The sequence below is a fragment of the Pseudomonas kitaguniensis genome (assembly GCF_009296165.1).
GTDB lineage: Bacteria > Pseudomonadota > Gammaproteobacteria > Pseudomonadales > Pseudomonadaceae > Aquipseudomonas > Aquipseudomonas kitaguniensis.
Window position 1 is genome coordinate 1 of sequence record NZ_VUAZ01000044.1, and the last position, 57,671, is coordinate 57,671.

The 57,671-nt window shown below is 59.8% G+C and carries 45 protein-coding genes, 1 tRNA gene and 6 pseudogenes (1 of these 52 running past the window's edge); 32 read left to right on the forward strand and 20 right to left on the reverse strand.

The window, feature by feature from the left end; genetic code table 11:
- The first annotated feature begins 207 nt into the window (after positions 1-207).
- The gene (locus F0169_RS08615) at positions 208-1,182 is read left to right on the forward strand and encodes an alpha/beta hydrolase family protein (protein WP_152746252.1); all 975 of its coding nucleotides are present in this window, start codon (positions 208-210) and stop codon (positions 1,180-1,182) included.
- A gap of 86 nt (positions 1,183-1,268) precedes the next feature.
- Here the strand turns inward: F0169_RS08615 and F0169_RS08620 are convergent, their stop codons facing one another.
- From F0169_RS08620 to F0169_RS08630, 3 genes are read right to left on the reverse strand one after another with little or no spacing between them, the layout of a single operon-like run.
- Positions 1,269-2,036 carry a TerB family tellurite resistance protein gene (locus F0169_RS08620; protein WP_152746253.1) on the reverse strand — a complete coding sequence of 256 codons (768 nt, stop codon included), beginning with the start codon at positions 2,034-2,036 and terminating at the stop codon, positions 1,269-1,271.
- Between the two features lies 1 nt (position 2,037).
- A complete protein-coding gene (gene murU / locus F0169_RS08625; RefSeq protein ID WP_058415270.1) occupies positions 2,038-2,712 on the reverse strand; it encodes an N-acetylmuramate alpha-1-phosphate uridylyltransferase MurU in 675 nt (224 codons plus the stop codon).
- Entirely contained in the window at positions 2,709-3,734 is a 1,026-nt protein-coding gene (locus F0169_RS08630) for an aminoglycoside phosphotransferase family protein (protein ID WP_152746254.1), read from the reverse strand. The genes murU and F0169_RS08630 overlap by 4 nt, the downstream gene beginning before the upstream one ends.
- A 130-nt stretch (positions 3,735-3,864) precedes the next feature.
- Between F0169_RS08630 and F0169_RS08635 the strand changes: the two genes are divergently transcribed.
- The 11 genes and pseudogenes from F0169_RS08635 (at position 3,865) to F0169_RS08685 (ending at position 17,994) form a co-directional block, all read left to right on the forward strand.
- On the forward strand, positions 3,865-6,684 hold the full coding sequence (locus tag F0169_RS08635) for an LPS-assembly protein LptD (protein WP_152746255.1): 2,820 nt from the start codon (positions 3,865-3,867) through the stop codon (positions 6,682-6,684).
- Positions 6,665-7,999: a peptidylprolyl isomerase gene (locus F0169_RS08640; protein ID WP_058415295.1), complete on the forward strand. Its 1,335-nt coding sequence runs from the start codon at positions 6,665-6,667 to the stop codon at positions 7,997-7,999. Before F0169_RS08635 ends, F0169_RS08640 begins: the two co-directional genes overlap by 20 nt.
- Positions 7,996-8,985 (forward strand): 4-hydroxythreonine-4-phosphate dehydrogenase PdxA, encoded by a 990-nt coding sequence (pdxA, locus tag F0169_RS08645; RefSeq protein ID WP_122251730.1) that lies wholly within the window; start codon positions 7,996-7,998, stop codon positions 8,983-8,985. Before F0169_RS08640 ends, pdxA begins: the two co-directional genes overlap by 4 nt.
- The gene (gene rsmA, locus F0169_RS08650; RefSeq protein ID WP_152746256.1) at positions 8,982-9,794 is read left to right on the forward strand and encodes a 16S rRNA (adenine(1518)-N(6)/adenine(1519)-N(6))-dimethyltransferase RsmA; all 813 of its coding nucleotides are present in this window, start codon (positions 8,982-8,984) and stop codon (positions 9,792-9,794) included. Before pdxA ends, rsmA begins: the two co-directional genes overlap by 4 nt.
- Before the next feature lie 153 nt (positions 9,795-9,947).
- Positions 9,948-10,328, forward strand: coding sequence for a Co2+/Mg2+ efflux protein ApaG (gene apaG, locus F0169_RS08655; protein ID WP_058415265.1), 381 nt, complete (start codon positions 9,948-9,950; stop codon positions 10,326-10,328).
- Positions 10,328-11,176: a symmetrical bis(5'-nucleosyl)-tetraphosphatase gene (locus tag F0169_RS08660; protein WP_122251731.1), complete on the forward strand. Its 849-nt coding sequence runs from the start codon at positions 10,328-10,330 to the stop codon at positions 11,174-11,176. Before apaG ends, F0169_RS08660 begins: the two co-directional genes overlap by 1 nt.
- 33 nt (positions 11,177-11,209) lie before the next feature.
- A pseudogene (gene glpE / locus F0169_RS08665) lies at positions 11,210-11,538 on the forward strand (thiosulfate sulfurtransferase GlpE).
- Positions 11,539-11,822: 284 nt separating this feature from the next.
- Positions 11,823-13,745, forward strand: coding sequence for a PrkA family serine protein kinase (locus tag F0169_RS08670; RefSeq protein WP_058415262.1), 1,923 nt, complete (start codon positions 11,823-11,825; stop codon positions 13,743-13,745).
- Between the two features lie 119 nt (positions 13,746-13,864).
- On the forward strand, positions 13,865-15,136 hold the full coding sequence (locus tag F0169_RS08675; protein WP_099234706.1) for a YeaH/YhbH family protein: 1,272 nt from the start codon (positions 13,865-13,867) through the stop codon (positions 15,134-15,136).
- Positions 15,133-16,698, forward strand: a complete 1,566-nt coding sequence (locus F0169_RS08680; RefSeq protein WP_152746257.1) for a SpoVR family protein — start codon at positions 15,133-15,135, stop codon at positions 16,696-16,698. Before F0169_RS08675 ends, F0169_RS08680 begins: the two co-directional genes overlap by 4 nt.
- Positions 16,699-16,761: 63 nt before the next feature.
- Complete coding sequence (locus F0169_RS08685; protein ID WP_152746258.1) at positions 16,762-17,994, forward strand: multifunctional CCA addition/repair protein; 1,233 nt, start codon at positions 16,762-16,764, stop codon at positions 17,992-17,994.
- A gap of 139 nt (positions 17,995-18,133) precedes the next feature.
- On the opposite strand, the gene folK is transcribed toward F0169_RS08685, so the two are convergent.
- Together folK and folB are read right to left on the reverse strand one after the other, a co-directional pair.
- Positions 18,134-18,652 carry a 2-amino-4-hydroxy-6-hydroxymethyldihydropteridine diphosphokinase gene (gene folK / locus F0169_RS08690; protein ID WP_152746259.1) on the reverse strand — a complete coding sequence of 173 codons (519 nt, stop codon included), beginning with the start codon at positions 18,650-18,652 and terminating at the stop codon, positions 18,134-18,136.
- Complete coding sequence (gene folB / locus F0169_RS08695) at positions 18,643-18,996, reverse strand: dihydroneopterin aldolase (RefSeq protein WP_058415257.1); 354 nt, start codon at positions 18,994-18,996, stop codon at positions 18,643-18,645. Before folB ends, folK begins: the two co-directional genes overlap by 10 nt.
- Before the next feature lie 72 nt (positions 18,997-19,068).
- Between folB and plsY the strand changes: the two genes are divergently transcribed.
- Positions 19,069-19,638, forward strand: a complete 570-nt coding sequence (gene plsY, locus F0169_RS08700; protein ID WP_152746260.1) for a glycerol-3-phosphate 1-O-acyltransferase PlsY — start codon at positions 19,069-19,071, stop codon at positions 19,636-19,638.
- 33 nt (positions 19,639-19,671) lie between these two features.
- Here the strand turns inward: plsY and tsaD are convergent, their stop codons facing one another.
- Positions 19,672-20,697, reverse strand: coding sequence for a tRNA (adenosine(37)-N6)-threonylcarbamoyltransferase complex transferase subunit TsaD (gene tsaD / locus F0169_RS08705; RefSeq protein ID WP_152746261.1), 1,026 nt, complete (start codon positions 20,695-20,697; stop codon positions 19,672-19,674).
- 202 nt (positions 20,698-20,899) lie between these two features.
- Here tsaD and rpsU point away from each other — a divergent pair, with 202 nt between their 5' ends.
- The 15 genes and pseudogenes from rpsU (at position 20,900) to pqqE (ending at position 38,716) form a co-directional block, all read left to right on the forward strand.
- Positions 20,900-21,115 carry a 30S ribosomal protein S21 gene (gene rpsU, locus F0169_RS08710; RefSeq protein ID WP_002551877.1) on the forward strand — a complete coding sequence of 72 codons (216 nt, stop codon included), beginning with the start codon at positions 20,900-20,902 and terminating at the stop codon, positions 21,113-21,115.
- 445 nt (positions 21,116-21,560) lie between these two features.
- Positions 21,561-23,530, forward strand: a pseudogene (dnaG, locus tag F0169_RS08715) (DNA primase).
- A 67-nt stretch (positions 23,531-23,597) separates the two neighbouring features.
- Entirely contained in the window at positions 23,598-25,445 is a 1,848-nt protein-coding gene (rpoD, locus tag F0169_RS08720) for an RNA polymerase sigma factor RpoD (protein ID WP_152746262.1), read from the forward strand.
- Between the two features lie 134 nt (positions 25,446-25,579).
- Complete coding sequence (locus F0169_RS08725; RefSeq protein ID WP_152746263.1) at positions 25,580-28,951, forward strand: bifunctional diguanylate cyclase/phosphodiesterase; 3,372 nt, start codon at positions 25,580-25,582, stop codon at positions 28,949-28,951.
- A gap of 15 nt (positions 28,952-28,966) precedes the next feature.
- A tRNA-Ile gene (locus F0169_RS08730) sits at positions 28,967-29,043 on the forward strand.
- Between the two features lie 165 nt (positions 29,044-29,208).
- On the forward strand, positions 29,209-29,730 hold the full coding sequence (locus F0169_RS08735; protein ID WP_152746264.1) for a cupin domain-containing protein: 522 nt from the start codon (positions 29,209-29,211) through the stop codon (positions 29,728-29,730).
- A 60-nt stretch (positions 29,731-29,790) separates the two neighbouring features.
- Entirely contained in the window at positions 29,791-30,237 is a 447-nt protein-coding gene (locus tag F0169_RS08740; RefSeq protein WP_058415250.1) for an Lrp/AsnC family transcriptional regulator, read from the forward strand.
- Positions 30,238-30,404: 167 nt separating this feature from the next.
- Positions 30,405-32,102 carry a flavin monoamine oxidase family protein gene (locus tag F0169_RS08745; protein ID WP_058415294.1) on the forward strand — a complete coding sequence of 566 codons (1,698 nt, stop codon included), beginning with the start codon at positions 30,405-30,407 and terminating at the stop codon, positions 32,100-32,102.
- A gap of 10 nt (positions 32,103-32,112) precedes the next feature.
- Positions 32,113-32,907, forward strand: coding sequence for a carbon-nitrogen hydrolase family protein (locus F0169_RS08750; RefSeq protein WP_152746266.1), 795 nt, complete (start codon positions 32,113-32,115; stop codon positions 32,905-32,907).
- A 59-nt stretch (positions 32,908-32,966) separates the two neighbouring features.
- Positions 32,967-35,342, forward strand: a complete 2,376-nt coding sequence (gene pqqF / locus F0169_RS08755) for a pyrroloquinoline quinone biosynthesis protein PqqF (protein WP_152746267.1) — start codon at positions 32,967-32,969, stop codon at positions 35,340-35,342.
- Positions 35,343-35,500: 158 nt separating this feature from the next.
- Complete coding sequence (gene pqqA, locus F0169_RS08760) at positions 35,501-35,575, forward strand: pyrroloquinoline quinone precursor peptide PqqA (protein WP_003194766.1); 75 nt, start codon at positions 35,501-35,503, stop codon at positions 35,573-35,575.
- A gap of 71 nt (positions 35,576-35,646) precedes the next feature.
- Positions 35,647-36,558 carry a pyrroloquinoline quinone biosynthesis protein PqqB gene (gene pqqB / locus F0169_RS08765; RefSeq protein ID WP_152746268.1) on the forward strand — a complete coding sequence of 304 codons (912 nt, stop codon included), beginning with the start codon at positions 35,647-35,649 and terminating at the stop codon, positions 36,556-36,558.
- An 11-nt stretch (positions 36,559-36,569) separates the two neighbouring features.
- Positions 36,570-37,321 (forward strand): annotated as a pseudogene (gene pqqC, locus F0169_RS08770) (pyrroloquinoline-quinone synthase PqqC).
- Positions 37,318-37,593 carry a pyrroloquinoline quinone biosynthesis peptide chaperone PqqD gene (gene pqqD / locus F0169_RS08775; RefSeq protein ID WP_122251737.1) on the forward strand — a complete coding sequence of 92 codons (276 nt, stop codon included), beginning with the start codon at positions 37,318-37,320 and terminating at the stop codon, positions 37,591-37,593. The pseudogene pqqC and the gene pqqD overlap by 4 nt, the downstream one beginning before the upstream one ends.
- Positions 37,586-38,716: a pyrroloquinoline quinone biosynthesis protein PqqE gene (pqqE, locus tag F0169_RS08780; protein WP_058415244.1), complete on the forward strand. Its 1,131-nt coding sequence runs from the start codon at positions 37,586-37,588 to the stop codon at positions 38,714-38,716. Before pqqD ends, pqqE begins: the two co-directional genes overlap by 8 nt.
- Before the next feature lie 5 nt (positions 38,717-38,721).
- Here pqqE and F0169_RS08785 read toward each other — a convergent pair whose 3' ends face one another.
- The 4 genes and pseudogenes from F0169_RS08785 to F0169_RS08800 all read right to left on the reverse strand — a co-directional run bounded on the left by F0169_RS08785 (position 38,722) and on the right by F0169_RS08800 (position 41,142).
- Positions 38,722-38,880: a YqaE/Pmp3 family membrane protein gene (locus F0169_RS08785; RefSeq protein ID WP_082649098.1), complete on the reverse strand. Its 159-nt coding sequence runs from the start codon at positions 38,878-38,880 to the stop codon at positions 38,722-38,724.
- Positions 38,881-38,975: 95 nt separating this feature from the next.
- Complete coding sequence (locus F0169_RS08790; RefSeq protein ID WP_058415243.1) at positions 38,976-39,296, reverse strand: helix-turn-helix domain-containing protein; 321 nt, start codon at positions 39,294-39,296, stop codon at positions 38,976-38,978.
- Positions 39,280-39,643 (reverse strand): annotated as a pseudogene (locus F0169_RS08795) (type II toxin-antitoxin system RelE/ParE family toxin). The gene F0169_RS08790 and the pseudogene F0169_RS08795 overlap by 17 nt, the downstream one beginning before the upstream one ends.
- A 236-nt stretch (positions 39,644-39,879) precedes the next feature.
- A complete protein-coding gene (locus F0169_RS08800; RefSeq protein ID WP_172979376.1) occupies positions 39,880-41,142 on the reverse strand; it encodes an aminotransferase class III-fold pyridoxal phosphate-dependent enzyme in 1,263 nt (420 codons plus the stop codon).
- 209 nt (positions 41,143-41,351) lie between these two features.
- Here F0169_RS08800 and F0169_RS08805 point away from each other — a divergent pair, with 209 nt between their 5' ends.
- Positions 41,352-42,251: a LysR family transcriptional regulator gene (locus tag F0169_RS08805; RefSeq protein WP_152746270.1), complete on the forward strand. Its 900-nt coding sequence runs from the start codon at positions 41,352-41,354 to the stop codon at positions 42,249-42,251.
- 226 nt (positions 42,252-42,477) lie between these two features.
- On the opposite strand, the gene F0169_RS08810 is transcribed toward F0169_RS08805, so the two are convergent.
- The 3 genes from F0169_RS08810 to F0169_RS08820 form a co-directional block, all read right to left on the reverse strand.
- The gene (locus F0169_RS08810) at positions 42,478-44,256 is read right to left on the reverse strand and encodes an acyl-CoA dehydrogenase C-terminal domain-containing protein (RefSeq protein ID WP_152746271.1); all 1,779 of its coding nucleotides are present in this window, start codon (positions 44,254-44,256) and stop codon (positions 42,478-42,480) included.
- A gap of 161 nt (positions 44,257-44,417) precedes the next feature.
- On the reverse strand, positions 44,418-46,190 hold the full coding sequence (locus F0169_RS08815) for an acyl-CoA dehydrogenase C-terminal domain-containing protein (protein ID WP_152746272.1): 1,773 nt from the start codon (positions 46,188-46,190) through the stop codon (positions 44,418-44,420).
- A 90-nt stretch (positions 46,191-46,280) separates the two neighbouring features.
- On the reverse strand, positions 46,281-47,570 hold the full coding sequence (locus F0169_RS08820; protein ID WP_152746273.1) for a GGDEF domain-containing protein: 1,290 nt from the start codon (positions 47,568-47,570) through the stop codon (positions 46,281-46,283).
- A gap of 299 nt (positions 47,571-47,869) precedes the next feature.
- Here F0169_RS08820 and F0169_RS08825 point away from each other — a divergent pair, with 299 nt between their 5' ends.
- Positions 47,870-49,471 carry a hypothetical protein gene (locus F0169_RS08825; protein ID WP_152746274.1) on the forward strand — a complete coding sequence of 534 codons (1,602 nt, stop codon included), beginning with the start codon at positions 47,870-47,872 and terminating at the stop codon, positions 49,469-49,471.
- A gap of 73 nt (positions 49,472-49,544) precedes the next feature.
- On the opposite strand, the gene F0169_RS08830 is transcribed toward F0169_RS08825, so the two are convergent.
- The 7 genes and pseudogenes from F0169_RS08830 to bioB form a co-directional block, all read right to left on the reverse strand.
- Complete coding sequence (locus F0169_RS08830; protein WP_058415237.1) at positions 49,545-51,350, reverse strand: phenylacyl-CoA dehydrogenase; 1,806 nt, start codon at positions 51,348-51,350, stop codon at positions 49,545-49,547.
- Between the two features lie 374 nt (positions 51,351-51,724).
- Positions 51,725-52,006, reverse strand: coding sequence for a hypothetical protein (locus tag F0169_RS08835; RefSeq protein ID WP_058415236.1), 282 nt, complete (start codon positions 52,004-52,006; stop codon positions 51,725-51,727).
- 106 nt (positions 52,007-52,112) lie between these two features.
- Complete coding sequence (gene bioD, locus F0169_RS08840; RefSeq protein ID WP_099234722.1) at positions 52,113-52,793, reverse strand: dethiobiotin synthase; 681 nt, start codon at positions 52,791-52,793, stop codon at positions 52,113-52,115.
- Positions 52,790-53,601: pseudogene (gene bioC / locus F0169_RS08845) on the reverse strand (malonyl-ACP O-methyltransferase BioC). Before bioC ends, bioD begins: the two are co-directional and overlap by 4 nt.
- Complete coding sequence (locus F0169_RS08850; protein ID WP_058415233.1) at positions 53,594-54,325, reverse strand: alpha/beta fold hydrolase; 732 nt, start codon at positions 54,323-54,325, stop codon at positions 53,594-53,596. Before F0169_RS08850 ends, bioC begins: the two are co-directional and overlap by 8 nt.
- Positions 54,318-55,499 carry an 8-amino-7-oxononanoate synthase gene (gene bioF / locus F0169_RS08855; RefSeq protein ID WP_152746275.1) on the reverse strand — a complete coding sequence of 394 codons (1,182 nt, stop codon included), beginning with the start codon at positions 55,497-55,499 and terminating at the stop codon, positions 54,318-54,320. Before bioF ends, F0169_RS08850 begins: the two co-directional genes overlap by 8 nt.
- A 156-nt stretch (positions 55,500-55,655) precedes the next feature.
- The gene (gene bioB, locus F0169_RS08860; protein ID WP_058415231.1) at positions 55,656-56,711 is read right to left on the reverse strand and encodes a biotin synthase BioB; all 1,056 of its coding nucleotides are present in this window, start codon (positions 56,709-56,711) and stop codon (positions 55,656-55,658) included.
- A 92-nt stretch (positions 56,712-56,803) separates the two neighbouring features.
- Between bioB and F0169_RS08865 the strand changes: the two genes are divergently transcribed.
- Together F0169_RS08865 and F0169_RS08870 are read left to right on the forward strand one after the other, a co-directional pair.
- Positions 56,804-57,541, forward strand: a complete 738-nt coding sequence (locus tag F0169_RS08865; protein ID WP_152746276.1) for a ComF family protein — start codon at positions 56,804-56,806, stop codon at positions 57,539-57,541.
- A 57-nt stretch (positions 57,542-57,598) separates the two neighbouring features.
- Positions 57,599-57,671, forward strand: a pseudogene (locus tag F0169_RS08870) (TOBE domain-containing protein); it runs 690 nt beyond the window's last position.

The window sequence follows — 57,671 nt, forward strand, 5'->3', positions numbered from 1 at the left end:
GATGAATAAGTCGGCTGGCACTCTGCAATCGGGAGCAAGCCCCCTCCCACATGTTGACGTCTGCCGGGCTTTAGACCTGGGCCAGGGCAAAACACACACAGCCTATAATCAGCAGGAAGCGAAAACCCATGATCCACGTCTCACATCACTGACAAATACTGACCAACCTATTAGGCTGCTGTAATCACTTCTGGCCGGAATTTAACAATGCCCTATCGAAACCGCTCGGCACTGCCAGCATTGTGCCTGTCGCTGCTATTTACCAGCGTCTTTTCTGTTCAGGCCGCCGACGAACCCGCCTCCACCGCAGAAAAACCGCTGGAACGCCAAGCCCTGCCCGAGCGCAGCAAGGAAGAGGCCAGCGCCCTTGAACGCATAATTCCTCAGCAACAACAGCAACAGTTGCAGGCCGGCAGTGATTCGTTCCTGGCCCTGTGGAAACCGGCCAACAGCGCAGAAGCCGAAGGCGTGGTGATTATCGTACCGGGCGCAGGCGAAAGTGCTGACTGGCCGCAAGCAATCGCGCCGTTGCGCAACAAATTACCGGACGCCAACTGGGGCACCCTCAGCCTGTCGCTGCCGGATGTGAACATGGACACGCTGCCACCGCGGGTCATCGAAGCCCCCAAGGCAGCCGTCGACACCAGCAGCAAAGACGGCAGCACGGCCGCCAAACCCATCGAGCAAGCGGCCAGCGCCGAAGCCGAAGGCACGGACCCGGCGGTGGTCCCGGGCGCAGATGAACAGGACAAGACCGACGCCAAGCGGATTTTCGACCGCATTGACGCCGGTGTTGCCTTTGCCCAGACCCAAGGCGCGCGCAGCGTAGTGCTGCTTGGGCATGGCACCGGCGCCTGGTGGGCGGCGCGTTACCTGAGCGAGAAGCAGCCATCTCAGGTGCAGAAGCTGGTGATGGTGGCCGGCAAGACGCCGGTGGCTCGGCAGCCAGACCTGCAAAAACTCGTGCCAACGCTAAAAGTGCCTACGGCGGATGTGTTCTATCAAGACGGCGCTCAGGAGCGCAAGGATGCATTGGCACGTGTTCATGCGGCCAAGCGGACGAAAAATGACGGTTATAAACAGGTGTCACTGAAGACCCTGCCCGGTAACAGCTCGGCCGAGCAAGAGCAGTTGTACCGGCGAATTCGCGGGTGGCTGAGCCCACAGCCGGCCACCGACTGATTGGGTTGGGTTACGCCATCGTGGTTCAACGGGGCGCGTTGATCGTTCCCACGCGTGGGAACGATCATTTACGAGCAGTAGAACGACTATCGAAAATCGCGGCGCTCGCGAATCAACGCATAAGCATTGTGCAACTCGCGCGTTCGCTCAGTCGCCTCGCGCACCTGAGCAGGCGTAGCGCCACTGCCGGCGATTTTGTCCGGGTGATGCCGGCTGAGCAGTCGGCGATAAGCCCGTTTGATCGCGTCAGGCTCAGCCGTCGCCGTTACACCCAACACCCGCAACGCCTCCTGATACGCACCACCGCGATTAGCCAACGGTTTACGCTCCGGTGCGAAATCCAGCGCCAGCGCCTGCAACTGCTGCGGCGTCCAACCGAGCCACTTTCCCCACAGGTTGATCAAGCGGCACTCCACCTCATCCGCCCTGCCATCCGCCCACGCCATCCGCCAACACGCACGCAAAACGCCTTCCGCAGCATGCGGCTGAGCCTTGAGCACGCGCAGATACGTGCGCATGCCGTCAGAACCCGACTTGCCGCGATTAAACGCATTAATCGCCCGTCGCTGGGCTGACTCGCTCATGTCCAACGAACGCATTTCTTGCCGCGCCTGCTGAATATGCCCGCCCACCACCCGGCCGTTACTTTTGGCCAGGCGCCCCAACAGCACGAACAGCAATTCATCGTTGCGTAACGCCGGGCGCCCGCCGAGGCGCTCGCGCAACTGCGCCCAACTCTGCAGTTGCAGGCGGCGGTCCAGCGCCTGCCCCAGCAATGCGCCCAACAAGGCCCCCGGAATACTGGCAATGGCATAGCCAGCCCCGGCGCCGATCAGCGTCCCTGGCCACAACATTTTATTGCCCCGCAGTCAGCAAGGTTTCGACCTGCGCCAGACGCTCCAGCGTGCCGACATCAATCCAGCGTCCCGTCATGTGCTCCCCCGTTACCAGACCTTTCGCCATCGCCGCGCGCAACAGCGGCGCCAGCTTGAAGGCGCCCGCGCTGCAACCTGCGAATAACTGCGGGTCGAGCACTGAAATGCCACTGAAGGTCAGGTTATCGGCACCGGGCGCCGCATCATGAAGCAACTGCTGATCCAGGTAAAAATCACCGCCTGACGGGTGATGCGCCGGGTTATCCACCATCACCAAATGGGCCAGGCCCTGAAGGGGCTGGCGCAACCGGGTGAAATCGTAGTCCGTCCAAATATCCCCGTTGACCACCAGGAAGGGGTCGTCGCCCAACAGCGGCAATGCCTGGAAGATCCCGCCGCCGGTTTCCAGCGGCTCGCCTTCGGCTGAGTACTGAATACGCAGGCCATACTGCGCGCCGTCGCCCAGGTAGCTTTCGATCTGCTGCCCAAGCCAGGCATGGTTGATCACAATATCGGTGAAACCCGCCTTGGCCAGTGCTTCCAGGTGATATTCGATCAACCGCTTGCCACCCGCCTGCACTAGCGGCTTGGGCGTGTGCAGCGTCAGCGGGCGCATGCGCTCGCCTTTGCCGGCCGCCAAAATCATGGCCTTCATACGCCGGCCTCGACCGGTTGGCGCAAACTGGCCAGCAACTCAGCCAACGCGTCCAATTCAGGCCGGTCTGCCACTACCGCTTCTATATAAGCAAAGAAGCGTGGCACGTCCGCCAGGTAGCGCGGCTTGCCGTCACGGTGGCAGATGCGCGCAAAAATGCCGATTACCTTGAGGTGGCGCTGCACGCCCATCAGGTCGCTGGCCCGCAGGAACTCTTCGAAGTCTGCCTGTACAGGAATCCCCAACGCACCGGCGCGCTGCCAGTAACCGCGCTGCCATTCACGCACACGGGCGTGGGGCCAACTGAGGAACGCGTCCTTGAACAGGCACGTGATGTCGTAGGTAACCGGGCCGTAGACCGCGTCCTGAAAATCCAGCACGCCGGGGTTTGGCTGGCTGATCATCAGGTTGCGTGGCATATAGTCGCGATGCACCAGCACTGTTGGCTGGGCCAGGGCGCTGTCGATCAAGTGATCGCTGGCGCGCTGCCAGAGCGCGTGTTGCTGGGCGTCGAACGTGATGCCCAAGTGCCTTTTAACGTACCACTCTGGAAACAATTCCAGCTCACGGCGCAACAAGGCGACGTCATAACTGGGCAACGGCGCGTCCATCGGCAATTGCTGAAACGCGAGCAACGCATCGATGGCATCGGCAAACAATTGATCGGCGTTTTTGTCGTCAATCACGTCCAGATAGGTTTTTGTGCCCAGGTCATTCAGCAAAAGAAAGCCGCGCGGCAAATCTTCTGCATAAATTTTTGGAACGTTTATGCCGGATTTCGCGAGTAAATCAGCGATATCGACGAAAGGTTTGCAGTTTTCCTGGGGTGGCGGTGCGTCCATTACGACAAAACCATGCCCACCGCCCTCCCACCGGAAGTAACGCCTGAAACTCGCGTCACTGCTGGCCGCAGTCAATGTGGCCGGGGGTACGGAGCCCCAACCTTGCGCGTTGAAAAGGATCGGCAACTGCTCATCCAGCCAGACTTTCAGCTGTTGTAAACGTAGATCTTGCTCGGGCATTACAAGGGTCTCCGACGGCGCTAGCCGTCAAGCGGGTCATGCTTTATTATCACGCATCTTTTTCAGACCATCGAGAGGCGTGCGGCCCACACCGCGGGCAGATGGCACGCAGGAAGCCCGGACTAATAAGATGGCATTGAAATCCCCCGCGTTTCGTAGAAAATTTCCGTTGCTGGTAACCGGCAGTCTGCTGGCCATGCAACCTTTCGCCACCTCATTCGTGGTCGCCGCGGAACAGTATGACTGCTCAGTCTCTGCTTCGGGTGCCTGGGATTGTGCGCCGAAAAGCGCCGCAGCCCCATTGCCACCGCGACCGGTGCATGACGGTGCAGCCGTCAGCTCGGCCAACAGCACGGCGCAAGCCGACGCTGGTGGCAGCGCCGAGGCCGCACCGAAGACCGCTCTGGTTACCGAGTCCAAGGGCCGTGGCCTGCGTTCGCGCAGCGCTGACTATAGCCACCTGGACTGGGTGCCTCGCGAGAAGCTGACCGCCGCCCAGTTGGCCGAAACCGGTCCTTATTGCTCCGGCGCGTACATCGAGCCGATGCGTCCCGGCATGAACGACAAGACCAACAAGAGCGATGCGCCGACCTTTATCGGTGCCAAGGCCTCTCGTTACGAGCAGGAACAGCAAGTCGCGACCCTGGCCGGTGACGTCGTCATGCGCCAGGGCAGCATGCAGCTGGAATCTGAAGAGGCGAGCCTGTATCAGGCCGAGAACCGTGGCGAGCTGAACGGCAACGTTCGCTTGCGCGACAACGGTGCGCTGATCGTCGGCGATCATGCCCAGGTACAGCTCGATACCGGCGCGGCCCAGATCGACAACGCTGAATACGTGATGCACAAGTCGCGTATCCGCGGTAACGCGCTGTACGCAAAACGTGCTGAAAACGCGATCATCCGTCTCAAAGACGGTACGTACACCACGTGCGAGCCAGACAGCAACGCCTGGCAACTGCGCGGCAACAACATCACGTTGAACCCCGCCACCGGTTTCGGTACGGCGACCAACGCGACGTTGCGGATCAAGAACATTCCGATCCTGTACACCCCGTACATCTATTTCCCGATCGACGATCGTCGTCAATCCGGCTTCCTGCCGCCGAGCTTCAGCACCGGCAGCGAAAGCGGCTTTACACTCGTCACGCCTTACTACTTCAACCTGGCGCCGAACTACGACGCCACGTTGTACCCGCAATACATGACCAAGCGCGGCATGATGATGGAAGGCGAATTCCGCTACCTCACCAAGTCCAGCGAAGGCCAGTTCGGCGGTGCGTACCTGAACGACGACAACGACGAGCGCAACAAGCAGAGCGATTACGAAAGTACCCGCTACATGCTCAATTGGCAGCACCGTGGCGGCTTGGACTCGCGGATATCGACTCAGGTCGATTACACCAAAATCAGCGATCCTTATTACTTCCAGGACCTGAAGTCCTACGAGGAAGGGGTTCAAAACCGCGACTTCCTTAACCAGCAAGGTTCTGTGACGTATCGGGGCGACTCGTATCAAGCCCGCGTTAACCTGCAGGCTTACCAGCTGTCGACGATCTCGCAGATCACGCCTTATGACCGGTTGCCGCAGATCACCTTCAACGGTGCGCTGCCTTACCATCCGGGCGGGCTGAACTTTACCTATGAGACGGAAGCTGTTCGGTTTGAACGCGACCTGGAAAGTGGCACGTTTACAGATGAAAACGGTGCTACGTCACCGCGTCTGGACACCAACGTCGCCGGTCTCACGCGTGCAAACGGTACGCGCCTGACCGCCGCCCCGGCCGTCGATTACCCGATGAACTGGACCTACGGTTTTATTACGCCGAAGCTCAAGTACGTCTATACCAAGTACGATCTTGACCTGGACAGCAAAGGCAAGAACGACATTATCGCCGCTCAAGCCGCTGCTCTGGCGCCGGGTGCTTCTCCTTACGCAGGCGGGGTGTTCAAAAGCTCCCAGGACCGCGCAATTCCAGTCGCCAGCGTCGACAGCGGCCTGTACTTCGACCGCAATACCAATTGGTTCGGCAAAGAGTATCGCCAGACCCTGGAGCCGCGTGCCTACTATCTCTATGTGCCTAACAAGGACCAAAGCGATATTCCGGTATTCGACACCAGTGAGTACTCGTTCAGCTACGCCTCGCTGTTCCGCGATAACCGCTTCAGCGGCACCGACCGGATCGGCGACGAGAACAAGCTGTCCCTGGGCTTGACCAGCCGCTGGATCGAAGAGAACGGCTTTGAACGTCAGCGCGTTTCCGTGGGCCAGGCGGTGTACTTCAAGAACCGCGAGGTTCAACTGCCGGGCATCCTGGCAGCTGATCGTGCCGACGCACAGTCCGATGTATCGCCAATCGCCCTGGAATACGAGTTCCGCTTCAACCGCGACTGGCGCGCCACGGCCGACTACAACTGGGACACTGAAGAGCACAGCCCACGTTCGGGCAGCGCGATGTTCCACTACCAGCCGGAAGACAACCCGAACAAGATCATCAACCTCGGCTACCGCTATCGCAACGACCAGGTGGTGTACAACCAGCTGACCGGCAAGTGGCAGTTTGGTGGTGACTACAGCGTGCCATCGGATACCGCGAACTACGTGAAGGATTACTACAAAATCCAGCAACACGACTTCTCGATGATGTGGCCGATCATTCCGCAGTGGAACCTGATCTCCCGCTGGCAGTATGACTATGCCCGCAACCGTACCCTGGAAGCCTTCGGTGGTTTCGAGTACGACAACTGCTGCTGGAAACTGCGCGTCATCAACCGTTACTGGGTTTCCAACGACGAATACAGCCAGATCGCCCCGCTTAACGAAAAGGGTGACCACGGGCTCTTCTTCCAGGTGGTCCTTAAAGGACTCGGCGGCCTGACCGGCGCCAAGGTAGAGAGCTTCCTCGACAAAGGCATTCAAGGTTATCGTGAACGTGAAGATCAAGCTTTCTGATTGCTTGCGCCCACTCGTGCTGGGCGCACTGTTCCTGGGGACCGCATCGGCACACGCTGCGGTTCAACAGCTGGACAAGGTAGTGGCCATCGTCGATAACGACGTGATCATGCAGAGCCAACTGGACCAACGGGTCAAGGAAGTTCAGCAAACCATCGCCAAGCGTGGCGGCGGCGTACCGCCTACCAGCGTACTGGACCCACAGGTGCTGGAACGCCTGATCGTCGAAAACCTGCAACTGCAGATCGGCGATCGTTCCGGCATCCGTATTTCGGACGAAGAACTGAACCAGGCCGTCGGCACCATCGCTCAACGCAACAACATGAGCATTGACCAGTTCCGTGCTGCCCTGGCCCACGACGGTTTGTCCTATGAGGACGCGCGTGACCAGATCCGCCGCGAAATGATCATCAGCCGTGTGCGTCAGCGCCGTGTGGCCGAGCGGGTTCAGGTGTCCGAGCAGGAAGTCAAAAACTTCCTGGCCTCCGACCTTGGCAAGATGCAGCTCTCCGAAGAGCTGCACCTGGCCAACATTCTGATCCCGACCCCGGACAGCGCCAACGCCGAGCAGCTCAATGCGGCCGCCGCAAAAACTCAGGCAGTTTATGACCGCCTGAAAGCCGGTGCTGATTTTGCGCAGACCGCGATTGCCGTATCGGGCAGCGACAACGCCCTGGACGGCGGTGATATGGGCTGGCGTAAGGCTGCCCAATTGCCACCTCCGTTCGACCGTGAGCTGAGCGCCATGCAGCCGGGTGAAATCACCCAGCCAGCACGTACGCCAGGCGGTTTTATTATCCTCAAGCTGCTGGAAAAACGCGGCGGCGAGACCTCGCTGAGAGACGAAGTGCATGTTCGTCACATTCTGGTCAAACCAAGCGAAATCCGTACCGAGGCGCAAACCAAGGAACTGGCCCAGAAGATCTATGACCGCATAGAGGCGGGTGAAGACTTCGCCACCCTGGCCAAGAGCTTTTCGGAAGACCCGGGCTCCGCCCTTAACGGCGGCGACCTGAACTGGATCGACCCGAAAGCACTGGTGCCGGAGTTCCAGGACGTCATGGCCAAGACGCCGCAAGGTGTGCTGTCCAAGCCGTTCAAAACTCAATATGGCTGGCACGTACTGGAAGTGCTGGGTCGCCGTGCGACCGACAACACCAACCAGGCCCGCGAGCAACAAGCACTGACCGTTTTGCGTAACCGCAAGTACGACGAAGAGCTGCAAACCTGGTTGCGTCAGATCCGTGACGAAGCCTATGTAGAAAACAAGCTGCCAGGCGCCGAACAAACAGGCACCGACCAGGCAGCACAGTGAAACCACAGCGTTTCGCGGTAACACCCGGCGAGCCGGCCGGCATTGGTCCAGACCTGTGCCTGCTGCTCGCCTCGCAACCCCAGCCACACCCCCTGATTGCCATTACCAGCCGCGACCTGCTCCTTGAGCGGGCCGCGCAACTGGGCGTGGCCGTCACGCTGCTGGACGCGGCGCCAGGCAACTGGCCCGACCAGCCGGCACCGGCGGGCAGCCTGTATGTGTGGCACACCCCACTGCAAGCCGACGTGGTTGCCGGCCAGTTGAACAAGGCCAATGCGGCATTTGTGCTGGAAACCCTGACGCGTGCCGGCCAAGGCTGCCTCGACGGCGACTTCGCCGGCATGATCACCGCGCCCGTGCACAAGGGTGTGATCAATGAATCCGGCATCGCCTTTTCCGGCCATACCGAGTTCCTTGCAGAGCTGACCCACACCGCTCAAGTGGTGATGATGCTGGCTACACGCGGCTTGCGCGTGGCCTTGGTCACCACGCACCTGCCGCTGCGTGATATTGCCGATGCCATCACCGCCGAGCGCATTGAGCGCGTCACTCGTATTCTGTACACCGACCTGCAACAGAAGTTCGGCATTGCCCAACCGCGCATCCTGGTCTGTGGGCTCAACCCGCATGCCGGTGAAGGCGGCCACTTGGGCCATGAAGAAATCGACATCATTGAACCGACATTAGAGCGTCTGCGCCAAGAAGGCATGGACCTGCGCGGCCCACTGCCAGCGGACACTCTGTTCACCCCCAAATATCTGGAGCACTGCGACGCAGTGCTGGCGATGTACCACGACCAGGGGCTGCCCGTGCTGAAATACAAAGGCTTCGGCGCCGCAGTCAACGTGACACTAGGCCTGCCGATCATCCGCACCTCTGTCGACCATGGCACAGCCCTGGACCTGGCAGGCAGCGGCAAGATCGATACCGGCAGCCTGCACGTGGCCCTGGAAACCGCCTATCAGATGGCCGAGACCCGACTATGACCGAGCATTACCAACACCGGGCGCGCAAGCGCTTCGGGCAAAACTTCCTGCACGACGCTGGCGTAATCGACCGCATCCTGCGCTCCATCCACGCCAAATCTTCCGACCGCTTGCTGGAAATCGGCCCGGGCCAGGGCGCACTGACCAAAGGCCTGCTGAACAGCGGTGGCCAACTGGACGTGGTTGAGTTGGACAAGGACCTGATCCCGATCCTCAATCAGCAATTCGCCGGCATGCCTAACTTCAACCTGCACCAGGGCGATGCACTGAAGTTCGACTTCACCAGCCTTGATGCAGCCCCCAACAGCCTGCGTGTGGTCGGCAACCTGCCATACAACATCTCCACGCCGCTGATTTTTCACCTGTTGAACAATGCAGGCCTCATCCGCGACATGCACTTCATGCTGCAAAAAGAAGTGGTTGAGCGTTTGGCCGCAGGCCCTGGCGGCGGCGATTGGGGCCGCCTGTCGATCATGGTTCAGTACCACTGCCGCGTGGAACACCTGTTCAACGTCGGCCCTGGCGCGTTTAACCCGCCGCCGAAGGTTGATTCGGCCATCGTGCGCCTGGTGCCACACGCCGTGCTGCCGCACCCGGCCAAAGATCACAAGTTGCTGGAGCGCGTGGTACGTGAAGCGTTCAACCAGCGCCGCAAAACCTTGCGCAACACGCTGAAGAACCTGCTCAGCAACGACGAAATCCAGGCCGCCTGCGTTGATGGCAGCCTGCGCCCCGAGCAACTGGACCTGGCAGCGTTCGTGCGCCTGGCCGACCAGTTGGCCATACAGCCTGCGCCCGCCGCGGACTGAAGCCTGCGGTAGCGGGCTTGCTCGCGATGCATCAGCCAGTGCGCGCTGATGCTATCGCGACAAGCCTGTCAGCATTTCTGGCCTAGTGCCCTGCTCTTGGCCTAGACTGACCCGCATCTGCTGTCCCCAGCTTTTGCTTTTAAGGCCTCTTGCATGTCCGATCCTCGCTACCAGATCGACGTCAGCGTCGTTACCCGCTTCCTCGCGGACCAGTCCCAACCCGAACATAACCGTTTTGCTTTTGCCTACACCATTACCGTGAAAAACAACGGGCAGGTGCCGGCCAAGCTGTTGTCGCGCCACTGGGTGATCACCGACGGTGACGGCCAGGTCGAGGAAGTGCGCGGCGCGGGTGTGGTCGGCCAGCAACCTTTGATCGACACCGGCGCAAGCCACACCTACAGCAGCGGCACGGTGATGACCTCCAAGGTCGGCACCATGCAGGGTTCGTTTCAGATGAAAGCCACTGACGGCAAACTGTTCGATGCCATCATCGCGCCCTTCCGCCTCGCGGTGCCAGGGGCGCTGCACTGATGACGACGTACGCGGTGGGCGACCTGCAAGGCTGCCTCGAGCCTCTCAAGTGCTTGCTGGAGCGGGTCGCCTTCGACCCCGCACACGACCGCTTGTGGCTGGTCGGTGACCTGGTCAATCGCGGCCCCGAGTCCCTCGCCACCCTGCGTTACCTGTATAACCTGCGCGATTCACTGGTGTGCGTACTGGGCAACCACGACCTGCACCTGCTGGCGGCCGACCAGAACATCGAGCGCCTGAAAAAGGGCGACACCCTGCGCGAAATTCTTGAAGCGCCAGACCGCGCGCAACTGCTGGATTGGCTGCGCCGACAAAAACTCATGCATTACGACGAAGGCCGTAACACCGCCTTGGTGCATGCGGGCATCCCGCCCCAATGGACGCTGAAAAAAGCCCTCAAGTGCGCTGCCGAAGTTGAAAGCGCACTGGCCGATGACGCCCTGTACAGCGCCTACCTCGACGGCATGTACGGCAACGAGCCGGTCAAGTGGGACAACGACCTGAGCGGCGTGCCTCGCCTGCGCGTGATCACCAACTACTTCACGCGCATGCGTTTTTGCACCGCCGAAGGCAAGCTGGACCTCAAGAGCAAGGAAGGCGCCGATACCGCACTGCCCGGCTATAAGCCGTGGTTTGCGCACAAGGAACGCAAAACCCGTGACACGAAGATCATCTTCGGCCACTGGGCGGCCCTTGAAGGCAAATGCGAAGAACCCGGCGTGTTCGCCCTCGACACCGGCTGCGTGTGGGGCGGCAGCATGACCCTGATGAACATCGACACCGGCGAGCGCCTGAACTGCCAGTGCAACGCCCCTATTCCCGTTACACTGCCGGCCGCCCAGCGCTAGACGCCGCTTGCAACCCTGCCCAAGGAGCCCGCCATGAGCGAATTCAAACGTATCTCTCCCGAACAAGCACAGGCCCTGCGCGAGCAAGGCGCTGTGGTCGTCGACATCCGCGATCAGCCGACGTATGCCGCCGCGCATATCAGCGGTGCACGGCATTTGGACAACGTCAACATTGCCGACTTTATCCGCGCAGCCGACCTCGACGCGCCAGTGATCGTGGGGTGCTACCACGCAATTCCAGCCAGAGCGCAGCGGCTTATCTGATCAGCCAGGGCTTCAGCGACGTCTACAGCCTGGACGGTGGCTTTGAACTGTGGCGTACGACCTATCCTGCAGACATCGACTCCGGCGATTCGCAATAATTTTTTTCACACCCCGCTACCCCGCGTGACGCTTGGGCTCGCGCCGTTTCTGACAAACGCGCGGGCAAACTAATTACGCATCCCGCCTTGACCTCCCCGATTCCGAACTATCCTTAAGCGCAGGCCATCCAAATCAGGGGAGAGCCGGTACACCGGCGTGCGGGTCATCGGTAGCGTTTCAGGGTGTTCTGGGGGGAAAACGGCCATTGGTAATCACCAATGACTGCCAGCATCGACTGATTGACCCGGCGTCGGCTCCACGTATCGAGCGAGGTGACGACGTCATGAGTATCTTTAGCCACTTCCAACAGCGCTTTGAGTCCACACAGCACGAAGAACTCTCGTTGCAAGAGTATCTCGACCTGTGCAAAAAGGACCGCAGCACCTACGCGTCTGCCGCCGAACGCCTGCTATTGGCGATTGGCGAGCCTCAACTGGTCGAAACGGCCAATAATTCGCGCCTGTCGCGAATCTTCTCCAACAAGGTGATCCGCCGCTACCCGGCCTTTGAAGACTTCCATGGCATGGAAGAGTGCATTGACCAGATCGTCTCCTACTTCCGCCATGCCGCCCAAGGCCTGGAAGAGAAGAAACAGATCCTGTACCTGCTCGGCCCTGTCGGCGGCGGTAAGTCTTCGCTGGCCGAAAAGCTCAAACAGTTGATCGAAAAGGTACCCTTCTACGCCATCAAGGGTTCACCGGTGTTCGAGTCGCCTTTGGGGCTGTTCAACGCCACGGAAGATGGCGCGATCCTCGAAGAAGACTTCGGCATTCCACGGCGTTACCTCAATACCATCATGTCGCCTTGGGCCACCAAGCGCCTGGCCGAATTTGGCGGCGATATTAGCCAGTTCCGCGTGGTCAAACTCTACCCGTCGATCCTCAACCAGATCGGCGTGGCCAAGACTGAGCCGGGTGATGAGAACAACCAGGATATTTCGGCGCTGGTGGGCAAGGTTGATATTCGCAAACTCGAGGAATTCCCGCAGAACGACGCCGATGCCTACAGTTATTCGGGCGCGCTGTGCCGGGCCAACCAAGGCTTGATGGAGTTCGTCGAAATGTTCAAGGCACCGATCAAGGTGCTGCACCCACTGCTTACCGCGACCCAGGAAGGTAACTACAACAGCACCGAAGGCCTCGGCGCGATTCCGTTCACCGGCATTCTGCTGGCCCACTCCAACGAATCGGAATGGCACACCTTCCGCAACAACAAAAACAACGAAGCTTTCATCGACCGGATCTACATCGTCAAGGTCCCGTACTGCTTGCGGGTCAGCGATGAAATCAAAATCTACGACAAACTGCTGTTTAACAGCTCCCTCGCCAAGGCCCATTGCGCGCCTGACACGCTGAAGATGCTGGCGCAGTTCACAGTGCTGTCGCGCCTCAAAGAGCCGGAAAACTCGAACATTTACTCGAAGATGCGCGTGTACGACGGCGAAAACCTCAAGGACACCGACCCCAAGGCCAAGTCGATTCAGGAATACCGCGACACGGCGGGCGTGGATGAAGGCATGAACGGCCTTTCCACGCGGTTCGCGTTCAAGATCCTCTCCAAAGTCTTCAACTTCGACCCGCACGAGATTGCCGCCAACCCGGTGCACCTGCTTTACGTGCTGGAACAGCAAATCGAACAGGAGCAGTTCCAGGCCGAGACCCGCGAGCGCTACCTGCGATTCCTCAAGGAGTACCTGGCGCCGCGCTACATCGAGTTTATCGGCAAGGAAATCCAGACCGCGTACCTGGAGTCCTACAGCGAGTACGGCCAAAACATCTTCGACCGCTACGTGCTGTACGCCGACTTCTGGATTCAGGACCAGGAATACCGCGACCCGGAAACCGGCGAAATTCTCAACCGCGTGGCCCTCAACGAGGAGCTCGAGAAGATTGAGAAACCCGCCGGCATCAGCAATCCGAAGGATTTCCGCAACGAAATCGTTAACTTCGTGCTGCGCGCCCGGGCCAACAATAATGGCAAGAACCCTACCTGGCTCAGCTACGAGAAGCTGCGGGTGGTTATCGAGAAGAAAATGTTCTCCAACACCGAGGACCTGCTGCCGGTCATCAGCTTCAACGCCAAGGCCAGCAAGGAGGACCAGCAAAAACACAACGACTTCGTCACGCGAATGGTCGAACGTGGCTACACCGACAAACAGGTACGCCTTCTTTCGGAATGGTACCTACGGGTCCGGAAATCGCAGTAAGAGAGGCAGCGGCAAGCTTTTAGCTACAAGCTGCAAGGCAAGAGCCACTGTGCCTGGCTTCATCGGGCTCTTGCTTGCAGCTTATAGCTTACGACTTGAAGCTCCCCGGAGGGGCCCCTATGAGCTATGTGATCGACCGACGCCTCAATGGCAAGAACAAGAGCACGGTAAACCGTCAGCGTTTCCTGCGGCGTTACCGTGACCACATCAAAAAGGCCGTTGAAGAGGCCGTCAGCCGCCGCTCCATTACCGACATGGAGCATGGCGAACAAATCAGTATTCCCGGGCGCGACATTGACGAACCGGTGCTGCACCACGGCCGTGGCGGCAAGCAAACCGTCGTACACCCCGGCAACAAGGAATTCACCACTGGCGAGCATATCCAGCGCCCCCAAGGCGGTGGCGGCGGCAAAGGCCCAGGCAAAGCCGGCAATACCGGCGAAGGCATGGATGAATTCGTGTTTCAGATCACCCAGGAAGAATTCCTGGAGTTCATGTTTGAGGACCTGGAACTGCCCAACCTGGTCAAGCGCAACCTGACCGGTACCGATACCTTCAAGACGGTGCGCGCCGGCATCAGCAACGAAGGCAACCCATCGCGGATCAACATTATTCGCACCCTGCGCTCCGCGCATGCGCGACGTATCGCGTTGTCTGGCAGCAGCCGCGCGAAACTGCGCGAGGCCAAGGCCGAACTGGAGCGACTGAAACGCGAAGAACCGGATAACTTCGGCGATATTCAAGAGATCGAGGGTGAAATCGCGAAACTCAGTGCACGCATCCACCGAGTGCCGTTTCTCGATACCTTCGACTTGAAATACAACCTGTTGGTCAAACAGCCCAACCCCAGCTCCAAGGCCGTGATGTTCTGCCTGATGGACGTGTCGGGCTCAATGACCCAAGCCACCAAAGACATCGCCAAGCGCTTCTTCATCTTGCTGTACCTGTTTCTCAAGCGAAACTACGACAAGATCGATGTGGTGTTCATTCGCCATCACACCAGCGCCCGGGAAGTGGACGAAGAAGAATTTTTCTATTCACGGGAAACCGGCGGCACCATCGTGTCCAGCGCCCTGAAGCTGATGCAAGAGATCATGGCTGCTCGCTACCCGGCCAGTGAGTGGAATATCTATGCGGCGCAAGCCTCTGACGGCGACAACTGGAACGACGATTCGCCGATCTGCCGCGACATCCTGATCAAGCAGATCATGCCGTTCGTGCAGTACTACACTTACGTCGAAATTACCCCTCGTGAGCACCAGGCCCTGTGGTTCGAATATGAGCGCATCGGCGACGCCTTTGCCGACACCTTCGCCCAGCAGCAACTGGTCTCGGCCGGCGATATTTACCCGGTCTTCCGTGAACTCTTCCAGCGCAGGTTAGTGACATGACCGCCAAAAAAGAGCATAAGCGCCAACCCCTTTCCACCGGCTCCGAGTGGACCTTTGAACTGATCCAGGCGTATGACCGGGAAATCAGCCGCATCGCGGCGGGTTATGCGCTGGACACCTACCCCAACCAGATCGAAGTAATTACCGCCGAACAGATGATGGACGCTTACGCCTCCGTCGGCATGCCGCTGGGCTATCACCACTGGTCCTACGGCAAGCACTTCCTCAGCACCGAAAAGTCCTATACCCGAGGCCAGATGGGCCTGGCCTACGAGATCGTGATCAACTCCGACCCGTGCATCGCCTACTTGATGGAAGAAAACACCATCTGCATGCAGGCCCTGGTGGTTGCCCACGCGTGTTATGGGCATAACAGTTTCTTCAAGGGCAACTACCTGTTCCGCACCTGGACCGATGCCAGCTCAATCATCGATTACCTGGTGTTCGCCAAGCAGTACATCATGCAATGTGAGGAACGCCACGGTATCGACGCGGTGGAGGACCTGCTCGACTCCTGCCATGCCCTGATGAACTACGGCGTCGACCGCTACAAACGCCCCTACCCGATTTCTGCCGAGGAAGAGCGTCTGCGCCAGAAGGAGCGCGAAGAACACCTGCAGAAGCAGATCAACGATCTGTGGCGCACCATTCCCAAACGTGCCGACAAGAACAGCGATAAAGACAATGCGCGCTTTCCCGCCGAACCTCAGGAAAACATCCTGTATTTTCTGGAAAAACACGCGCCCCTGCTGGAACCGTGGCAGCGCGAGATTGTGCGCATCGTGCGCAAGATCGCCCAGTACTTTTACCCCCAGCGCCAAACTCAGGTCATGAACGAAGGCTGGGCGACGTTCTGGCATTACACCCTGATGAACGACCTGTATGACGAGGGCCTGGTCACCGACGGTTTCATGATGGAGTTCCTCACCTCGCACACCAGCGTGGTGTTCCAGCCTGGTTTTGACAGCCCGTATTACAGCGGCATAAACCCCTATGCACTGGGCTTTGCGATGTACCGCGACATCCGGCGCATGTGTGAACACCCAACCGACGAAGACCGCCACTGGTTTCCCGAGATCGCCGGCAGCGACTGGCTGTCGACCATCAAATTCGCCATGAGCAGCTTCAAGGATGAGAGCTTCATCCTGCAGTACCTTTCACCTCAGGTGATTCGTGATCTCAAGCTGTTCAGCATCATGGATGACGACCTAAAGGATGATTTGGTAGTGCCGGCGATCCACGATGAGCCCGGCTACCGCACCATTCGCGAAACACTCGCGGCGCAGTACAACCTGGGCAATCGCGAGCCGAATGTGCAGATCTACAGCATCGATGTGCGCGGCGACCGCTCGCTGACCCTGCGCCACCAGCAGCACGACCGCAAGCCGTTGGGCGAATCAACTGAGGAGGTGCTCAAGCACCTGCATCGGTTGTGGGGTTTCGACATCCACCTGGAGACGCTGCAGGGCGATCAAGTGATGAAAACCCACCATGTGCCCCCGCGTAGCGAGCACAGCGAGAACGACTACGGCCGCCTGGACATGGCCGTGGTTCATCTCTGAAACAGCAAAGCCTCCATTGGTCAGGCACAGGCGTTATCCTGTGCCGCTAATGGAGGCTTTTTCATGAAAATCTACACAGTCGGCGGTGCGGTACGTGACCGCTTGCTAGGCATCAAGGTCACCGACATCGACCGCGTCGTCGTCGGCGCAACCACAGAAGAAATGCTTGCCAAAGGCTTCAAGCCGGTCGGCGCTGATTTCCCGGTATTCCTGCACCCGAAAACCGGCGACGAATACGCCCTCGCCCGCACCGAGCGCAAGAGTGGCCGGGGTTATGGCGGCTTTGTGTTCCACGCCAGCCCCGAGGTCACGCTGGAAGAAGACCTGATTCGCCGCGACCTGACCATCAACGCGATGGCGGAGGACGATGACGGCAACTTGACCGACCCCTACCACGGCCAGCGGGATCTGGAAGCACGCATTTTGCGTCACGTTTCGCCCGCGTTCGCCGAAGACCCTCTGCGCGTACTCCGCGTTGCACGCTTTGCAGCGCGTTATGCGCCCTTGGGTTTCACCGTGGCGCCGCAAACCCTGGAACTGATGCGCCATCTGAGCGAATCCGGCGAGTTGGAAGCGTTGACGCCGGAGCGCAGCTGGAAGGAAATCTCGCGGGCGCTGATGGAAGATCAACCTCAGGTATTTATCCAGGTACTGCGCGACTGCAACGCGCTGAAAACCTTGATGCCGGAGGTGGATGCGCTGTTCGGCGTGCCGCAGCCCGCAGTTCATCATCCTGAAATCGACACCGGCATACATACTTTGAGCGTACTCGAACAGGCTGCGCTGCACGCCCAGCCGTTGACCGTACGCTGGGCGTGCTTGCTGCATGACCTGGGCAAAGGCCTGACGCCTGTGGATAAGTTGCCGCAGCATATTGCCCACGAGCACACGGGTTTGAAGCTGATCAAGGCGGTCAACGAGCGCTTTAAAGTGCCAAGGGACTGCCAGGAGCTGGCGTTGCTGGTGGGCCAATATCACACGCATGGCCACCGCGCGCTGGAGCTGAAAGCCTCGACATTGCTGGAGTTGCTGCAGAGTTTTGACGTGTATCGTCGACCGCAGCGGTTTGAGGAATTTGTGCTGGCGTGTGAAATGGATGCACGAGGCCGCAAGGGCTTTGAGCAACGAAGTTATCCACAGGCGGATTATTTACGCGGGGCGGCGCAGGTGGCGCGCGATGTTGCAGTGGCGCCGCTGCTGGAGAAAGGGTTTAAAGGTCCGGCGTTGGGCGAGGCGTTAAAGCGCGAGCGGCTTGGGGCGCTGAAGGCTTACAAAGAGCAAAATGCTGCTCACTGATTCAATGGGTGCGCGGCTTTGCGGCTTTTGGGGCCGCTACGCAGCCCAACGGGAGCAAGTCCCCTCGCCACAGCAAGCCTCCTCACCACGGTAAGCTCATTCGGCTGCAGAAAGCATCCTTGCCATGGGAGCTTGGTGGCTAGAGCAACGCAGCCGGGGTGAGTGGCTGGCCTTGCCACTCGAAGCCGACAGGCGCCAGCACTTGGTCGATCTGCGCGTCGCGCCACAGCTCAGCCAGTGTTTTGCCTGCCTGCGGGTGCACACGGTCGGGGGCCATCAGCGACAGCGGCCACAGTACAAAAGCGTTTTTCAGGATCTCTGCGCGCGGCAGTATCAGGCCGTCGAAATTCCCTACCTGCTCGCCGTACAGCAACACGTCAATGTCCAGCGGCAGGCCTTTGCGGTCGGGTGCATAACGGCCATTGTCGGCCTCGATGAATTTCAATCGGCGGTCCAGCTCCATCAAGGGCAGCTCGGTATAGGCCGACACCACCAGGTTGAAGAATGGCCCACTCTTGATACCCACCGGCTGGCTTTCGAACACCGGCGAACACCGCACGTTCGTTAAAAAACTCGCCAGCGCATCCAGGCCAGCGCGCAGATGGCGCTCGCGCTCGATATTGCTGCCAAGCCCTAGGTAAATCTGAGTCAGCGACATCCGCGCTCGATCTCCACGCCTACGCCACTGGCAGCCGGCACGGCGCCGGGCTTGGTCAACTTGAGGTGAAGCCAGGGAATCTGGAATTCGCTCATCAGCACTTCGGCCAGGCGCTCGGCAAAGGTTTCTACCAATTGGTACTGCGACTGCTCGGCAAAGGCCTGAATACGCGCCGACACACTGGCGTAATCCAGCGCCAGGGCCAGGTCATCACCGGCGGCGGCCGGGCGATTGTCCCAGGCGAAACTCAGGTCCAGGCGCAGGCATTGCTTTATGCCGCGCTCCCAGTCGTAGGCCCCGATCACGGTGTCGACTTCCAGGCCTTCGATAAACACTCTGTCCACGCTCTTCTCCGCAGCACGACAAGGGCGCGATGCCCCGTTAGAATCAGGGCGTCCTCGCCCGGAATAGTTAGCATGTTTTGGTCACTGGCAATTTTTGCCTACCTGCTTGGCTCGCTGTCCTTCGCCATTTTGCTCAGCCGCCTGACGGGCAACCCCGACCCGCGAATGAGTGGCTCAGGCAATGCCGGCGCCACCAACATGTTGCGCCTGGCCGGCAAGAAACTCGCCGTATTGACGCTGCTGGGCGACGCCTGCAAGGGCCTGCTGCCCGTACTGATCGCCAGCGCTGCAGGCCTGCCCTTGCAACAACAGGCCTGGGTGGGCGTGTGTGCGGTGCTCGGCCATATGCTTCCGCTGTACTTCCGCTTTCGCGGTGGCAAAGGTGTCGCCACGGCGGCCGGCATGTTGCTGGCGATTTACCCTCCGGCAGCGCTGCTGGCCGTGCTTGCCTGGCTGCTGACGTTCTACCTGACCCGCACCAGCTCGTTGGCCGCGTTGATCGCCACACCGCTCACCCTGCCATTACTGGCTTGGCAAGCACCTGCGGCGCTGTGGCCGATGAGCGTGCTGACACTGTTGATCGCCTGGCGCCACCGCGGCAATTTACGCGACCTGTTTGCCGGGCGCGAACGGCATTTTTAAATACCGTCGATGAACCCGGCTCACGCCTGGCAACTACAACGGTGACAATTGCTCCATCGGCCAACGTGCCTGCACGCTGATCGCCAGGCTTTCATGCTGCCCGGCCTGCAATCGCTGGCAACCCGCGTAGGCGATCATCGCGCCATTGTCGGTGCAAAACTCAGGGCGCGCGTAAAACACCTCGCCCTTGAAGTCGCCGAGCATTTTTTCCAGTGAAGTGCGCAACGCCTTGTTGGCGCTGACGCCACCAGCGATTACCAGACGCTGCATGCCCGTCTGCTTCAGGGCGCGCTTGCACTTGATGGTCAAAGTCTCCACCACGGCCTGCTGGAACGCCAGTGCGATGTCGCAACGGGCTTGCTCACTGTCGTCTCCGGCGCTGACGCTGTGCTGCCAGGTATTCAGCGCGGAGGTTTTCAAGCCGCTGAAGCTGAACATCAAACCCGGGCGATCACACATCGGGCGCGGAAAGGTATAGCGGCCCGGAGCGCCTTTTTCGGCAAGCCGGGAGATTTCCGGGCCACCCGGATAATTGAGGCCCATCATCTTCGCGGTCTTGTCGAACGCTTCACCGGCGGCGTCATCCAGAGACTCGCCCAACAGGGTGTATTGGCCGATCGCATCGACCTGAACCAGCTGCGTATGCCCCCCCGAAACCAACAAAGCGACGAACGGGAACTGCGGCGGTGTTTTTTCCAGCATGGGCGCCAACAAATGGCCTTCCATGTGGTGCACGCCGAGGGCCGGAATGCCCCAGGCAAATGCCAGCGCCTGGGCGCAAGAGGCCCCAACCAGCAGGGCTCCGACCAATCCGGGGCCGGCGGTATAGGCAATGGCGTCGATCTCGGTCGGTACGCACCCGGCCTCGTCCAACACTTGGCGAATCAACGGCAACATACGTTTGACGTGATCACGGCTGGCCAGCTCCGGCACCACGCCACCGTAGGCGCGGTGCAGGTCGATCTGGCTGAACAGTGCATCGGCCAAAAGCCCGCGTTCACTGTCGTAAAGTGCGACACCGGTTTCGTCGCAGGAGGTTTCAAGTCCCAGTACTAGCATGGGTTTGCGCCTTGTAGAGGCTGAATTCGAAGGCGCGCATAATAGTCCCCACTCCCCCTCCCGACTAGCGGTTTTCGATCAGAGGCTTTGCATTCCGGGCAATGAGAGGTTAACATCCGCAACCCTTAAAAACCGACGACCTCAGCCGCGAATTTTTTGCGACGAGAACGTTGATCCCGGTAATGAAAGAAGGTAGCTCTGGATGCCAGCCGTCAAAGTTAAAGAGAACGAACCCTTCGACGTAGCTCTGCGTCGTTTCAAGCGCTCCTGCGAAAAAGCCGGTGTACTGGCTGAAGTTCGTAGCCGCGAATTTTACGAGAAGCCAACTTCTGAGCGTAAACGCAAAGCAGCAGCCGCTGTTAAGCGTCACGCCAAGAAAGTTCAGCGCGAGCAGCGCCGCGCCGTTCGTCTGTACTAATACACAGACGTTCGTAGCAAGCTTCTGCCAAGCCCGGCCCTCAGCCGGGCTATTGGCATTTGCGGATATAGCTTGATGTTTCATCGTCGACGCCGCCCATGCGACCGAGACACCGCTTCACACGTCAGGACTGGCTCTTTTGCCAGCGGTGCACGTCTCTTCTGACGAGCCTTACAAGGCTACTGACGAGCACACCCCTTTTTTTCAAGCAGCCGATCAACAGGTCGACTGTGCCCACCGATGAGTTTCCGAGGCCACCACTGGTCAAGACCGGGCTCTTGGGGCAACATTTCCACGTCGAAAACTGACCTGAAGTTAACGTCAGCGAGCATTCGGCAGATACACTTCCTTACAACCCATGCAGACGCTAGATGCTCGAGCACTCGTTACGTGCGCTTGAACACTTCACGGGCCCTCATTTACACGCAGTGATGACGAGAACGCCATGGCCGGGCTAATTCCCCAGAGCTTTATTGACGACCTTCTGAACCGCACCGACATCGTCGATGTTGTCAGCTCGCGCGTGCAACTGAAAAAAGCCGGCAAGAACTACACGGCCTGCTGCCCGTTTCACAAGGAAAAGACCCCGTCGTTCAGCGTCAGCCCCGACAAGCAGTTCTATTACTGCTTCGGCTGCGGCGCGGGCGGCAATGCGCTCGGCTTCCTCATGGACCACGACAACCTGGACTTCCCCCAGGCTATCGAGGACCTGGCGAAAGCCGCCGGCATGGAAGTCCCACGCGAAGAGAGTGGCCGGCCGCACAAACCACGGCAACCCACCGACTCGCCGCTGTACCCGCTGCTGACTGCAGCTGCCGACTTTTATCGTCAGGCACTTAAAAGCCATCCGCAGCGCAAGGCCGCCGTCGACTACCTCAAGGGCCGCGGCCTCACCGGCGAAATCGCCCGGGACTTCGGCCTCGGGTTCGCACCGCCAGGCTGGGACAATCTGTATAAGCACCTGAGCAGCGACACCCTGCAGCAGAAAGCCATGATCGACGCCGGCCTTCTGGTGGAAAACGCCGAGACCGGCAAGCGCTACGACCGCTTCCGTGACCGCGTGATGTTTCCGATCCGCGACAGCCGCGGCCGAATCATCGCGTTCGGTGGCCGGGTATTGGGGGACGACAAGCCCAAGTACCTGAACTCCCCGGAAACCGCGGTATTTCACAAGGGCCAGGAACTCTACGGCCTGTTCGAGGCGCGCAAAAACAATCGCAACCTCGATGAAATCATTGTGGTTGAAGGCTACATGGACGTGATCGCACTGGCCCAGCAAGGCCTGCGTAACGCCGTGGCGACGCTCGGCACCGCCACCAGCGAAGAACATTTGAAACGCCTGTTTCGCGTAGTGCCCAGCGTGCTGTTTTGCTTCGACGGTGACCAGGCCGGCCGCAACGCCGCCTGGCGCGCACTTGAGGCCACGTTGTCGAGCTTGCAGGATGGGCGCCGTGTGCGCTTTCTGTTCTTGCCCGAAGGCGAAGACCCGGACACTCTGGTTCGTTCCGAAGGCACCGACGCGTTCCGCGCGCGCATCAATCAACATGCGCAGCCGCTGGCGGACTATTTCTTCCAGCAACTGACCGAAGAAGCCGACCCGCGCTCCCTTGAAGGCAAGGCCCACATGGCCACCCTCGCGGCGCCATTGATTGATAAAGTGCCGGGCGCCAACCTGCGCACCTTGATGCGCCAGCGACTCATGGAAATTACCGGTTTGAGCGGTGAGGCCGTCAGCCAATTGGTGCACAGCGCGCCGCAAGAGGCGCGCCCGCCTACGACCCAGGCATGAATTACGATGCGATGCCGGACTACGCCGACTTCCACCAACCGCAGGACGCCTACGCGCCTCAGCAGGATTGGACGCCGAAGAAACCTGGCGCCGGCGGCAAGAAATGGGACGACAAGCCCTGGAGCAAAAATGCCAAGCGCGGCGCTCGCGATGAACCTCGCGGGCCGCGAACACCGGTTGGGGTAGAGGCGCCTACACTTATTGCGCTTCGCACACTGATTCACCACCCCCAGATGGCCGGAAAGGTTGAAACGGCGGATCACTTCGCCAACGAGAGCAACACTTACGCCCAGCTGTTAATTGCGCTGATCGGAGCGTTGCAGAAAAACCCTAAGCTAAACTCCATTCAGCTGATGGCTCGCTGGCATGGCACGGATCAGGGGCGTCTTTTGAAAGCACTCGCGGAAAAGGAGTGGCTAATTGACGGAGATAACCTTGAACAACAGTTTTTAGACACCATTACTAGGTTATCGGCGGGTCAACATACGCAGACCCTGGATGACCTGATTAAAAGAGCAAAACAGCCGGGATTATCGGCAGAAGAGCAAATTCAGATAGCAAAACAGATGCGTGACCTCTTAAAACAGAATGTTTGCGCATCAAACCCGACCTCAGCTGGCGCGTGAGGTCATAGCTCGGGTATAATCCTCGGCTTGTTTTTTGCCCGCCAAGACCTTCAGTGGATAGGGTGTTATGTCCGGAAAAGCGCAACAGCAGTCTCGTATCAAAGAGTTGATCACCCTTGGTCGTGAGCAGAAATATCTGACTTACGCAGAGGTCAACGACCACCTGCCTGAGGATATTTCAGATCCAGAGCAGGTGGAAGACATCATCCGCATGATTAATGACATGGGGATCCCCGTACACGAGAGTGCTCCGGATGCGGACGCCCTTATGTTGGCCGACTCCGACACCGACGAGGCAGCCGCTGAAGAAGCCGCTGCCGCGCTGGCTGCGGTGGAGACCGACATCGGTCGCACGACTGACCCTGTGCGCATGTATATGCGTGAAATGGGCACCGTCGAGTTGCTGACACGTGAAGGCGAAATTGAAATCGCCAAGCGTATTGAAGAGGGTATCCGTGAAGTGATGGGCGCAATCGCGCACTTCCCTGGCACGGTTGACCACATTCTCTCCGAGTACACTCGCGTCACCACCGAAGGTGGTCGCCTGTCCGACGTCTTGAGCGGCTATATCGACCCGGACGACGGCATTGCGCCGCCTGCCGCCGAGATACCGCCGCCTGTCGATGCGAAAGCCGCGAAAGCCGACGACGATACTGAAGACGACGACGCCGATAGCAGCGACGACGAAGACGAAGTCGAAAGCGGTCCAGACCCGGTCATTGCAGCTCAGCGTTTCGGTGCGATTTCCGATCAAATGGAAATCACCCGCAAAGCGCTGAAAAAGCACGGTCGCGCCAACAAGCTGACCGTTGCCGAGCTGGTGGCCCTGGCTGAGCTGTTCATGCCGATCAAGCTGGTCCCGAAGCAATTCGAAGGCCTGGTTGAACGTGTTCGCAGTGCCCTTGAGCGCTTGCGTGCACAAGAGCGGGCAATCATGCAGCTCTGCGTACGTGATGCGCGGATGCCGCGTGCCGACTTCCTGCGCCAGTTCCCGGGCAACGAAGTCGACGAAAGCTGGTCCGACGGCCTCGCCAAAGGCAAAGGCAAGTACGCCGAAGCCATTGGTCGCCTGCAGCCGGACATCATTCGTTGCCAGCAAAAGCTGATCGCGCTGCAAACCGAAACCGGTTTGACGATTGCCGAGATCAAGGACATCAACCGTCGCATGTCGATCGGTGAGGCCAAGGCCCGCCGCGCGAAAAAAGAGATGGTTGAAGCGAACTTGCGTCTGGTGATCTCCATCGCCAAGAAGTACACCAACCGTGGCCTGCAATTCCTCGACTTGATCCAGGAAGGCAACATCGGCTTGATGAAGGCTGTGGACAAGTTCGAATACCGTCGTGGTTACAAGTTCTCGACTTATGCCACCTGGTGGATCCGTCAGGCGATCACTCGCTCGATCGCCGACCAGGCCCGCACCATCCGTATTCCGGTGCACATGATCGAGACAATCAACAAGCTCAACCGTATTTCCCGGCAGATGTTGCAGGAAATGGGTCGCGAACCGACCCCGGAAGAGCTGGGCGAACGCATGGAAATGCCTGAGGATAAAATCCGCAAGGTATTGAAGATCGCTAAAGAGCCGATCTCCATGGAAACGCCGATCGGTGATGACGAAGACTCCCATCTGGGTGACTTCATCGAAGACTCGACGATGCAGTCGCCAATCGATGTCGCCACTGTAGAGAGCCTTAAAGAAGCAACACGCGACGTACTCTCCGGCCTCACTGCCCGTGAAGCCAAGGTACTGCGCATGCGTTTCGGCATCGACATGAATACCGACCACACCCTTGAGGAAGTGGGTAAACAGTTTGACGTGACCCGCGAGCGGATCCGTCAGATCGAAGCCAAGGCACTGCGCAAGCTGCGCCACCCGACGCGAAGCGAGCATCTACGCTCCTTCCTCGACGAGTGATACCAAAACCCCCGGCCCGTGCCGGGGGTTTTGCTTTGTATCGATTACTTTCTATAGATTAACTGCCGCGCAACACCCATCTCTCGTAATGCCCGTCTACACTCGACACATTCCCGTGCCATAACGAGACCGTTATGCCCAGACTGTCGACCGTGATACTGCTATCGCTGCTGACCTGGACCGCGACGGCTGGCGCGTTGACTCTCACTGATGATGAGCGTGGCTGGCTGGCGGACCATCAAGAGCTGCGCCTTGGCGTGGACAACGCTTGGCCACCTTTTGAATACCTTGACGAAAATGGCCGCTATCAAGGCCTGGCCGCAGACTACGTGCGCCTGATCCAGGATCGCCTGGGCGTTAGAATCAAACGGGTCGAGCCCGCGAACTGGGCCGACGTGCTCGAACAGGCCAAAAATAACCAGCTCGACCTGCTGCCCGGCATCATGTCCACCCCGGAACGCCAGGGTTTTCTGGCCTTCACACGCCCGTATCTCGACTTCCCCATTGTCATCCTCGCCCATGAAGGCGGTGCGAAACCGCGCAACCTCAAGGACCTGTACGGACTGAAGATTGCCGTGGTGGAAAACTACGCAACTCACGAGTTGCTACGCACCCATCATCCCGACCTCAACCTGGTGACCATGCCCAACGTCAGCTCGACGCTGCAAGCGCTGGCCACCGATGAAGTGGATGCCGTGGTCGGCGACCTGGCATCCAGTGTCTGGAGCCTGCGCCAATTGAAGCTGGATGGTTTATACGTCAGCGGCGAAACGCCCTACCGCTACCAGTTGGCAATGGGCGTGCCACCGGACAAGAAAGTGCTGGTGGGCATCCTGGACAAGGTTCTTGCTGACCTCAGCTCGGACGAAACCGACGCAATCCAGCAACACTGGGTAGGCAGCCTCACTGATCACCGTGCGTTTTGGACCCAATTATTGATATACGGCCTGCCCGCGGTACTGCTGCTGACTACCCTGCTGGCCATCGTGATGTGGATCAATCGCCGGCTGAGCTCGGAAATTGCCCGGCGGGTAGCGCTTGAGCAAAAACTGCGCAGCAGTGAGTACCACTATCGCGGCCTGGTGGAGAGCCTGTCCGCCATTGCCTGGGAAGCCAATGTCACCGACTTTACTTACAGCTACGTGTCGCCGCATGCCGAAGAGTTACTCGGCTACCCGCGTGCGCACTGGCTGATTCCGGGCTTCTGGCAAACCATCATTCACCCTGCCGACCGAACCCGTACGCAGGACTACTGCCACCGCGAGACCCACGCCAATCGTGACCACAGCGTCGATTATCGAGTGGTCACCGCCGACGGTCGCTGCGTGTGGGTACGCGACATTGTCAGCCTGATCAAGCACGGGCATCAGCCCGTTCTGCGCGGCTTGATGATCGACATCAGCGAAGCCAAGCGCACCGAAGAAGCATTGCAGCTTTCCGAGCAGAAATTCGCCAAGGCCTTCCACGCCTCACCCGACGGCTTGTCGCTGAGTCGTCAGCGCGATGGGTTGCTGATTGAAGTGAACGAGGGTTTCAGCCGCCTGACCGGCTTCACCCATGCAACCTCTCTGGACCAATCAAGCGTGGAGCTGGGCCTCTGGGTCGACCTCAATGAACGCGAGCGCATGCTGGAGCTGCTGCGGCGCGACGGCTTTGTTCGTGATTTCATCTGCCGTTTCCGCCGCGCCGACGGCATGATTCGCCTCTGCGAGTTGTCCTGCCGGCCGCTGCCCATCGGCGATGAAGACTGCATACTGACCATCGGCCGGGACATCACCGAACGCCAACTGACGCAAGAAAAACTGCAACAGGCTGCCACGGTGTTTGAGAGCACCGAAGAAGGCGTGTTGATCACCGATACCCTGCAGAACATCAGCGCCGTCAACCGCGCCTTCAGCGAGATCACCGGCTACAGCGAAACCGAAGCGCTGGGCCAAACGCCGCGCCTGCTTGCCTCTGGCCTGCACGACAGCGCGTTTTACGCTGCGATGTGGCACCAGTTGGCCGCCAAAGGCCACTGGCAGGGAGAAATTTCCAACCGCCGCAAGAACGGCGAGCTTTACCCCTGCTGGTTGACGATCAACGCCGTACGCAACCGCGAACAGTTGATTACACACTTCGTGGCGGTATTTGCCGACATCTCCAGCCTCAAGCACGCCCAGGCCCGTCTCGACTACCAGGCGCATCACGACCCACTGACCGGTTTACCCAATCGCACGCTGTTTGAAAACCGGCTGCAGGCAGCCCTCAACAGCCAAGAGGAAAGCGGCAGCCAAGGTGCCGTGCTGTTCCTCGACCTGGACCGTTTCAAACACATCAACGACAGCCTCGGCCACCCCATCGGCGACCTGTTGCTCAAAGGCATCGCCGTGCGCCTCAAGGACCAATTGCGCGACGTCGACACCGTGGCGCGACTGGGCGGCGACGAGTTCATCATCCTGCTACCCGGCCTGCAACAAGCCAGCGATGCCCACCACCTGGCGAATAAACTGCTCGCCTGCTTCACACCGCCGTTTCAGGCTGGCGAACACGAGTTTTTTATCAGCGCCAGCATCGGCACCAGCCTCTACCCTCAAGACGGCACCGACGTCGCCACTTTGGTCAAAAACGCCGACGCCGCGATGTACCGTTCCAAGGCCAAAGGCCGCAACCGCGTCGAACGGTACACCCGCGACCTCACCGCCCAGGCCAACGAGCGCGTGGTACTCGAACACGAACTGCGCCGCGCCATCGAACGTAAAGAGCTGAGCCTTTTTTACCAGCCAAAACTGAGCCTGGTGACGCAACAACTGATCGGCGCCGAAGCCCTCATCCGCTGGCATCACCCGACCTTTGGCGAGGTTCCACCCGAGCACTTCATCGCACTCGCCGAAGAGAACGGCATGATCGTGCAGATCGGCGACTGGGTGCTGGAACAGGCGTGCCGCCAAATGCACGCGTGGCAAACAACCTTCGAGGGCTTCGGCTCATTGTCGGTCAACCTTGCCGGCGCACAACTGCGCCACCCCAACCTGCTGGCACGCGTCAAACAGCTACTGAGCGACTACCACCTGGAGCCCGGCTGCCTGCAACTGGAGATCACCGAAAACTTCATCATGAGCCAGGCCGAAGAAGCACTCGACGTGCTGCACCAACTCAAACACCTGGGCGTGCAACTGGCGATCGACGATTTCGGCACCGGTTATTCATCCCTCAGCTACCTCAAGCGCCTGCCGCTGGACTTTCTGAAGATCGACCAATCCTTCGTACGCGGCCTGCCCGACGACCCACACGACGCCGCAATAGTGCGCGCCATCATCGCGCTGGGCCACAGCATGCAATTCACCCTCATCGCAGAAGGCGTGGAAAACCCCGCGCAACAAGCGTTCCTCGCCGCCGAAGGCTGCGAACAGATGCAAGGCTACATCGTCAGCCTGCCCCTGCCGCCCGAGATTTTTGCCACGAGGTTCCTTCGTATGAGCGTTAAGGATTTTTCGGATAGCACAGAGGGGAAACCATCGTTATAATCCGCGGCCTACTGAGGGCCTATAGCTCAGTTGGTTAGAGCAGGGGACTCATAATCCCTTGGTCGTAGGTTCGAGTCCTACTGGGCCCACCATACTCAAAGCCGCGCATTGCGCGGCTTTCGTGTATCTGCCGTCTGGCAATTTGAGGCGCTGACTCCCCGGTCCTTCTTCGCAATGAAAGATTTGTTAATTGCCCGTAACCGCTCCAGCACAGACCATGGCCAGCCATCCACCTCCACACGAGGAAAATCGGCTCCATGCCTCAAGCCATCCTTTCACCCCACGCGCTACTCCACTCTCTCTTCAACCTGAGCACGCGTTTCGCAGGCGCTGTCGCTATCACCCTCGCGACCCTCAACTGCGCACACGCCGCAACAGCCGCCCCGGCGACCATCAAGGCGTTCAAGCTGTGCACTGGCGCGGACAATGCCTCGCACGTGCTTGAGGGAACCATCGACCAGAACATGCGCAACGACGTGACCGCGATTCACTTCAAGCAAACCCCTGCGCATGCCGTTTACGGTTGGCATAACGACCCGGAGCCGCAGTACGTGATGACGCTGTCCGGCACGCTGGCATTTGCCACTCGTGGTGGCGAGACGTTCACTTTGCATCCCGGTGAGGTGTTGGTCGCCGAAGACAATACCGGTTCAGGGCATCGCTGGAAGCTGGTTGATGACCAACCTTGGCGTCGCGGCTATGTGGTGTTGAAGCCTGGCGCGCCCGATTCGTTTGTGCCGAACGACGCCGCTGCGGCGAAAGTGTGCAAGGCGCCTTAGCCTCGCAGATCGAAGCCTGTAACATGCCACTCCATTGTCGCCCGCACTGGAGCTTGCGTTTTGCCCGTCCTCGATGAAATCGACCGCCAACTGATTGCCGCCTTGCAGATCAACGCTCGCGAAAGCGTGGCGATGCTTGCCCGTCAATTGGGAATTGCGCGTACCACGGTGACGTCACGTCTGGCGCGCCTGGAGAAAACCCAGGTGATTACCGGCTATGGCGTGCGTCTTGGCCAACGTGCCACCGATGGCGGTTTGCAGGCGTATGTCGGGATCACGGTGCAACCGCGTTCGGGCAAGGACGTGCTGAAAAGGCTGAGTGCCATGGCCCAAGTGCAGCAGTTGTGTGCGGTGAGCGGCGAGTTTGATTACGTGGCGTGGCTGCGCACCGACTCGCCGGAGCAACTGGATCAGTTGCTGGACCAGATCGGCAGCGTCGACGGGGTGGAAAAAACCACCACCTCGATCATCCTCAGTAACAAATTGGACCGCGGCCAACCAATATGACCACATACCTCGTCACTTTGACTAAAAACAATCCAATCCGACGACACTTTGCGTCTTATTAACGGACGCTACGCTCCTTAAACTGGCAGCCATCTTTTCCTATACTCAGTGGATCGCGTGCCGCCGAGTCGCCAGCAAGGTCAGCCATGAGCATTCCTTCCAGCACCATCAGCAAAACCAATCGCCACCCTGCCGACGGCAAAAAACCCATCACCATTTTTGGCCCGGATTTTCCGTTTGCCTTTGATGACTGGATTGAGCATCCGGCGGGTTTGGGCAGTATCCCGGCCGCCAACCACGGCGCCGAAGTGGCGATTGTCGGTGCCGGGATTGCGGGCCTGGTGGCCGCTTACGAGTTGATGAAACTGGGCCTCAAGCCGGTGGTGTACGAAGCCTCGAAAATGGGCGGTCGCCTGCGCTCTCAGGCGTTTGAAGGTGCCGAAGGCATCATCGCCGAGTTGGGTGGCATGCGTTTCCCGGTGTCCTCCACCGCGTTCTACCACTATGTGGACAAGCTGGGCCTGGAGACTAAACCCTTCCCCAACCCGTTGACACCGGCCTCCGGCAGCACCGTGGTCGACCTGGAAGGCCAGACCCACTACGCCGAAAAACTCTCCGACTTGCCGGTGCTGTTTCAGGAAGTCGCAGACGCCTGGGCCGATGCGCTGGAGGCCGGCTCGCAATTCGGTGACATTCAGCAAGCCATCCGCGACCGCGACGTGCCGCGCCTCAAAGCGCTGTGGAACAAGCTGGTGCCGCTGTGGGACGACCGCACCTTCTATGATTTCGTCGCCACTTCCAAAGCCTTCGCCAAACTGTCGTTCGCGCACCGCGAAGTGTTTGGCCAGGTGGGTTTCGGCACCGGCGGCTGGGACTCGGATTTCCCCAATTCCATGCTCGAAATTTTCCGCGTAGTCATGACCAACTGCGACGACCATCAGCACTTGGTGGTCGGTGGCGTAGCGCAAGTGCCCATGGGTATCTGGCGCCATGTGCCGGAGCGTTGTGCGCATTGGCCAGCCGGTACCAGCCTCAGTTCGTTGCACCATGGCGCGCCACGGGCCGGGGTCAAGCGCATTGCGCACGCGGCCGGTGGCCGTTTTGCAGTGACCGATAACTATGGCGACACGCGCGAATACGCTGCGGTGCTGACCACCTGCCAAAGCTGGCTGCTGACCACTCAGATCGACTGCGACGAAACCTTGTTCTCGCAAAAAATGTGGATGGCCCTCGACCGAACCCGCTACATGCAGTCGTCGAAAACCTTCGTGATGGTCGACCGTCCATTTTGGAAAGACAAAGACCCGGAGACCGGCCGCGACCTGATGAGCATGACGCTTACCGATCGTCTGACACGCGGCACGTATTTGTTTGAAAACGGCAAATTCGACAACGGTGACGACAAGCCGGGAGTGATTTGCCTGTCGTACTCGTGGATGAGCGACGCGCTGAAAATGCTCCCTCAGCCCATCGACAAGCGGGTGAAGCTGGCCCTCGACGCACTGAAAAAGATCTACCCGAAAGTCGACATCAAGGCGCGCATTATCGGCGACCCGATTACCGTGTCCTGGGAGGCCGACCCGCATTTTCTCGGGGCATTCAAAGGCGCTTTGCCTGGCCACTATCGCTACAACCAGCGCATGTACGCGCACTTCATGCAGAAGGACATGCCCGCCGAGCAACGCGGAATTTTTATCGCCGGTGACGACGTGTCGTGGACTCCGGCCTGGGTGGAGGGCGCGGTGCAAACCTCACTGAACGCGGTGTGGGGCATCATGACCCACTTTGGCGGCAGCACTCACCCGGAAAACCCGGGGCCGGGTGATGTATTTGACGAAATCGGGCCGATCGCCCTGGCCGATTAAGGAGTTGAACATGCGCGTTGCCTTGTACCAATGCCCGCCGTTGCCGCTGGATGTGGCCGGCAACCTGACACGCCTGCACCAACTCGCGCATGAGGCGTCGGGGGCCGATGTGCTGGTGCTGCCGGAGATGTTCCTCAGCGGTTACAACATCGGCGCCGAGGCCGTTGGCGCGCTGGCCGAAGCGCAGGATGGGCCATCGGCACAGGCGATAGCCGCGCTTGCCAAAAGCGCCGGGCTGGCGATTCTGTACGGCTACCCGGAGCGGGCCGAGGATGGGCAGATCTACAACGCCGTGCAGTTGATCGACGCCCACGGCCAGCGCCTGTGCAACTACCGCAAAACTCACTTGTTTGGCGACCTGGACCACGCGATGTTCAGCGCCGGAGGGGATGACTTCCCGCTGGTGGAATTGAACGGCTGGAAGCTTGGGTTGCTGATCTGCTACGACCTGGAGTTTCCGGAAAATACGCGGCGCCTGGCCTTGGCCGGTGCCGAGCTGATCCTGGTGCCCACCGCCAATATGGTGCCGTTCGACTTCGTCGCCGATGTGACCGTGCGGGCGCGGGCGTTTGAAAACCAGTGTTATGTGGCCTACGCCAACTACTGTGGGCAGGAAGGCGATATTCAGTACTGTGGGCAAAGCAGCATTGCCGCGCCGAATGGCCAGCGCATCGCCCAGGCTGGCCTGGACGAAGCGTTGATCGTCGGGGTACTGGAGCGCCAGTCGATCCTCGACGCACGCGTCGCCAATCACTACCTGCAAGACCGTCGCCCCGAGCTGTACGGCGCGCTATACAAGCCCTGATCTGACCTGATTTGGCGGGATGCGTTAGCATTGGCACTTCCCACGTTTCGGAAGTGCCCATGCCTGCGCCGGCCCCCCCTCATCACCTTCACTTGACCCTGGCCAACGGCCTGCGGGTTTCCTTGCGCCATGCGCCGCGCTTGAAGCGCTGCGCGGCAGTTTTACGGGTGGCCGCCGGCAGCCATGACGTGCCACTAGCCTGGCCAGGGTTGGCGCATTTTCTTGAGCATTTGCTGTTTCTCGGTACTGAGCGTTTTCCCACGCGCGAAGGCTTGATGGCCTACGTGCAGCGCCATGGCGGGCAGGTCAACGCCAGCACCCGTGAGCGCACCACAGACTTCTTCTTTGAAGTGCCGATAACCACATTTGCTGACGGGCTGGAGCGGCTGGCCGACATGCTGACGCACCCGCGCCTGGCGGTTGACGATCAATTGCGTGAGCGCGAAGTGCTGCACGCAGAGTTTGTTGCATGGTCGCAAGATGCCAAGGCGCAACAAGAGGTCGCGCTGCTGCAGGGCTTGGCGGCTGATCACCCGCTGCGCGGCTTTCATATGGGTAACCGCGACAGCCTGCCGGTGGAGCGCGAGGCATTTCAGCAAGCACTGCGGGCATTCCACACGCATTTCTATCAGAGTGGGCAGATGGCCCTGAGCCTCGCCGGCCCGCAGCCGCTACAAGAGCTGGAAGCGTTGGCCCAGCGTTTCAGCCAAGCATTAACCTCGGGGCCTGCGCACCCGCAGGCCGCTCCGCCGGCCTTGCTGCAAGGCCAGGCGCGTGGCTATCAACACATCGCTAATGATCATCTGCACCACGTGATTGCCGCTGACGCACCCGGCGAGGCACTGGATTTTCTGTGCACCTGGCTCAACGCATCGGCGCCCGGCGGCTTGCTGGCTGAGCTGAAAGCGCAAAAGCTGGCCACTGCACTGCAGGCGTCTGTGCTTTATCACTTCGCCGGGCAAGCGCTGTTGGATATTGACGTGACGCTTGATCCCGACTGCAATAGAGCCGCACACATCGAGGTGCTGCTACGCGACTGGCTGAGCTTTTTCGCACAGAGCAATTGGACCTCTCTGCGCGAAGAGTACGCGCTGATTGCGGCTCGCCAACAACAGATCCAAGGCCCGCTCGCATTGGCTCGAAATGCCAGCCAAGGCCTTTCGGAACAGGGCTTCGCCGCGCTGAAGACGATGCTTGATTCACTGCACCTGCCGGCCTCGGAACACGCTTGGCGACTGCCGCCGCACAACCCGCTCCTGCGCCCACCGGTCAAAGAGCAGCGCGCCGGGCTGATTCGCGGCCAAACCAGCGCTCACCGTGGCTTGCGTACCTTTGCTCAAGATCGCTCGCGGGGGCGACGGGAAGTGTCGGCGCTGACCTTTAGCCAAGCCTTGCCGGATGACAGCGATGAAGGCGCGCTGTACCTGCACTGGCGGTTTGACTCAGCCGTACCGGCTGGGCTGGAAAGCACATTGCAGCCGTTGCGCGAGCAGGCCCGCCAGGCCGGTGTCGAGCTGTCCTGCGAAACCACCGGCAATGATTGGCTGGTAAAAATGATCGGCCTTCATGAGCCGATGCCGGCAGTGCTCGACGCGCTGGCGAGCAGCCTGAACCACACCGATGCACACGTGGCGCAACCCGCCGCGGCGCCGATGATCGCGATTCGAGCGTTGCTCAAGGCGCTGCCCGCCTGCTGCACCGCCATCAGTGCGCAGGCCAGCGCGACGCCCGCGTCATGGGCCGGTGCACGCTGGCAAGGGCTGGGGGCGGGTTTGCCTGCTGCCTGCGAAGCGGCGATCAAAACCGCAGCCGCACGCTTGCCGGGGCAGCCGGCAAGCCTCGACCACACGCTGCAAAACCTTGAAGGCCAGCACCTCTGGCACGCGGTAAAAACCGACACCGGTGAAGCCGCCCTGCTGCTGTTTTGCCCAACGCCGACGAGCTCTCTGGCCGATGAGGCGGCCTGGCGATTGCTCGGGCATCTGCTGCAAGGGCCGTTTTATCAGCGCCTGCGCGTCGAGCTGCAACTTGGCTACGCGGTATTCAGCCACATCCGACAGATCAACGGGCAAACCGGCCTGCTATTTGGCGTGCAATCCCCCAGCGTTTCGCTGGCTGAAATCGTCGCTCACCTGCACACGTTCCTGGCCCAACTGCCGACGCTGATCGAGGGCAGTACTGACTTGGGCAACCAGAACCTGGCGCAACAATTCTGTGTCAAAACATTGCCCATCGCACAGGCCGCCGACCTGCTGTGGCACGCACAATTGGCGGGCAATCTGCCGGGGTATCTTGAACAGCTTCAGCAGCGGATCAAAGCCTGTACACGCGAGGATTTACGGCACGCGGCCAAGCAACTCAACGACGCCAAAGGCGGTTGGCACTACGTGGCCAACGGCCCGCGCATCATCGATATCGAGGCGTCTGCGGGCTGATCATTGCCGACACTGCAAAAGGCTTTTTCCGCCAAGACAGCGCTAACTGGAAAAGAATTGCGTAAGATCCGTACGCACTATCTGAACATCTCCGACTGGAGGTGGACTATATGTATTGCTCGGTAATGAAAGTCCCATCCCTTGATAGGAGTATGAATATGACCTGGTCAAAACCTGCTTACACCGACCTGCGCATCGGTTTCGAAGTCACCATGTACTTCGCCAGCCGTTAATTGGCTGAGTAATACAACGCCTCGGTTCGCCCGGGGCGTTTTTGTTTTGAGCTGTGCTTGATGGAGCGACCATGTTTGTCCAGATTCTAGGTTCCGCCGCCGGCGGTGGCTTCCCGCAGTGGAACTGTAACTGCGTGAATTGCGCGGGTTTTCGCGACGGCAGCCTACGGGCGCACGCGCGCACTCAGTCGTCTATCGCGATCTCGGACGATGGCGTGAATTGGGTGCTGTGCAATGCTTCGCCGGATATTCGCACGCAACTGCAGAGCTTTGCGCCGATGCAACCCGGCCGCGCGCTGCGCGATACCGGCATCAGCGCGATCATCCTGATGGACAGCCAGATCGACCACACCACCGGCCTGTTGAGCCTGCGTGAAGGCTGCCCGCACTCAGTGTGGTGCACCGACATGGTCCATGAAGACCTGAGCAGCGGTTTTCCGCTGTTCACCATGCTTACCCACTGGAACGGCGGCCTGGCCTGGAACCGTATCGAGCTGGACGCCAGCTTCACCATTCCGGCCTGCCCCAACTTGCGTTTCACGCCACTGCCGCTGCGCAGCGCCGCGCCGCCCTACTCGCCACACCGCTTCGACCCGCACCCGGGCGACAACATCGGCCTGATCGTCGAAGACCTGCGCACCGGCGGCAAACTCTTCTATGCGCCAGGGCTGGGCAAAGTCGATGCGCCGTTGCTGGAGATTATGGCCGGCAGCGATTGCCTGCTGGTGGACGGCACGATGTGGGATGACGACGAAATGCAGCGCCGTGGTGTCGGCACGCGCACCGGCCGCGAGATGGGCCACCTGGCGCAAAACGGCCCCGGCGGCATGCTCGAAGTGCTGGAGCAATTACCCAAGCAACGCAAAGTGCTCATTCACATCAACAACACCAACCCTATCCTCGATGAAGACTCCCCCGAGCGAGCGGAACTGGTGCGGCGCAATGTCGAAGTGGCTTACGACGGCATGAGCATCCAATTGTAGGAGCAAACCAAATGACTGACACACCGCTGACGCGCGAAGCCTTTGAGCAGGCGTTGCGGGCCAAGGGCGCCTTCTACCATATCTATCACCCGTACCACGTGGCGATGTATGAAGGTCGCGCTACCCGCGAGCAGATCCAGGGCTGGGTCGCCAACCGTTTTTACTATCAGGTGAACATCCCGCTGAAGGACGCCGCGATCCTCGCCAACTGCCCGGACCGTGAGATCCGCCGGGAGTGGATCCAGCGCCTGCTCGACCACGATGGCGCGCCCGGTGAAGACGGCGGTATCGAGGCCTGGCTGCGTTTGGGCCAGGCGTCGGCCTCGACCCGGACCAACTGCGCTCCCAGGAGCTGGTGCTGCCCGGCGTGCGTTTTGCGGTGGATGCCTACGTCAACTTTGCCCGCCGTGCCAGTTGGCAAGAAGCTGCGAGCAGCTCGCTGACCGAACTGTTCGCGCCGCAGATTCACCAATCGCGCCTCGACAGCTGGCCGCAGCACTACCCGTGGATCGACCCTGCCGGTTATGAATATTTCCGTACCCGGCTGGGCCAGGCCCGCCGCGATGTGGAACATGGCTTGGCGATTACGCTGCAGCACTACACCACCCGCGAAGGCCAGGAGCGGATGCTGGAAATACTCCAGTTCAAGCTCGACATCCTGTGGAGCATGCTCGACGCCATGAGCATGGCCTATGAACTCAACCGCCCGCCCTATCACAGCGTGACCGAGCAGCGGGTGTGGCATAAAGGGATCACCCTATGAGCTTTGATCGCAGCAAAAAACCGACGTGGCGTCAGGGCTATCGCTACCAGTACGAGCCCGCGCAAAAAGGCCACGTATTGCTCTACCCGGAAGGCATGATCAAGCTCAATGACAGCGCCGCGTTGATCGGTGGTTTGATCGACGGCGAGCGCGACGTGGCTGCCATTATCGTCGAGCTGGACAAACAGTTCCCCGGCGTACCGGAGCTCGCCGCAGACATCGAGCAATTCATGGAGGTCGCCCGTGCTGAGCACTGGATCACCCTTGCCTGAGACGCCAGCCATTGGCCTGCCGCTGTGGTTGCTCGCCGAGTTGACCTATCGCTGCCCGTTGCAATGCCCGTATTGCTCCAACCCGCTGGATTTTGCCGAGCAGGGCAAAGAGCTGAGTACCGAGCAGTGGATCAAGGTATTTCGCGAAGCGCGGGAGATGGGCGCGGCGCAACTGGGGTTTTCCGGTGGCGAGCCACTGGTGCGCCAGGACCTCGCCGAGCTGATTGCCGAGGCGCGCAAGCTGGGCTTCTACACCAACTTGATTACCTCCGGCATCGGCCTCACCGAGCAGAAGATCAGCGACTTCAAGAAGGCCGGGCTGGACCATATCCAGATCAGTTTCCAGGCCAGTGACGAGCAAGTGAACAACCTGCTGGCCGGCTCGAAAAAAGCGTTCGCGCAAAAGTTGGAAATGGCCCGCGCGGTCAAAGCGCACGGCTATCCAATGGTGCTTAACTTTGTCACGCATCGGCACAATATCGACAAGATCGACCGCATCATCGAGTTGTGCATCGCTCTGGAGGCGGACTTCGTCGAACTCGCCACCTGCCAGTTCTACGGCTGGGCGCAGCTCAATCGTGTGGGGTTGTTACCGACGCAAGAACAACTGGTGCGTGCCGAACGCATCACCAACGAATACCGCGCCAAGCTCGAAGCCGAAGGCCACCCGTGCAAGCTGATATTCGTGACGCCGGATTACTACGAGGAGCGCCCTAAAGCCTGCATGAATGGCTGGGGCAGCCTATTTCTGACGGTAACGCCGGACGGCACTGCCCTGCCCTGTCACGGTGCCCGACAGCTACCTGTGCAATTTCCCAACGTGCGCGATCACAGCATGCAGCACATCTGGTACGACTCGTTCGGGTTCAACCGCTTTCGCGGTTACGACTGGATGCCTGAGCCGTGCCGTTCATGCGATGAAAAGGAAAAAGACTTCGGCGGCTGCCGTTGTCAGGCGTTCATGCTCACGGGGGACGCGAGCAACGCTGATCCGGTGTGCAGCAAGTCCGAGCAGCACGGCATCATCCTGCAAGCGCGGGAAGAAGCCGAACACGCCACTCAGACTATTGAGCAATTGGCCTTTCGCAACGAGCGCAACTCACGGCTCATCGCAAAAGGCTAAAGGCCTTAGCGTTTGGCGATGATGTACACGGCGTGAATGATGCCGGGGAAATAACCGCACAAGGTCAGCAGAATATTCAGCCAGAACGCGCCAGCAAAACCCACTTGCATGAACACACCCAGTGGCGGCAGCAGAATGGCGATGATGATACGAATGATGTCCATGGGTTCAGCTCCAAAAAATCGGCTCGTGCGAGCCGTGTAGCTAATCGACCTTGGGCGCTCGTGAGGGTTCAGTGGGTTCTGGCATTGCGCCATCTTCAGGCGAGAATTTCCAGGCCGTGCTTTTGTACGATACTCAGCAACTTGAGCGCCATGCCGCTGGGTTGCTTCTCGCCGGATTCCCATTTTTTCACGGTAGAGGCGCTGGTGTTCAGGTAGCGGGCAAACACCGGTTGGCTGACGTGGCTGTTTTCGCGCAGTTGTTTGATTTGCTCGGCCGGGATTTGTGCCGGTGCAGGTGCAAAGCACATCGCGTCGAATTCTCGGAGCGTGGTCTTGCTGATGGCGCCAATCGAATACAACGCCTCGGCCGATTGATGAACGGACTCCAGCGCTTCACTTTCATATTTTCTGGTCATGATGTATCTCCACAAACTCCTTCATATCCAGTAGCTGCTGACCTGTGCTTGATTTAAACCTTCATAGGTCTTTGCAATCGCCCGAAGCCCGACCAGATCCTTTTGACTGATGTTGCTTTGGTCCTGCTTAGCGAACAGAAGCTGATAAACCCAGTAATGCCTGCCCTTGGCCAGCACCATAGAACGATGTCTATTCTGGTTGAGGCGCTTTTTCCACACACCACCACCCAAATTATCCGCCTGGCCTTTGAGCATCTCGCCAAATGCCTCCCTCACTCAGCATCGCAAATCCATGCCTTGCTGGCTGCATCCGCAAAACTGCGAGTTTTGAACAATCTTAACCTTATGGTCATCCCTTCCCCCAAACATACCACCCAGTGGTATAGATTAGAAATGGCGCACGCAAAAAGTGTGCGAGCCCTTTCGGCAGTCCTTGCCGACGCCCGCTAAAAAGCCATGCTTTCCACCCAGTCTCAAGCGACCATTGCAGTCCAAAAATGTCACGCGCAAAAAAAACGCCCCCAGCCAAAAGAATCAGGCTGGAGGCGCCGCGTATGCCGCGAGACGGTTCAGAAATAGGCGGTTAAACAGCAATGCCTTTGCGGCAGTGCAATTGCGCAGTGCGTACACGGGCGAAGGCGCGCGCTAGGCGCAGCAGCATGTCGTCAATGTGGTTTTTGCCGACGTTCAAGGCCGGGGTGAAGCGTAAACAGTTGGGCTGCGGCGCGGTGAGGATCAAGCCTTCGTGCAGCGCTGCCTTTACCACTGCATCTGCAGAATCATCCGACAATGTCAGCCCCCACATCAGGCCATGGCCGCGTAATGGGCCATGGTCATAGCGATAGGCTACTCGGGCCAGGCCTTCGCCCAAGTAAAGGCCGCACTCACGCACCTGCTCGAGAAAGCCGTTCTCTGACACCGCATCAAGTACTGCCACGCCGGCCGCTGCCATCAATGCATTGCCATGATGGGTGCCTTCCAATTCTCCCACCTCGAAGCAACAGGCCTTGCCGCGCGCCAGCAATGCGGCCAAGGGCACGCCGCCGCCCAGGCCTTTGCCGAGGGTGATGATGTCGGCGCGCACGCCGTACTGCTCTTCCACGAGCAAGGTGCCGCAGCGACCGATGCCGGTGTGCACTTCGTCGAGAATCAGCAAGATGCCCAGTTCACGGCACAGCCGCTCAACGCCCTTGAGGTAGTGTTCTGTCGCGGGCACCACGCCGGCTTCGCCCTGGATCGGCTCCAACATAATTGCGACGGTTTGCGCATCCACCGCCGCGTGCAACGCCGGCAGGTCGTTGAACGGTACGTGACTGAAACCCGGCAATTGCGGTTCAAAGCGGTTTGCACTGGCGCCCGCCGAGGCTGCCAGCGCCGCAAAACTGCGGCCGTGGCAAGCGTTGTTGGCGCTGATGATGCGATAAGCGCCGCCACGATGCAGTTGGCCCCATTTGCGCGCCAACTTGATCGCCGCTTCGCAGGCTTCCGTGCCGCTGTTGAGCAGGTAGGCCTGATCGCTGCCGGTGCGTTGGCAGAGGCGGTCGACCAGATCAAGTTGCGCACGGTTATGCAGGCCGTTCCCGGGGTTTATCAAGGCGTGGGTCTGATCGGCCAGAGCTTTGATCAACACCTGGGGGCTGTGACCAAGGCTGTTGGCGGCGTTGCCCTGGCTGAAATCCAGGTAGGCACGGTCATCACTGTCCCAGAGCCAAGCCCCTTGGCCGCGCACAAAGACCTGCGGTGGCCTGGCTACGGTGCGCATCAGCGATTCGCCGGGCAGGTCCTTGTGCCGCGCATTCAGCAGCAAATCGTCCAGGCTTGGCACAGGGCGACGGAACAGATTCACAGGTGCCTCCCAATGGCAACCGGACATTGGTCTGTGCTGCCCGCAAACACCGCATTGATGTTTGTTGCCTTGCCTATGTAAACACCTTCAACACAAACGCTATTCATTGCCCGATCCGGCCCTGTAATCCCTGCGAATAGGCGCTAGACTAGGCGTCTCAGCCCCCATCGGCCATTTCGATTTTCGAGCATTTTCGATAAGCAAACCTTATGGATTTCAAGCAACTGCGTTATTTCGTCGCGGTCTATGAAGAAGGCCACGTAGGCCGCGCAGCCGAGCGCCTGTCGATCTCCCAACCGGCGCTGTCGCAACAGATTCGCCAACTCGAACAGAACCTGGACGTGAGCCTGTTCGAGCGCAGCAGCAAGCGCCTGTTGCCCACGTTGGCCGCGCACACGTTGTACAACCACGCCTTGCCGTTGATTGATGGCATGCAACACGCCATCGAAGCCTTGCGCAATTTCAAGGGCCAAGCAATGCGCACGCTGGCCATTGGCGTGCTGCAAACCGTGCACACCAGCCTGGTTCCGCAAATGCTCGAACGCGTGCGCAAAGCGCAGCCACATTTGGTGGTGCAGATCTACGAACTGACCGGGCTTGAAATTGAACGCCGGCTGCTCAACGGCTCGCTGGATATTGGTATCAGTTACCTGCCGCCACGCCAGCCGGGTTTACACGGCGTGCTGTTGTATGAAGATGAATTGAAGGTGGTGATCCCGGACGACCATCCCCTGCGCGAATTCAAGAAAGTTTCGCTGAAACAGGCAGCCGAGTTGCCGATGTTGCTGTTGGGGGAGGAGTTTCAAATACGGCAGATCTGGCAGGGCCAACTGGCTAAGTCTGGGGCGGCGCCGCAAGTGCAGGCCGAGCTGAATACGATGGCGGGGATTCTCGACAGTTTGCCGCATACACAATTGGCGACGGTGCTGCCCGGACGCTCCCAGGACGAACACAATAGCCAGTTGCTGCTGTGGAAACCCTTGAGTGAACCGAGAGTGCCGCTGAAAGTGGGCTTGGTGTGCCGCGATGTGCAGCGCCAGCAAGCGACGATGGCGTTGCTGCGCACCTTGCTCGAGGACGTAATGAATGCCCCGCAGGCGCAGGCCTGACTTTTTCGCGGGCAAAAGAAAACCCCGCCGAAGCGGGGTTTTGCAGACTGTTTCCCTGACATCCATTTCACTCCGCCGTCCTGGCAGAATCCTACGTGTCCGTGTTGTTTCTTTGCGCTTCCTGCGCTACGTCCATGTGAAGTAGATTATCCGTGGATCCAATTTGGCGATAGAGGACGAATAGCAGCACGTCGTGTAAGAGAATGCTTACATACTCTTTTCGCCCTTAAAACAGCGCTTCATCCATCAGGAACAGCGATTCGCTACCGGCTTTTACCGAAGCGCTCAGCGAGTGAATACGCGGCAGCAGGCGGGCAAAGTAGAAACGTGCAGTGCCCAGCTTGCTGGCATAGAAGTCTTCCTCAGCTTCTTTGCCAAACGCCGCCTTGGCCATGCGCGCCCACATATAGGCATAAGCCATGTAGCCGAAGGCATGCAGGTACTCCACCGACGCCGCGCCGATTTCACTCGGGTTGGTTTTGGCGCGGTCCAGCACCCACGCCGTCAATTCATCCAGGTGGGTCACGGCTGCGCTGAGCGGGCGGGTAAATTCGCCCAGCTCGGCGCCTGCCGTGGCGATGAACTGGCGGATCTCCTCGGCGAACAAGGTGTAGAACGCACCGTCGCTGCCGACGATCTTGCGCCCTACCAAGTCCAGCGCCTGAATGCCGTTGGTGCCTTCGTAGATCTGCGTGATGCGCACGTCACGCACCAACTGCTCCTGGCCCCACTCGCGGATGTAGCCGTGGCCGCCAAACACCTGCTGGCCGAGCACTGTGGTTTCAAGGCCTAAGTCGCTGAGAAACGCCTTGGCCACCGGCGTCAGCAACGCCACCAGGCTGTCTGCACGCTCGCGGGCGCGCGGATCTTCGCTGAACTTGGCGATGTCCAACTGGGTTGCCACATACGTGGAAAACGCACGGCCACCTTCGTTCGCAGCTTTCATGGTCAACAGCATGCGGCGCACGTCGGGGTGCACGATGATTGGGTCGGCGACTTTGTCCTTGGCCTGGGCGCCGGTCGGCGAACGGCTTTGCAGACGGTCACGGGCGTACTCAATCGCGTTTTGATAAGACCGCTCACCCGACGCCAGGCCCTGAATACCCACCCCCAGGCGCTCATAGTTCATCATGGTGAACATCGCCGCCAAACCACGGTTCGGCTCGCCCACCAGATAGCCGACGGCCTGGTCAAAGTTCATCACGCAGGTAGCCGACGCCTGGATACCCATCTTGTGTTCGATCGAGCCGCAGCTCACCGCATTGCGCGCGCCCAGGCTGCCGTCGGCATTGACCATGAACTTGGGCACCAGGAACAGCGAGATACCCTTCGGACCCGCCGGTGCATCCGGCAGCTTGGCCAACACCAGGTGGATGATGTTTTCGGTGAGGTCGTGTTCGCCACCGGTGATAAAAATCTTGGTGCCGCTGAGGGTGTAGGAGCCGTCGGCCTGAGGCTCGGCCTTGGTGCGGATAATGCCCAAGTCCGTACCGGCATGCGCTTCGGTCAGGCACATGGAACCGGCCCACTCACCCGAGTACATTTTCGGCAGATACGTGGCCTTGAGCGCTTCGCTGGCGTGAGTGTTGATCGACACACAGGCGCCGGACGTCAGCATCGGGTACAGGCCGAACGCCAGGCTTGCCGAGTTGATCATCTCTTCGACTTGCGCCGATACCGCCTTGGGCATGCCCATGCCACCGAACGCCGGGTCGCCACCTACACCCACCCAACCGCCTTCAGCGTAGGTTTTGTAGGCATGTGGATAACCGTCCGGCGTGCTGACAACAGTGTCCGCCCAGCGGCAGCCTTGTTCATCGCCACCGCGATTGATCGGGGCAATGGTTTTGGTGCTGACTTTGCCGGCTTCTTCGAGGATGGCCTCGACGGTTTCGGCATCCACGGTGTCTGCCAATGCCGGCAATTGAGCCCACGTTTTGGCGACCTCAAAAACTTCGTTGAGGACGAAGCGCATATCACGCAGCGGCGCTTTGTAATCAGCCATGGCAAACCTCGTGAGAACATGAAAAGTGATTCGGTAAGATCGGTTTTACAGGCTCCGAGTGTACCCGAACAACTTTTCAGAGACATAGGGTCCGTTCGTGACCAGCAAGTATTTATAAGTCACGCCAGGATTCACACGTGGACCCTTTGAGTCAATTACGCTTACAAGGCAAACGCCTCCGCCGGCAGGCTCATCAGGCACTCGCTGCCCGCCTCCACGGCGGCGCGGTGCGTTGCAGTACGCGGCAGCAGGCGCTTGAAGTAGAAATCGCACGTCGCCAATTTGGCTTGGGCAAACGCGGCGTCATCGACCTGAGCCTGCGCCGCGATTGCCATGCGCAGCCACAGGTAGGCCAAAATGATGTAACCGCTGTACATCAAGTAATCCACGGCTGCCGCGCCTACCTCATCCGGGTTTTTCATCGCCGCCATGCCGACCTTCATCGTCAGCTCGCCCCATTGCTGGTTCAGTTGATTGAGCTGTTCCACGTGCGCCTTGAGCTGCGGGTGCCCGGCATTCGCTGCGCAGAACTTATGCACAATTTTGGTAAACCCGCGCAGCAGCTTGCCCTGGCTACCGAGCACCTTGCGCCCGAGCAGGTCGAGCGCCTGAATGCCGTTGGTGCCTTCATAGATCGGCGCAATCCGCGCATCACGCGCCAGTTGTTCCATGCCCCATTCGCGAATATAGCCGTGGCCACCGAATACCTGCATGCCGTGGTTGGTCACTTCCAGCCCGGTATCGGTCATAAAGGCTTTGCAGATGGGCGTTAAGAACGCCAACACGTCTTCGGCTTCCTGGCGCTCAGCGGCGTCTTGGCTCAGGTGCGCGGTGTCGAGCCATTGCGCGGTGAAATAGGCCAGCGCGCGGTTGCCTTCGTTGAGGGCTTTCATGGTCAGCAACATACGGCGCACGTCGGCGTGCACGATAATCGGGTCGGCGGCTTTCTCGGGAGCCTTGGCGCCGCTGAGTGAACGCATTTGCAGGCGGTCGTTGGCGTATTTGATCGCGCCCTGAAAACTCGCCTCGCCATTGCACAGGCCCTGCATGCCGGTGCCCAGGCGCGCGTGGTTCATCATGGTGAACATGCAATTGAGGCCTTTATTCGCCTCGCCAATCAGCACGCCCTTGGCGCCGTCGAAGTTCAGCACGCAGGTCGCCGAGGCCTTGATGCCCATTTTGTGCTCGATGGCGCCGCAGTGCACCGCATTGCGCTCGCCCGAATCCGCATGGAACTTGGGCACGATAAACAACGAGATGCCTTTGGTGCCCGCTGGGGCATCCGGTAGCTTGGCCAGCACCAGGTGGATAATGTTGGCGCTGAGGTCATGCTCGCCGGCTGATATGAAGATTTTGCTGCCGGTGAGCGCGTAACTGCCATCCGCCTGTGGCACGGCGCGGGTTTTGATCAGGCCCAGGTCGGTGCCGCAATGCGCTTCGGTCAGGCACATGGTGCCGGTCCACTCGCCGGCGGTGAGCTTGTGCAGGTAGGTGGCTTTCTGCTCCTCGGTGCCGTGCGCATGAATCGCTGCCATCGCGCCATGCGTCAACCCAGGGTACATGCCCCACGACGTGTTGCTGGAGCCGATCATTTCGCTCAGCACCAGGCCCAGCGAGTGCGGCAAGCCCTGGCCACCGTAGGCCGGGTCTGCCGCCAGGCCGTGCCAACCGCCTTCCACGTACTGGGCGAAAGCTTCCTTGAAGCCTTTGGGTGTAGTGACCACGCCGTTCTCGAAATGGCAGCCTTCTTCGTCGCCGCTGCGATTGAGCGGCGACAGCACGTTCTCGCAGAATTTGGCGCCCTCTTCGAGGATCGCGCTGACCATATCCGGGCTGGCGTCGGTCGCGCCCAAGGCAGCGTAGTGACCGTGGAAGTCGAACACGGTGTCGATCAGAAAGCGCATGTCGCGCAAGGGAGCTTTGTAGTCAGGCATGGCAATGTCTCCGGCAGCAGATGGTTTCAAGCTACTGCTGGCCACCGCCGCAAACAATCATTGTAGAACCGCTGAATGCACCGCCATCACTCAACCGGCAGCACTCTCCATGCGCACCGCGCCACGACGGGTTTGCCCGGCGGCGACCACGCAGTTACGCCCGGCGCCCTTGGCCGCGTAGAGCGCCTGGTCGGCGGACTTGAGCACTTCTTCGGGGGTGCGCTGCTCGGCCTGGCGCTCGGCCACGCCGATGCTCACGGTCACTGACACACTTGATGCGCCGCTGGCCGTGCGGCGTTGGCGGCCTTGCTGGTCGTCCTGCGGACGGTCCGCGTTGCGCAGCTTGATGTCATAGGTGGCGATGACCTCGCGGATCTCGTCCAGATGCGGCATGCATTCGTCCAGCGTCTTGCCGGCAAACACCACAGCAAACTCTTCACCGCCATAACGGTACGCGCGCCCGCCACCATTGACCTTGGACAGTTTGCTGGCCACCAGGCGCAGCACCTGGTCGCCCACGTCGTGGCCATGCGTGTCGTTAAAGCGCTTGAAGTGGTCAACGTCGGTCATCGCCAACACGTAATTACGCCCCAGCCGTTGCATGCGCTCATTGAGTGCGCGGCGCCCCGGCAAACCGGTCAGTTCATCACGAAAGGCCATTTGATAGGCTTCATGGGCCACACCGGCGGCGATCATCAACATCACCTGGCTGCAAATGATGTTCAGGGTGAACGGCAGAATGAACGTCTGCGGCAACATCCAGAACAACCCCAACAGCCCGACCAGTTGCGCCGCGTGCAACGGGCGCGGCTGGCGCCAGTACTGCACCGCCAGGGCGACAAAACCCACCAGGAACATCGGATACGACAGTTGGATCAGGTTCATCCAACTGCCATGCAAGGCCGGCCAGCGAATCTCCGCCAGCCAGTTCAGCAAGGCCTGCGGGAAACTTTGCTCAAGCGCCAAGGCCACGCTACCGATGGCGAAGAGCACTGCGCAGCGGGCAACGAAGTCGCGGAACAGATGGGTTTTCTCCTGCCACAGCGCATAAGTAGTAAACAGCAGCGGCAACAACAGGCAACACAGATGAAAGACCACCGCCGCATCTTCGCGCACACGGCCGTTGTCACGGTAATAATCGGTCTGGGTGTCCAACAGGAAGTAAACGACATACACCGTGATCATCAGGAACAGTTCACGCTGGCGACGATACACCGCGCAGTACGCACCGCCGAGCAGCAGCACCAGGGTTGGCAGCACGTTGAATAGCGAGGTGAAAAACACATTCAGGTCTTTAACGTACGCAGCCGAGAGCCCCGCCAACAACAGCAGCAGCGAAGGAAGAAAATGACTGACACGCACAGCGGACACGCGCAACAAAGGTAAAGCTCCGACACGCAAAAGAGTGATGGCACAGTGCCTGCTTGGCGACAGTTAAGCACACACCGGCAGCGATGTATCACATTGCCATCACTTTAACGGCCGATTGGCCTAATCCCTGAGTGTCAGACTGCGGTTTTTTATCACCGCTATAAACAGAGCAATGCGCGCACGTCCTCTCCCTGTTAGTTCTGACAGTATTCATCAATGACTAGCGCGTGCTTACTTGCACGTACCACTTTCGCCCAGCGGGTATTCGGGACAAGGGAGTGTCCCTACACACGATGGAAGTAACCGACATGGATAATTTAGTCAGCGAACAAGTACGTGCAGGCTCACTGTTCTTGATTCGTAACGCAATACCCAGGCTGCCGCCTCTTTCCGTGGTGGACGCTATCCCGAATACCGACGGCTTGATCCCCCTGCGGGCGGCGGCGAGTGACGTAAAAGTTTTGATCCCGCCGCTGCCGCAACCCGGTTCTCCCGGGGCTCAGTGCCGGATCATGGTGTTCATTGAAACCCCACCGCCGGGTGAATACCAAGCAGTGGCCTTCCAGCGATATTCTACTTATCCCTCTGGGGCGATTAATGTAGACGTTCCGCGCCGCATGGTGGGCAATGAAGGCGAGTACCGACTCACCTATACGGTGGACGACGGTGACAACGTCCTGAGCGCGACTGCCAGCACTCCCTTGAGGGTCCAAAAAACCCCGCCGTTCGGTTACGAGGTCATCACCGCGCCGCGCCCACTGCTGCCAACGAACCTGGCAATGCCGATCATTACAGACGACTATCTGGCCAACAATGACCCCGTTATGTTCCGAATTCCTGAACACGCGGTGACCAATGCCCAAACAGGGCTGAGGTATGTTCCCTACTATGGCAACACCGATAGCCATATGGAGGTGGCTTACACCGTAGCGCCCAACATTGTAGTCAACTTGCCCGACTACCCAGCCGTTCGCTACCTGCCCGTTCCAGCGTCAGTTATTCGCGCTCGCGGCAATGGCAGGCAGCAACTGACCTACCGCCTTGTGGACCAGGCCGGCAACCGAGCTCGGGATTCGTTGATTCTTGAGGTGATGGTGGCGCTGCGAATAACAGCGTCGAACATCGCGGCACCACGCGTGACCAACGCGGCTGCGCCCGACAACACGGTGACCTTGGGGGAGGTCAACCAAAGCGGGCAAGGCGGGATCGAGATGTGGCTGGACAGCGCCAACGGTCTGCAAAACGGTGATGCTGTGACTGTAATGCTGGGTACGACCAACCCCATGACCACGCCCCTGATCTACACCGGGCAGCCGTTACCGCTACGGTTTATTGTGACCATAGCGCAAGTGCAGGGCTACCTTCCGGGCACCACCATCAATAACGTGCAAGCCTCATTCCGGTTCAGGGTCACCAGCGGCGCAAATACCACTTTGGGGCCTGAAAGGACTCTCACCCTCAACTTTTCGCCTTTGATGCAGTTGTCAGCGCCGGTGGTGCGTAACCTGAATAACGGCAACCTCACCTGCAACTCGCCGCAGCCAGTGAGCGGGGATTACGCAAACCGGTTTATTGAGGTATTTCTCCCGCCTTCTATACTGCTGCGCTTTAACACGTCGGCGATATTGACCTGCGTACTCAGCCGACAGGACGACGGTTCAACCCTCATTGCTCCCCCGGTGACTCTCACAGTAACCATTTCACCGGACGCTGCCACAGTGGGCCAGACCGTGAACGTACCCTACTCGACCACCATGCGGGTCATCGGCAGAGGCGTGATGTATTTCAGCTATACGACGCTGAATACTTTCGGGCAAGTGGTTCAATCGCCGCCCTTGGCAATTGCCGTCAGAGGTGTTTTGCCCGGCAACGTCTATTGCGACGGAGCGCCTTTTATTCCGACACCTTAAGTGCTGCTTTGCCGGCGCCCACAAAAAAGCCGCCGCTCCCAAAAGAGCGGCGGCTTTTCAATGCAGCCTAAGCTTAGTAAGCCAAACCGAAGTTCTCTTCTTTCATGTCCATCAGGTTATTGGCGCCCGACAACATGGTGGCCTTGTGGGTCTGGGTACGCGGCAGGATGCGCTGGAAGTAGAAGCGCGCGGTCTGCAGCTTGGCGGTGTAGAACGCCTCTTCGGTGGTGCCGGCAGCCAGTTTTTCAGCCGCCAGGCGCGCCATGTCGGCCCAGAAGTAAGCCAGGCACGCGTAGCCGGAATACATCAGGTAGTCCACCGAAGCGGCACCGACTTCTTCACGGTCTTTCATCGCGGCCATGCCGACCTTCATGGTCAACTCGCCCCACTCTTTGTTCAGTGCGGCCAGCGGTGCAACGAACTCTGTGATGGCTTCGTTGCCTTCGTTGGCCTGGCAGAACTTGTGCACGATCTTGGTGAAGCCCTTGAGCGCTTCGCCCTGGGTCATCAGCACTTTACGGCCGAGCAGGTCCAGCGCCTGAATGCCGGTAGTGCCTTCGTACAGCATCGAAATGCGGCTGTCGCGAACGTTTTGCTCCATGCCCCACTCGGCGATGAAGCCGTGGCCGCCGTAGACCTGCACGCCGTGGTTGGCGGATTCAAAACCGACTTCGGTCATGAAAGCCTTGGCGATTGGGGTCATGAAGGCCAGCAGGCCATCAGCCTGTTTTTTGGCTTCGTCGTCGGTGCCGTACTTGACGATGTCGACTTGCTTGGCGGTGAAGTACACCATCGCACGGTTGCCTTCGGCGAAAGCCTTCATGGTCAACAGCATGCGGCGCACATCAGGGTGCACGATGATCGGGTCGGCCGCTTTTTCCGGCGCTTTCGGGCCAGTCAGCGAACGCATTTGCAGGCGGTCGCGAGCGTATTTCAGGCCACCCTGAAAGCCGATCTCGGCGTGGGCCAAACCTTGCAGCGCGGTGCCCAGGCGAGCGGTGTTCATAAAGGTGAACATGCAGTTCAGGCCTTTGTTCGCCGGGCCGATCAGAAAACCGGTGGCCGCGTCGAAGTTCATCACGCACGTGGCGTTACCGTGGATGCCCATTTTGTGTTCCAGGGAACCACAGGTCACCGCGTTGCGCGCGCCAATCGAACCGTCTGCGTTGGGCATGAATTTAGGCACGATAAACAGCGAGATGCCTTTGGTGCCGGCCGGTGCATCCGGCAGGCGCGCCAGTACGATGTGGACGATGTTATCGGCCATGTCGTGTTCACCGGCCGAGATGAAAATCTTGGTGCCGGAGACTTTGTAGCTGCCATCGGCCTGCGGCTCAGCCTTGGTACGCAGCATGCCCAGGTCGGTGCCGCAGTGCGGCTCGGTCAGGCACATGGTGCCGGTCCATTCGCCCGACACCAGTTTGGTCAGGTAGGCGTCTTGCTGCTCAGGCGTACCGTGTTCGGAAATGGTGTTCATCGCACCGTGCGACAGGCCTGGGTACATGCCCCATGACCAGTTGGCTTCACCGACCATTTCGCTCACCGCCAAACCCAGCGATTCCGGCAGGCCTTGGCCGCCGTGCTCCACGTCGTGCGCCAGGCTAGGCCAGCCGCCTTCAACAAACTGTTTGTAAGCTTCTTTGAAACCAGTAGGGGTTTTAACGCCTGACTCGCTCCACGTGCACCCTTCGATGTCACCCACGCGGTTCAACGGCGCCAGCACTTGCTCACAAAACTTGGCGCCTTCCTCAAGAATGGCGTCAACCATGTCCGGGGTAGCGTCCTGGCAAGCCGGCAGGCTCTGATAGTGGGCTTCATAACCGAGCAGTTCGTCACGAACGAAGCGAATATCACGCAAGGGGGCCTTGTAGTCAGGCATAGCGATAAACCTCTGCTGATGTAGCTGGGATGAACAACCGCATGGATGTGTAATGGCGGTCAAACAGATGTTTGAAACATACGTTTACGACCTACCCTTGTCAAGGGTCGCTCGGATGCCGTTTGTCTTGATGCAGGTCAGCAACGCGCACGGCAACGCCTGCGGCGGGTTGCCACAGCCAGCAAAGATGCAAAGGGAATGGTGATTGATTGCCAAAGCGCTAAACACCGCCAACGCCAGCTGAGGCGCCACCCATCAAATGTGGGAGCGGGCTTGCTCGCGATGCAGGGACTTGGTTACATCAGGTAAACCGGGTTGATTGCATCGCGAGCAAGCCCGCTCCCACAAAGCGCTTTTGATCTGAAAAGCGCAGTTCAGGCGTAGGTATCGATCAACGTGCCAAGCATTTCATCCGAAGCCTTGGCGACTTTCGCGCCTAACTCCACTTGGAATTTGCCTTGGGCCATTTCGACCATGTTGCTCGCCGAGTTGCTCGGCTGGGCGCGGTCATTGGCTTGCAAGCGGTCGCTTTGTGCAGCGGATGGCTGGGTCGTGGCCGCGCTGGCGATTTTGCCGGCAGCCTGGTCGACACGGTTCTGCCCGGCCTGAATAGTACTCAGGCCCGAATAAAACGCGCTGCTTCCAGAGATGTCCATGGCGTAAACCTGCCTTTAGAGGATCGTGAAGCTCAATTGAAGCAGACATCCTGGCAAAACGCCCGTAAAAAACACTAATGGCACAGTGCCTTATCGATAGCCAAAATCAGTCAAGCAAGTCCAACTCCAGGTGCTCGGCCACCGCCTCGGCACTGGCGTGCTTGAGTTTCGGCACGCGCCCCAAACACGGTGCAGGCAAGCGCTCGGCCAAGGTGGCGAGGTTTTCTTCCAGACGAGAGGTCTTGGGCTCGATGATATTCGCCACCCAACCAGCCAACGGCAAACCGTCGCGCGCAATCGCTTCGGCGGTGAGCAAAGCATGGCTGATGCAGCCCAAGCGCACGCCCACCACCAGAATCACCGGCAGCTTGAGCGCGATGGCGAGGTCCGACAGATTGTCCTGATCGGCCAGCGGCACACGCCAGCCGCCCGCGCCTTCGATCAAGGTGAAATCGGCTTGGCGCGCGAGGATTTTTTGCATCGGCGTCAACAGCGATTGCACGGTCAAGGCAACGCCCGCTTCACGCGCCGCCAAGTGAGGCGCGATGGCAGGCTCGAACGCCACCGGGTTAACCTCGGCATAGCTCAGCGGCAACGAACACTGCGCCAGCAGCGCGAGGGCGTCGGCATTGCGCAAACCTTTGGGGGTCACCTGGCAACCCGAGGCCACCGGTTTTCCGGCGGCCGTGCTTTTGCCCGCAAGCCGCGCTGCATGCAGCAGGCCGGCGGCGATGGTGGTTTTGCCAACATCGGTGTCGGTGCCGGTGATGAAATAAGCGGCGCTCATAAAGGTTTCTCCAGTACGGCGTACACCACTTGATAAGTGGCGGGCAGGCCCTGGGCCTGACGGAACTGCTCGTAAGCATCCACCAGTGCAACAATCCGCGCGCGCCCCGTCAACCCTCCCGGGCGGCCGGGTTGAGGTTGTGTGCGCCCAAGGCTTTGAGTTCATGGGTGAGGCTGCGCACGTCCGGGTAATGCAGCACATGCGGCTGGCGCTCCAGGCTCAGCACGCGCAAGCCGCTGGCGGCGCACAGTTGTTGATAGGCTTCGAAGGTGCGGAAGCGGTTGACGTGCACCAGGCCATCGGCGGCGCGCCAGCTTTCGCGCAACTCAGCCAGCGTGCCCACGCACAGGCTCGCGAACGCCAGCACGCCACCGGGTTGCAGCACGCGATAGGCCTCGCTGAGTACCGCTTCGAAATTCGCACACCATTGCACCGCCAGGCTGGAGAAAATCAGACCGCAGCTATTGCCCGCAAGCGGCAGGCGCTCGGCGTCACCGGCGATGAAGTGCTCGGCGCCACCCAATGGCCGCGCGTGCAGCAGCATGCCTTCGGCGATGTCCAGCGCCACGCCTTGGCTGGCCGCAAACCGCTGGCCCAACACGCGGCTGAAAAAGCCCGTGCCACAGCCCATGTCCAGCCAGCGTTGCGGCGCGCCGGCAGTCGGCAAACGCGCCAACAATTGGCTGCCCACGGCGCGCTGCAACTCGGCCACGCTGTCGTAACTGGCGGCGGCTCGCGAAAAAGACGCGGCGACCTGGCGCTTGTCCGGCAAGGCGCCCGGCAAGGGCGGATTGGATAAATCAGTCATCAACGCACTCATGCAAAAAAGCCTGGATGGCCCCCGCGACACCGTGGGGGTCTTCCAGAAGAAAAGCGTGACCCGCCTGTTCAATCAGGCCGATTTCTACATCCGGCAGCAGGGTCAGCAGGTCAATCGCGGCTTCGGCGGGCACCAGCCCATCGCTACCGGCAAACAGGTGCAGTTGCGGGCCACGATACGCCAGCAAGGCCTCGCGCGTGTCGAGCTGAGCGAGCAGTTCAAGGCCCGGCATCAACACGCTGGAGGGCGCATTCGGTGCACCGCTGACCAGCAAACGTGACAGCCCGCGTGGGTCCTCGGCGCCCTTGGCGCACAACAAACCGAAGCGTTTGAGGGTGACATGGGAGTCGGCATGGCAACCGGCGAGAAACGCATCAAAGGTTTCGGCAGGCATCGCGCTGGGCCAGCCTGCGTGGGCGACGAAACACGGGTTACTCGCCAGCGTCAGCAGGCCGCAGCAGCGTTCGCCACGGCGCGCCGCCAGCTCAGAGGCAAGCATGCCGCCCAAGGACCAGCCGCCCAGCCAGGCGTTGTCCGGCAGCGTGGCATCGAGTTCGTCGAGCCATTCATCGAGGTCGCTGGAAGCCAGCGGCGGCAGCGGTTCGATGTGCACGTGCAGGTGTTCGTCGAGCCCGCGCAAGGCGGCGGCCAAAGGCTCCAGCGGCGATACACCGAGGCCCCAGCCGGGCAGCAATATCAGTTGATCACGCATGCTCGGGCTCCGTGACGCTTAACAACCGGAAACACTCCTCCAACGCGTTTAACAATAGCTGCACCTGCGCCTCGCTGTGCGCCGCCGACAATGTGACGCGCAAACGCGCGCTGCCGGCAGGCACGGTGGGCGGGCGAATCGCGGTGACCATCAGCCCGCGTTCGCGCAGCATCTGCGACAGGCGCATGGCCTTGGCACTGTCGCCGACCCTGATCGGCTGAATCGGCGTAAAGCTGTCCATCAAGGCCAGGCCGATCTGCTCGGCGCCTTGGCGGAACTGGCGGATCAGGCCATTGAGATGCTCGCGCCGCCAATGCTCGGTGCGCAGCAGCGCCAGGCTTTTCAGCGTGGCGCAGGCTTGGGCCGGCGGTTGGCTGGTGGTGTAGATATAAGGCCGGGCGAACTGGATCAGGCTTTCGATCAACTCTTCACTGCCCGCCACAAACGCCCCGGCGGTGCCGAACGCTTTGCCCAAGGTGCCGACCAGCACCGGCACCTCTTCCTGGCTCAAGCCGAAATGCTCGACAATCCCGCCGCCGTGGGCACCCAATGGGCCAAACCCGTGGGCATCGTCCACCATCAACCAGGCGCCCTTGGCGCGTGCTTCACGCGCCAGCGCCGGCAAGTCGGCGAGGTTACCGTCCATGCTGAACACGCCGTCGGTGACCACCAGTGTATTGCCGGTGGCTTTCTCCAGGCGTTTGGCCAGGCTTGCGGCGTCGTTGTGCTGGTAACGGTTGAAACGCGCGCCGGAGAGCAAACCGGCATCCAGCAACGAAGCATGGTTGAGGCGGTCTTCCAGCACCGTATCGCCCTGCCCCACCAACGCCGTCACCGCGCCCAGGTTGGCCATATAGCCGGTGGTAAACAGCAGCGCGCGCGGGCGACCGGTGAAGTCCGCCAGGGCTTCTTCCAACTGATGATGAGGCGTGGAATGGCCAACCACCAAATGCGAAGCGCCGCCGCCGACGCCCCAACGCGAGGCACCGGCGCGCCAGGCTTCGACCACCTGTGGATGATTGGCCAGGCCCAGGTAGTCGTTGTTGCAGAACGCCAGCAATGGCTGGCCATCGACCACCACTTGCGGGCCTTGGGGGCTTTGCAGTGTTGGGCGTTGACGATAAAGGTGTTCGGCACGGCGGGCAGCGAGGCGCGCGGCGAGATCAAAAGACATGCAGGCCTCGGTCGATCAGGTTGAACACGGTCAAACAGGTTGGGAGCGGGCTTGCTCGCGAATACGCTTTGTCAGCCACTACATAAGTTGACTGATACGGCGCTTTCGCGAGCAAGCCCGCTCCCACCTGTTGGCCTGCGTTCAAAAGTGGAATTATCAAACAGCAGCGTTATAGAACTGCTCGCTGCTCTTTTGCTCGACCAACGCTTGCTCGATCGCGGCCTGATGCACTTCATCAGCATGTTCTTCGCGGGCTTCCGGCAGGATGCCGAGGCGCGAGAACAGTTGCATGTCTTTGTCGGCCTGCGGGTTGGCGGTGGTCAGCAGTTTGTCGCCGTAGAAAATCGAGTTGGCACCGGCGAAAAACGCCAACGCTTGCATCTGCTCGTTCATGGCTTCGCGGCCAGCCGACAGGCGCACATGCGATTGCGGCATCAGAATGCGCGCCACCGCGAGCATGCGGATGAAGTCGAACGGGTCGATGTCTTCGGCGTTTTCCAACGGCGTGCCAGCCACCTTCACCAGCATGTTGATCGGCACCGACTCTGGATGCTCCGGCAGGTTGGCCAGTTGGATCAGCAGGTTGGCGCGGTCGTCGAGCGACTCGCCCATGCCGAGGATGCCGCCGGAGCAGATTTTCATCCCCGAATCACGCACATAGGCCAGGGTTTGCAGGCGCTCGCCGTAGGTGCGCGTGGTGATGATCGAACCGTAGAATTCCGGCGACGTGTCGAGGTTGTGGTTGTAGTAGTCCAGGCCTGCCTGCGCCAGCGCTTCGGTCTGGTCCTGGTCAAGGCGACCGAGGGTCATGCAGGTTTCCAGGCCCATGGCTTTCACGCCTTTGACCATCTCCAGCACGTACGGCATGTCTTTGGCCGACGGGTGTTTCCACGCCGCGCCCATGCAGAAACGCGTCGAACCGATAGCCTTGGCGCGGGCAGCCTCTTCTAGGACCTTCTGCACTTCCATCAGCTTTTCTTTTTCCAGGCCAGTGTTGTAGTGGCCCGACTGTGGACAATATTTGCAATCTTCCGGGCACGCGCCGGTTTTGATCGACAGCAAGGTCGAGACCTGCACGCGATTAGCGTCGAAATGCGCGCGGTGCACGGTCTGCGCCTGGAACAACAGGTCATTGAACGGCTGCACAAACAGCGCTTTGACTTCGGCAAGGGACCAATCGTGACGCAGGGTGGCAGTGGTGCTGGCGCTCATGGGCAATTCCTTCATTATGCTTGGGCAAACGCTGTGGGAAGGGCAATACCCACAGGCGCGACACGGATGCTCGGCATATTTAAGGAAGATGCATGCACTGTCAACCTGGATACAAACACCAAGTTTACAACTGGTTAAAAAGCAACCAAATATGTTTAATCTGTGATCAAGCCACCGAATCCGCCGAGAGCGTGTGCGGCGTCTGCGAATCCGAGCTGCCCTGGCTGATGGAACAGTGCGAGGTGTGCGCCTTACCGTTGCCGATGGACGGTTTGATCTGTGGCCAATGTCAGAAAAAACCGCCCGCGTTTAAACACGTGGTCGCGCCCTGGGCCTTCAGCTTTCCCGTCGACACCCTCATCAGCCGCTTCAAGCATCAATCGCGCTGGCCACTTGGCCACCTGCTCGCGCGAGCGCTGGGCCAGCACCTGCAACACCGCTTCGACAACGCCGAACTTAACCGACCCGACTGCCTGCTGGCGGTGCCGATGGCGCGCAAACGCCTGCGCGAGCGCGGCTTTAACCAGGCATTGATGCTGGCGCGCTGGCTCAGCCAAGACCTCAATATTCAGCACGATGAACACCTGTTGTTACGCCCGCATGAAACCATCGCGCAACAAGCCCTCGACGCCAAAAGCCGCCACCGCAACCTGCTGGCTGCGTTTGCCCTGGCACCCGGCGCTCAAGCGCAAGGCCTGCACTTCGCGCTGGTGGACGATGTGCTAACCACCGGCGCCACCGCCCACAGCCTGGCGCGCTTGTTGATGGACGCCGGCGCGCGCCAGGTCGATGTGTATTGCCTGGCGCGCACGCCCAAACCGGGCACATGACTTGACTCGCGCGTGCCGCGCCTGCAACGTCCACAGACCTCATCGAAGCGTATCCACATGCCTCTGCCGACTTCCCTCAGCCAACACATCATTCGCCGCCCCCAGCGCATTGCCTTGCTCGCGCACATCG

Bases quoted from the DNA above. Each gene is read 5' to 3' on its own strand.
- F0169_RS08615 (WP_152746252.1), top strand. From the start codon at position 208: ATGCCCTATCGAAACCGCTCGGCACTGCCAGCATTGTGCCTGTCGCTG.
- F0169_RS08620 (WP_152746253.1), bottom strand. From the start codon at position 2,036: ATGTTGTGGCCAGGGACGCTGATCGGCGCCGGGGCTGGCTATGCCATT.
- murU (WP_058415270.1), bottom strand. From the start codon at position 2,712: ATGAAGGCCATGATTTTGGCGGCCGGCAAAGGCGAGCGCATGCGCCCG.
- F0169_RS08630 (WP_152746254.1), bottom strand. From the start codon at position 3,734: ATGCCCGAGCAAGATCTACGTTTACAACAGCTGAAAGTCTGGCTGGAT.
- F0169_RS08635 (WP_152746255.1), top strand. From the start codon at position 3,865: ATGGCATTGAAATCCCCCGCGTTTCGTAGAAAATTTCCGTTGCTGGTA.
- rsmA (WP_152746256.1), top strand. From the start codon at position 8,982: ATGACCGAGCATTACCAACACCGGGCGCGCAAGCGCTTCGGGCAAAAC.
- apaG (WP_058415265.1), top strand. From the start codon at position 9,948: ATGTCCGATCCTCGCTACCAGATCGACGTCAGCGTCGTTACCCGCTTC.
- F0169_RS08660 (WP_122251731.1), top strand. From the start codon at position 10,328: ATGACGACGTACGCGGTGGGCGACCTGCAAGGCTGCCTCGAGCCTCTC.
- F0169_RS08670 (WP_058415262.1), top strand. From the start codon at position 11,823: ATGAGTATCTTTAGCCACTTCCAACAGCGCTTTGAGTCCACACAGCAC.
- F0169_RS08675 (WP_099234706.1), top strand. From the start codon at position 13,865: ATGAGCTATGTGATCGACCGACGCCTCAATGGCAAGAACAAGAGCACG.
- F0169_RS08680 (WP_152746257.1), top strand. From the start codon at position 15,133: ATGACCGCCAAAAAAGAGCATAAGCGCCAACCCCTTTCCACCGGCTCC.
- F0169_RS08685 (WP_152746258.1), top strand. From the start codon at position 16,762: ATGAAAATCTACACAGTCGGCGGTGCGGTACGTGACCGCTTGCTAGGC.
- folK (WP_152746259.1), bottom strand. From the start codon at position 18,652: ATGTCGCTGACTCAGATTTACCTAGGGCTTGGCAGCAATATCGAGCGC.
- plsY (WP_152746260.1), top strand. From the start codon at position 19,069: ATGTTTTGGTCACTGGCAATTTTTGCCTACCTGCTTGGCTCGCTGTCC.
- tsaD (WP_152746261.1), bottom strand. From the start codon at position 20,697: ATGCTAGTACTGGGACTTGAAACCTCCTGCGACGAAACCGGTGTCGCA.
- rpsU (WP_002551877.1), top strand. From the start codon at position 20,900: ATGCCAGCCGTCAAAGTTAAAGAGAACGAACCCTTCGACGTAGCTCTG.
- rpoD (WP_152746262.1), top strand. From the start codon at position 23,598: ATGTCCGGAAAAGCGCAACAGCAGTCTCGTATCAAAGAGTTGATCACC.
- F0169_RS08725 (WP_152746263.1), top strand. From the start codon at position 25,580: ATGCCCAGACTGTCGACCGTGATACTGCTATCGCTGCTGACCTGGACC.
- F0169_RS08735 (WP_152746264.1), top strand. From the start codon at position 29,209: ATGCCTCAAGCCATCCTTTCACCCCACGCGCTACTCCACTCTCTCTTC.
- F0169_RS08750 (WP_152746266.1), top strand. From the start codon at position 32,113: ATGCGCGTTGCCTTGTACCAATGCCCGCCGTTGCCGCTGGATGTGGCC.
- pqqF (WP_152746267.1), top strand. From the start codon at position 32,967: ATGCCTGCGCCGGCCCCCCCTCATCACCTTCACTTGACCCTGGCCAAC.
- pqqB (WP_152746268.1), top strand. From the start codon at position 35,647: ATGTTTGTCCAGATTCTAGGTTCCGCCGCCGGCGGTGGCTTCCCGCAG.
- pqqD (WP_122251737.1), top strand. From the start codon at position 37,318: ATGAGCTTTGATCGCAGCAAAAAACCGACGTGGCGTCAGGGCTATCGC.
- F0169_RS08785 (WP_082649098.1), bottom strand. From the start codon at position 38,880: ATGGACATCATTCGTATCATCATCGCCATTCTGCTGCCGCCACTGGGT.
- F0169_RS08790 (WP_058415243.1), bottom strand. From the start codon at position 39,296: ATGACCAGAAAATATGAAAGTGAAGCGCTGGAGTCCGTTCATCAATCG.
- F0169_RS08805 (WP_152746270.1), top strand. From the start codon at position 41,352: ATGGATTTCAAGCAACTGCGTTATTTCGTCGCGGTCTATGAAGAAGGC.
- F0169_RS08810 (WP_152746271.1), bottom strand. From the start codon at position 44,256: ATGGCTGATTACAAAGCGCCGCTGCGTGATATGCGCTTCGTCCTCAAC.
- F0169_RS08815 (WP_152746272.1), bottom strand. From the start codon at position 46,190: ATGCCTGACTACAAAGCTCCCTTGCGCGACATGCGCTTTCTGATCGAC.
- F0169_RS08825 (WP_152746274.1), top strand. From the start codon at position 47,870: ATGGATAATTTAGTCAGCGAACAAGTACGTGCAGGCTCACTGTTCTTG.
- F0169_RS08830 (WP_058415237.1), bottom strand. From the start codon at position 51,350: ATGCCTGACTACAAGGCCCCCTTGCGTGATATTCGCTTCGTTCGTGAC.
- F0169_RS08835 (WP_058415236.1), bottom strand. From the start codon at position 52,006: ATGGACATCTCTGGAAGCAGCGCGTTTTATTCGGGCCTGAGTACTATT.
- bioD (WP_099234722.1), bottom strand. From the start codon at position 52,793: ATGAGCGCCGCTTATTTCATCACCGGCACCGACACCGATGTTGGCAAA.
- F0169_RS08850 (WP_058415233.1), bottom strand. From the start codon at position 54,325: ATGCGTGATCAACTGATATTGCTGCCCGGCTGGGGCCTCGGTGTATCG.
- bioF (WP_152746275.1), bottom strand. From the start codon at position 55,499: ATGTCTTTTGATCTCGCCGCGCGCCTCGCTGCCCGCCGTGCCGAACAC.
- bioB (WP_058415231.1), bottom strand. From the start codon at position 56,711: ATGAGCGCCAGCACCACTGCCACCCTGCGTCACGATTGGTCCCTTGCC.
- F0169_RS08865 (WP_152746276.1), top strand. From the start codon at position 56,804: ATGCACTGTCAACCTGGATACAAACACCAAGTTTACAACTGGTTAAAA.